Below are 52177 nucleotides of genomic sequence, written 5' to 3'. Positions count from 1 at the left end.
CGCGCGCGCCGGCGGCGCGGCCCTGCTGCTGCTGCCGCTGCTGGCCTGGCGCGGCGGGCTGGCCGGCCTGCGCCGCCGCTGGTGGGCGATCGCCGTGGTAGGTGTCACGAATTCGGCGCTGCCCTTCGTGCTGTTCAGCTTTGCCGCGCTGACCATTCCCGCCGGGCGTTCCGCCATGTTCACTGCGGCCACGCCGCTGTTTACCGCGCTGATCGGCTGGCTGTGGTTGCGCGAACGCCTGGATGCGCCACGCGTAGCCGGGCTGGCGCTAGGCTTCGCCGGGGTGCTGTGGCTGGTGTGGGACAAGGCCGGGCTGCAGCACGGTGCCGCGGGCAAGGCCGCCGGCCTGGCCGCGCTGGCCTGCCTGGCCGCTACCCTGCTCTATGGCTTCTCCGCCAACTTCACCCGCAAATACCTGGCGGACGTGCCGTCGCTGACGGTGGCAACGGGCAGCCAGCTCGCATCGGCGCTGCTGCTGTGCGCGCCCGCGGCCTGGCTGTGGCCAGCCACCCAGCCAAGCTCGCACGCGTGGCTGGCGCTAGGCGCGCTGACCGTCGCCTGCACCGCGCTGGCTTATGTGCTTTTCTTTCGCCTGATCGCCAAGGCCGGGCCGGCACGGGCAATGACCGCGCTGTTCCTGATCCCGGCCTTCGGTGTCTTGTGGGGCGCGCTATTCCTGGGCGAACGCCTTACCCCTTCGATGCTGCTGGGCTGCGCCGTGATCCTAGCCGGCACGGCCCTGACAACAGGCGTTGTGCATGGATGGAGCAAGCGCCTGGCAAGCTAATGTGGCGAAGGGATGCGGGTTGGCTTCATCGGGCTCGGAAAAAAATTCGGCGCGCCACAATGGGCGCGCCGATTCGCGTGCAGCGTGGGAGCGCTGCGATATACCTTCGTTAAAACGGATGCTTTGGATCCTGGGGACCTTCAGGCCGGGAGTGCCTGTGCCACCACGGTGGCCATGGAGCCACTGGCAACGCAAACCAGCGCCCAGCCTGCCAACATCCGGAAACTCTTCCAACGGCTCATGATGCACTCCTGGTATCCGCGCGTCGTTACGGTGACGCAGCGGGGTGACGCTTTGAATCCGGCGCGCCGGGGTCATACAGACCCTGCGGCTTGCCGGTTGTTCGGGTTACTGGCTCAGGCCTTGGCGCCGTCGGTGTACACGTCGCGTGCGCCGCTGCGAGCACCGTCGAAGTAGGGGTTGCGCTTGTCGTTGCGGGCGCCGTCGGTGTACGGGTCAAACTTGCGGCTGGGTTCAGCCGACACGCCGCTGCGATCCAGGCCGGCGACGGTACGGAAACCATCCGTGTACGGGTCGGTCTTGCCAACGCGTGCGCCGTCGGTGTAGGGGTCGGCGCTGCGAGCGGGGTCGGACGACACGCCGGCGCGGTCCAGGCCGGCGGTCAGGCCGCCTTCGGAGAAGACGTCGAACTTGCCGGTGCGGGCGCCGTCGGTGAACGGATCGAACTTGCCGGCGCGTGCGCCTTCGGTGAAAGCGTCGAACTTGCCGCTGCGGGCGCCGTCGCTGTAGACGTCGCGGGTGCGGTATTCATAACCGTACTTGTCTGCGGGGACGGTTGCGGCGGCCTGAGCATGGCCGGCGGCAAAAGCTGCGGCGAGGGTGGCGGCGGTCAGCAGGGACTTGGCAAAAAGCTTGGTGTTCATGATGTTCTCCAATCGAAGCATGGGTCCGGGGGTCTGCTTTGGCCGCGGGGACCGGGTTTTAGCTGGATCGTCGTTTTTCTTGCCTTCTTACCTACCACTAGGTAGAGAAGCGGAGCAAAAAAAATGACTTTCGTCCTTGTTACTCGTTTGCTGCGTTGGAAACCGGCTGGCTGGGCCTTGTCTGTCTGGCGTTACCTGGCTGCGGCATCCATGGAACACATCTTATCTACCTGTAAGTAGATAGTCAAGGGTTTTTACTAGGTTGCAATTAAGATATCCGGAAACGGCATAAGCGGCATAAGACGCACTATCCGGTGCCATGGCCATTTGTTGCCCTGCGTGTACTACGCTTTTGGGGTGTGTGGACCAAGAGGGATTGCCGCATCGCGGCATCGCGAGCAAACTCTCCGGGCCGTGACCGGGCATCCCCGCGCACGCATCAGCAGTAGCACTTGACTCATCCGCACCGGCGCCAGCGCGGTGCCACCGGGAGGCCGTACCGCCATGAGCGCAGACAATGCCATCGGAAGCCTGGAACCCCCCGACCCGCAAGCCATCGTTGCGGCGGGCCTGGCCATCGAGCAGGAGGCCGCCACCGCGGCGTTCTCCCCGATGGAGTCGCGCAGCCACCAGATGTGGCCCCTGCTTGCCGCCGCCGAGATAGCACGGCTACGGCACTTCGGCACATTGCGGCAGTGGCGCGCCAATGAATACCTGTTTCGCACCGGCGACCCGGCCCACGGCATGGTCGTGCTGCTGCGGGGCCGCGTGCGCGTGATGCAGCGCGACGCACGGGATCGTGCGTCGGTGGTCGGCGAGCACGGGCCGGGCAGCTTCCTTGCCGAGGTGGGGCAGCTATCGGGCAAGCCTGCGCTGGTCGACGGCCTGGCGCTGGAGGACGTCGAGGCCATCGCGATTCCACCCGATCGGCTGCGCGCGCTGATTGTGGCGGAAGCCGAACTGGGCGAGCGGATCATGCGTGCGCTGATCCTGCGCCGCGTCGGCCTGATCGAGCGCGGCAATGGCCCGACGCTGCTGGGCCGCGGCAGCGACGCGCGCCTGCTGCATCTGCAGGCGTTCCTGCGACGCAACGGCTATCCCCACACCGTGGTCGACGCGGACACAGATCCCGAGGCGTGCGCCCTGCTCGATTCCACCACGGCCGCGCCCGGCGACTTCCCGCTGGTGATCTGCCCCGGCGGCGCGGTGCTGCGACGCCCGGACGCGGGCCAGCTTGCCACCTGCCTCGGCCTGCTGCCCGAATTCGACCCGGACTATGTCTATGACGTGATCGTGGTGGGTGCCGGCCCGGCTGGTCTCGCCACTGCGGTGTATGCCGCTTCCGAGGGCCTCTGCGTTGCCGTGTTCGACAGCCTTGCGCCAGGCGGCCAGGCCGGCGCCAGCTCGCGCATCGAGAACTACCTGGGCTTCCCCACAGGTATTTCCGGACAAGCGCTGGCCGGCCGGGCCTTTGTGCAAGCCCAGAAGTTCGGCGCGCACCTTGCCATCCCCCTGCAGGTGGCCGCACTGCATTGTGGCGAGCATCCGCAGCGCGTCGAATTGAGCGATGGCCGCAAGATTGCGGCCCGGACCGTGGTCATCGCCAGCGGCGCGGCTTACCGCCACCCCGCTATCGCGGCACTCGATCGCTATGAGGGCCGCGGCGTCTACTACTGGGCGTCCCCGGTGGAAGCCCGCCTGTGCAGCAGCGAAGAAGTCGTGCTGGTGGGTGGCGGCAATTCCGCGGGGCAGGCCGCTGTCTTCCTGGCCGCGCACGCCAAGCGCGTGCACATTCTCATTCGGGCCTCGGGGCTGGAGGCCAGCATGTCGCGCTACCTGATCGAGCGCATTGCCGCCCAGCCCAATATCGAACTGCATACCGGCGCGGAGATTGTGGCCCTGGGCGGCGAAGAACGCCTGGCTACCATCGGTTATCGCACGCGCGACAGCGACCGCGTGACCGAGCTGCCGATCCGGCATCTGTTCCTGTTTACCGGCGCCGATCCCAATACGGGATGGCTCGCCAGTTGCAATGTGCGCGTGGACGCGAAGGGATTCGTGCTGACCGGCACGGACACGGCGCATGAAGGCACGATGCCGGCATCCACGCTGGAGACCAGCGTGCCAGGCATCTTTGCAATCGGGGACGTGCGCTCGGGTTCCACCAAGCGGGTTGCAGCGGCCGTGGGCGAAGGCGCGGCGGTGGTCGCGCAGATCCACAGCTACCTGGCAAAAATGAAACAGCCTGAGCCGGGAACGCTTGCCATGTAAGCATTGCCGGACGCCTTGCAAACACCGGGCGATCAATTTACTCCTGCCGCCGCGCGCCGGCAATCGACTGTGTGGACGGCGCGCGACAGGGCCTGAAATGCGCTTTTATTTACTATATTGGTTGCATGGCAGGAGCTTCAATTCGAAGCCATCGATAGCGGGAGGTTGCCATGCGTTCGCTTGCAGACATGTTTAGTCCGCCCACCCCGGAGAAAATCGCAGCAAGGGAATTGCAGCAAATGCGGCTTACCTTATTCCAAGCCGAGCGCCGCCTGCTAGAGGCACAGATGCAGGTCGACTACTACCGCGACCTGGTCGCATTCCTGGAAGATGTGAGCGCCTCCGGCGTCGAGAGCGTCGTGGACAAGCGGCGCACCCCGGTCACCACGGAGCATGCGCAAGCGCCCCGCTCCGCGCCCGGCCTCATCACGGTGCCTGCCGTACCTTCAGCAGCCTGACGGTTTACCGGGGCCAACGTGACTCACGTTGGCACGGCGCCGGCGCGCCCTTCGCTTGTGCGAAGACGGGCCGGTGCATCGTCATGCCATGCCGCGCGGCTTGAAGCCGCGGCGGCTATCCGCTCGCATGACACACGGCGCTTGCTGAAGCGTTCCCGATTGCCCAGCCGCCGGCACCGCGCCGGCGCTGTGCGATACTTGCCGCCTCACGCGGCATCCCCATGCCATGCGCACAAGAACATAGCCTCGCACCGGGCAGTGGCGCCCTGCACGCTCGCCGTGCCGGCAGCCCGATCAGGTTGCGGGAACAAGGAACAAGGAACATCGAAATGAGCGCACTGCTGCCAGCCATTGAAATCGAAACCGCGCCGTCGCCCACGTGGTCGGTCATCTGGATGCACGGGCTCGGCGCCGACGGCAGCGATTTCGTGCCCGTGGTGCCGGAACTTGGCCTGGCGCGCGCGCCCGGCGTGCGTTTCGTGTTTCCCAACGCGCCGGCCATCCCGGTCACCTGCAACGGCGGCTACGTCATGCCGGCGTGGTATGACATCCACTCACTCGACGACGCGCGCCGCCATGCGGACGAGGCCGGCATCCGTGTCTCCCGCGACGCCGTTCGCGCCTTGATCGCGCGGGAGAACCAGCGCGGCGTGCCCAGCCATCGCGTGGTGCTGGCCGGTTTCTCGCAAGGCGGCGCCGTGGCCTATACCACCGCCCTGACGCATCCCGAAGCCCTGTGCGGCATCATCGCTCTTTCCACCTATATCCCCGCGCCGGCGCTGCTTGCCGCCGAATTCAGCGAAGCCAATCGGGCCACGCCGATCTTTGCCGGGCACGGCACCGAGGACGACGTGGTATCCGTGCAGCTCGGCCTGCTGGCACGCGACACCCTGGAAAAACTGGGCTGCAAGGTGGACTGGCACACTTACCGCATGTCGCACTCGGTCTGCATGGAAGAGATCAAGGCGATTGGCACATGGTTGAATGCGCGCTTCGCGGCGGGCGAGAAATCCTGACAGGCCCGGACATCGCTCCAGTATCGCCCCGGCATCGGATAGCGTGGTAGGCTCGCGCCCCACCGCATGATTTGCAAGTCATTATGAAAACCTCACCCCCCGACGCTTCGGCGCCCACACCCGCTCCAGCGCTCAAGCTCGACTTCAATACCCGCAAGGCTCTGCTGTTTGCGCTCGCCGCCGAACGCTTGTCGGCATTCTACGAACACCGTCAATGGATGACCGATGCCCAGGGCGCAACCCTGGCGAGCCTGTGGCTGTCGCGCTCCAAGCTGCAACTGGCGCTGGCCGAGCGGCGCTTGCTGTCGCAGCTGAGCGATCAGTTCGCGCGCCAGCTCGCCGGCACGCTCTCGCGCGAGGCGGGGCTGTACACCGCCCACGAAATGATGGAAGCGCTGGATCCCAACTACCAGTCCGCCTTTGCGCACGACCTGCTCGACGAGTGCGAGCGGCTCCTGCATGAGAACGGCGTGACAGAGTGATAACGAAGTAAGCCGGTGCAGGACGCATCGCGTCCCGCCATTGCGGATCAGAGGCTGGCCACCCTGGCCGGGCCGCGGCTCTTGTCGAATGGCTCGGCATCGAGACGGCGGAATACCAGTGCCGATAGCAGCGTAATCATGCCCACGGTAAAGAACGCCAGCCGGTAAGCCGTACCGGCCACGCCCAGCTGGGCGGTAAACATGCTGACAAGCCCCCCGCCGATGGTGACCCCGAGCCCGATTGCCAGCATCTGCACCATCGAGAACAGGCTGTTGCCGCTGCCCGCGTCCTCCACGCTCAAGCCCTTGAGCGTCACGCTGTTCATGGCGGCGAACTGCATGGAGTTGGTCGCGCCGAACAACGCGAGCTGCGCAATGGCCAGGCCCACTGGCCAGCCCGGCGAAATCGCCGCGAACGAGGCAATCGATCCGCCCACCAATACGGTGTTGACCAGCAGGAAATTGTCATAGCCAAAGCGCTTGACGAGCGGCACGATCCAGCGCTTGGCGACCACGCCGGCCAGTGCGGCCGGCAGCAGCATCAGCCCCGAATGCAGCGGCGAATACCCCATCTGCAACTGCAGCAGCAACGGCATCAGGAACGGCACCGCGCCGGAGCCGATGCGGCACACCAGGTTGCCGGCCAGGCCCACGCTGAAATTGGGCTCGCGAAACAGCGCCAGCCGGAACAGCGGATTGCGCCGCCGCCGCGCATGCGGGATGTAGAGCAGCGCGGACAGCAGGCTCAGCCCGAACAGGCTGCCGCTCCATGCCGCGTGGCTCGCCTCGCGCGGGGTGTCAAGTGCCAGCGAGAACGCCACCATGCAAAGCGATAACAAGCCACAGCCGAGAAAGTCGAACGGGGCCGCGCGGCCGGGGGTGTGGTCGGGCAGGTAGCGCAAGACCGCCAGCATCCCGATGGCGCCCACGGGCACGTTGATCAGGAAGATCCAGTGCCAGGCCACCGACTGCACGATCCAGCCGCCCAGCACCGGGCCAAAGATCGGCCCGACCTGCCCCGCCACCGAGACAAAGGCCAGCGCCGCGATGTATTGCTCGCCGCAGACGCTGCGCAGCACCGCCAGCCGGCCGATCGGCAACAGCATGGAGCCGCCCACGCCCTGTATCACGCGGGCAACCACGAGCTGGTCCAGGCTCTGCGCGCCCGCGCAGAACAGCGAGCCCAGCACAAAGATCAGGATCGCCGCGAAGTACACGCGCCGGGTGCCAAAGCGGTCGGCCAGCCAGCCCGAGGCCGGCGTGAGCATCGCCATGGTCAGCGTGTAGGCCACCACCACCGGCTTCATGTCGAGGGGGGTTACCTTGAGGCTGCGCGCCATTGCGGGCAACGCGGTGTTGACGATGGTGGTGTCGAGCGTTTGCATGAAAAAGCCCGCTGCGACGATCCACAACATGGCCTTTTGCGAGGATTGGCTGGTCATCTGGTACGTCTCGAGGCAAGTACCGGCAATAAGGGGCAATCACCGGTGAGGCATCTGGAATGGCCCGAGAGAGAAGCGATACGGGTAAACCAGTGCCACGAATGCTGCCGATGTTAATACCGGCCGTGCCAATCGGGAACCCTGCTAGGTATATTGACTGTCATCGGAGAATCCGATGACAATGCGGCATGCTCAATCCCGTCTGGATCAAGACCTTCGCCACCGTAGCCGCCGCGCACAGCTTTACCGACGCGGGGCGCCAGCTCGGCCTGTCCCAGTCCAGCGTCAGCGACCACGTCCGGCGCCTGGAACAGCATGTGGGGCGCCGGCTCTTTGTGCGCGATACCCACACCCTGGCCATGACCGCCGACGGCGAGGCGCTGCTGGCGCACGCGCGGCTGATCCTGGATGCCATTGCGCGCGCGGAGTCCCAGTTCAATGCGCCGCGCCTGCAGGGCCGCGTGCGGCTGGGCACCTCGGACGACCTCGCGCTGGGCCCGCTGCCCAATGTACTGGCAGCGTTTCGCAACTCGCATCCCGATGTGGAGCTGGAAATCACCATTGGCATGACCGGCAAGCTCTATGAGCTGATGGATGCCGGTGCGCTGGACCTGATGATCGGCAAGCGCCGCGAGGGCGACCGGCGCGGCGCGCCGCTGTTCAGGGGCAAGCTGGAGTGGCTCGCCCGGCCCGGCACGGTGGCCGACCTGCGCCAGCCCCTGCCGCTGATTCTGGTGCCCGAGCCCAGTGTCACGCGCGCCATCGTGCTCGATACGCTGGCCAAGGCCGGGATGCGCTGGCAGATCGTCTGCACCAGCAGCAGTCATTCGGGCTGCATCGCCGCCGCGCGCGGCGGGCTGGGCATTACCGTGCGCGCGCAATATCTGTCCGGGCGCGGGCTGTCGCCGCTGGTCAATGGCGACAGCCTGCCGGCGCTGCCGGAGGTGGAATTCATCTCGCTGCGCGCGGGCCGCCTGAGCCGGCCCGCCGAAACGTTGCTGCAACTGCTGCAAAAGAGCGATCTGCGCGGGTCCTGGCTGGACGAGTAGCCAGGATCTGCACACCGCGCCCCGCGCGGCTCACGCATTCGCGCCATCCTGGTACACATTGAAGCTGCGGGCCGGCGACGCTGAAACGCCGCGGGTATCCATGCCGGCCACCTTCTGCGCGCCATCGACGAACGGGTCGACATTGCGCGCCGGATCGGAGGAAACACCGGAGCGGTCCAGGCCAGCGATGCGCGCGCCATCCGTGAACGTATCGAGCTTGCGGGCGCCGTCGGAGAACGGGTCGGTGCTGCGGGCCGGATCGGCGGAGACGCCAGTGCGGTCCAGGCCGGCGATGCGCGCGCCATCCGTGAACGTATCCAGCTTGCGGGCGCCGTCGGCAAACGGGTCGGTGCTGCGGGCCGGATCGGCGGAGGGGCCAGTGCGATCCAGGCCGGCTATGCGGGCGCCATCGGTAAAGGGATCCACGATGCGGGCGTGGGCACCGTCGGTGAACGAGTTGAACCTCCCGCCCCTTGCGCCATCGGTAAAGGCGTTCACGGGCGCCGTGCGCGCACCGTCGCTGTAGATATCGCGCATGCTGGTGGCGCTATGGGAAACCGGGCTGGCCGCTTGGGCGCTGCCCAGGGCAAACACGGCGCCGGCGATGGCGGCGGCGGCAAACAGCGACTTGGTGAGGTTCGGGTACATGGCAATCTCCAACTGGGTGAATGTGCCCATTCGTCGCCGCCACCCACAGGAACTTACAGGTTTTTTTCACATTGTTTGCGCCGATCCTTGCGCCGCATCCACATGCGGCGCCCCGGCCACCTGACCCCTCCCCCAGTCAAAAGTATGAACCCGGGGTTGACCCAGCCAAAAGCCTATCCCCCCAATACCGTGGCGATCTCCAACCTCCGGCCACTGTCGGCAAGCACACGCATGACGCTTAATACGTTAACGGGTCATGCCCGACTGCGTGGCATACCGCACAGAGAAAAATCCAAACGGCTGGCGCAGCAGCCGCGACCTTTCGACTTGGGGAGACAACGGGATGATCGATACCGAACTGGATTTGGCCGGCAATCACTTGCTGGGTGCCCTGCCGCCGCACGAGCGCCGCTTGCTCCTGCCGCGCCTGGATAGCGTCAACCTGCGCACGGGGCAACTACTAAGTGATTCCGGGCAGCGCATCCGGCATCTCTACTTCCCGAGCACGGCGGTGATCTCGATGATGTCCCTGCTGGAAAGCGGCGCCACCGTGGAGCTGGCCTCCGTGGGCCGTGAGGGGCTGGTCGGCCTGCCCGCGCTGACCGGCGCCGAGACCATGCCCAACCGGATCGAAGTACGCAGGAGCGGCATCGGGTTTCGCGTTGCCGCGAGCGACCTGCGCGCGATCTACCCCGAGCTGCCCACACTGCAGCGCATGGCCCTGCTCTATATGCAGGCGCTGCTCACGCAGGTGTCGCAGACGGCCGTCTGCATCCGCCACCACTCCCTGACCACGCAGTTGTGCCGCTGGCTGCTGCTGGCGCTGGACCGCTCGCCCTGCAATGAGCTCGACGTTACCCAGCAGACCATTGCCGACATGCTTGGCGTGCGGCGCGAGGGCGTGACCGAGGCGGTCGGCAAGCTGGCGGAGCTGCAAATGATCCGGCACAGCCGCGGCCATATCACCGTGATCGACCGGGCCGGTCTGGAGGGCTTTTCCGGCGAGTCTTACCGCATCGTGCGCAACGAGTTCGACCGCCTGCTCAGCCACGCGGCCGGCTGATCGGCCAAGCCGTCAATCCTGCGGCAGCGCCTGGTACGCAGTGGCAAGATGATATGGGGTGGTCGAAGGCATCTCCGATCGCTCCACCTTGCCGGCAGGCGACAGGCACTCATGCCAGCCGCCCGCGTGCAGGAATCGCGCCGGGTAGGCTTTCAGCCAGGCCTGCAGGTGCGCCAGCGCGACGCTGTCGCCACGCACCGCCAGTGCCCGCGCGAACTCGGTCTGGGCCCAGATGCGCTGGATCGGATCACGGAGCGAGCCGTCCAGATGCAATGCCGCGGCCACGCCCATGGTGCTGGTGTCGACGCCGTGCTGCATGGCAAAGTCGAATGCGCGTGCCAGCGCTTGCCTGAGCCCGGAGCCCTCGAACAACGCGGGCTCGCTGGCAAGCAGCGAAAACCACTCGAACTGGTGGCCGGGCTCGACCCGGTTGCCAGCGCGATCGGTATTCATCGGCAACTCGGCAATGCAACCGGTCGCCGGATCGACAAAGGTGGCCAGCACGGCGGCGGCAATGGCCGCCAGCCGGTCCACATAGACATGTTCCCCGGTTGCCTCATGCGCCGCCAGGTAGGCCTCGGTCAGGTGCATGATCGGGTTTTGCTGGGGCGGCCCGCCGACCGGGCTGAAATCCTGCGCGAGCGCGGCATGGTAAAGGCCGTGGGCAGTGGCGAAACGCTGCTCGATCACGCGTGTGGTGCTGTCCAGCAAGGCCCGCGCTTGCGTGCTGCCCGAGCGCTTGAAATACGCCGCGCAGGCAAAGACGACGAAGGCGTGGGTGTACAGGTCCTTGGTGGTATCCAGAGGCTGTCCCTGCGCATCGATGCTGTAGACCAAGCCACCCTGCACGCCGTCGGCAAAGCGGCCGCTGAGCGACGCGAACAGGCGCGCGGCATGGGCCGCCGCATCGGCGCCCGCGCACTGCGAAAACACGTAGAGCTGACGCGCGCAGGCCATGGCGCGGTAGCGCGCCACCGGCAAAGGCTGCCAGTCAGCGCCGGACAGCGCCTCGTAGGGCAGCTGCATCGCGGCGTTCCAGCCCGGCCCGGTCCATAGCGGCAGGACGGCGGCATCGTAGTGCGCGCGCAATGCGGCGAAGGAAGCGGCCTTGGGATCAGCACCAGCGGTGGCAAGGGGTGGCGTAACGTTCATGCGGAAAAGGAAATCGGTAGGAGGCACGTATCTGCCACCCGTGGAATATACCTCAGCCCGCCAAGCGGCCCTCCCGAGCGGCGGTTGCGGCCCTTGAATGCCGCCTTCGGCCCAATAGCTCTTTTACGCCGATGGCAAGCTTGATCCCGCCAATAAATCGCCTAACCTTACGACGTGGCCCCTCCAATCGAAGGCCGCGGTAAGCGGCTTTTGCGCCGTATTCCGCGCCTGCCGCGGCGCCCGGGCCACATGCCTGGTTTGTGCAGATGACATGGCCGGAAGGATCCCCGCCTCCCGTCCAGTGTATCTATTAAGCACTTTCGGCCCATCCGGAGCCCTCCGGAGGTCGCGCCCATGCTCCATGGGAGAGCAAGATGGAAAAGCCGGTGGTAAGTCCCTTGCGTTTTGTCGAACTACTCAACGCCAGGCTGCCCGCCCATCCCCTGTATCAGGAGGGGATGCGCGTGTACGCCATTCCCAATCATTCGGAACACCCTCACAGCCTGGTCTGCGTTGGCCCGCGCGGCGTCAAGGGCGTGTGCGCGACGGTGGAGCTCATCGTGCGCGGCGAGTGCGAGATCTTTCCCGACATACCGGGCGACTGGCACGCCTCCCACCACGGAACGGTCCGCGCGTTGCATCGCTAGGGCTTTCCCGCCCTCACTGCCCTCACCGCCCTCACACCCCACTCAAACCCGCTCCAGCTTCTGGTGAGGCTGGGGCGGCAGCGCCACACGGATCGCGTCTTGCGCTCGCACCAGCCCGCCGGCCAGGACAATGCCCATGATGCCGGCCTTGCGCACCAGCTTGCCTTGATCGTCCCGGCCCAGGACCTGCGCGAGCAGCCCCGGCTGGAAGCGTTCGATCTGCGCGCAGGGATTGCGCAGCCCGGTGATCTCCACCACCGCGGTCTCGCCCAGGTGCAGCCGCGCGCCGGTTGGCAGCGCCAGCAGGTCGATACCCTGCGTGGTGATGTTCTCGCCCAGCGCGCCAGGCGCCACCGCGTGGCCGGCGGCCTGCAGCATCGCCTGCAACTCCACCGATAGCAGGTGAATCTGCCGCAGGTTCGGCTGGGTGGGGTCCACCGCCACGCGGGAACGGTGCTTGACGGTTTCCCCCAAATGCGCGTCACCCTCCACACCCAGCCCGGCCAGCAGGCGGATGACCGGCGTACCCGCCTTGCTGAAGGTGTGCGTGGCGCTAAGGCTTACCGCGACCACCCTGCCCGCCTGCGACGATTCGGTCCACCCGATGTCGGCCGGCATGGTCATGCCGCCGCGCGCCCTGGCTCGCCGGGCACCGGCATCTGGACCACGCCCGCGCTGTCAGGCGCCAGGGCGCCCGCCGGATAACGCGCGGCAAACACCAGCCGGCCCGACGACCACGTATGCGTCACCAGCGGCTGGCCTGCCACCATGGCGACTGCCACCAGGTCGGCACGCAGCCCGGCCGCGATGCGGCCGCGATCGGACAACCCGCAAGCCGCGGCCGGGTTGACGCTGACCAGCGCGGCGGCCTGCGGCAGGCTCAGGCCCGCCAGGCGCTCCGCGGCAAAGGCGGCGGCAATGAGCGTGGACGGCTGGTAGTCCGAGCACAGGCAGTCCGCCACCCCCGCGCTAATGGCATCGATGGCACGCATGGAGCCGCTCTGGCTTTGGCCGCGCAGCACGTTGGGCGCACCGAGGATGGTCGGCAGCCCCTTTGCCTTGGCGGCTTGTGCCGTCTCCAGGTTGATCGGGAATTCGCTCATGCGCACGCCCAGCGCGTGCATGGTGGCGATACGCTCTGCCGAGTCGTCGTCATGGCTCGCGGCCGGCACACCCATGCTGGCGGCCAGCGCCAGCAGGCGCTCCACCCGGTCCAGCGCGCCGTGCTGCTCCACCCGTTTCTTGTCGGCGGCGGCATGGGCTTCTTCCCGGCTCATGGCGTGGTTGCCCATCATGTAGGCCAGGTACGCCTCCAGCGTCTTGAACTGGCCCTGCCCGGGCGAGTGGTCCATCACCGAGACCAGGTCCACCAGGCCGGCTTCCACCAGTTGCTCCAGCACCGGCAATGCGCTCGCGTCGGTGACCTCGTAGCGGCAGTGGATGCGGTTGTCCACCAGGCTGTGGCCGCGGAAGGCGGCAACGGCGCGCACGAGCTCGGCGGCGGTATCGAAGTTGCGTACGCCGAACGTGTTCCCGGCAAACGAAACCGCATGGTAAGGCGTGGTGATGCCCGCGGCGGCGTTACGGCGATCGACCTGCGCCACGGCAAAGTCCAGCGGAAACATCACCCGCGAGCGCGGCTCGGCTTCTTTCTCGATGGCGTCGCAATGCAGGTCGATCAGGCCGGGCAGCAGCGTCTGGCCACGCAGGTCGATCACCTGGGCGGCGCGCGGCACCGCGCCGGCATCGGGCTCGATGGCCGCAATGCGGCCGTTCTCGATCAGCAAGGCGCTGTCGGCTAGCACGCAGTCGGGCAGGACGATCCGCGCATGGGTCAGGTAGGCAGGAAGCATGGTCGGTTCCGGGAACGATGGGGAACGATTGGGAACGATTGGGAACGATTGGGAGCGAATGAATACGATAAGAATGAATGGCTCAGCCAGCGACCGCCGCAAGCTTGCCAACCGGTGCGGCCTCCGTGACGGCAGGCGGGTGCAACGGCAGCAGCCTGGTGGCCACCGCCTCGCGCACGGCTTCATCGTGGAAGATGCCGACCAGGCAACGGCCCTCGGCCAGCGCTTCGCGGATCAGCGCCACCACCACCGCGCGGTTGTCCGCGTCGAGCGAGGCGGTCGGCTCGTCCAGCAACAGCACCGGATGGCCGCCGATCAGCCCGCGCGCGATGTTCACGCGCTGCTGCTCGCCGCCCGAGAACGTCGCGGGCGGCAAGCTCCACAGCCGGCCAGGCACCTGCAGCCGCGCCAGCAGCACCGCAGCACGCTCGCGCGCTTCGTCGGCACTGGCGCCGCGCTGCTGCAGCGGTTCGGCGACCACATCGAGCGTGCTCACGCGCGGGATCACATGAAGGAACTGGCTGACATAGCCGATCACCTCGCGCCGCAATTGCAGGATGCGTTGCTCGGGAGCACGGGTCAGTTCCACCCATGACTCGCTGTCACGGATGCGGATGCTGCCTTCGGTGGCCAGGTAGTTGCCGTAGAGGCAGCGCAGCAGCGTGCTCTTGCCCGCGCCGGAACTGCCGGCCAGCACCAGGCATTCGCCGGCGGCAGCGTCGAAATCGATGGCCTGCAGCACGGGCAGGCGCGTGCCGCCCTGGTTGTGCAGGATGAAGGTCTTGCCGAGGCCGCGCACCTGGATGCGCTGGAGGTCTTGCCTTCCGTCGTTTGTGTCGATTGTGTCGCTTGTGTCGCTTGTGTCGCTTGTGTCGATTACGTCGTTTAGGTCTTTCATGTCTTGCGTCATGGTCAGCCCTGCAGGATGGAAGACACCAGCAGCTGGGTGTATGGATGGTGCGGATCGTCGAGGATCTGGTCGGTCAGGCCGCTTTCCACCACGCGCCCGCCCTGCATCACCAGCGTGCGATGCGCCAGCAGGCGCGCCACGGCGAGGTCATGGGTGACGATGATGGCGGCAAGGCCAAGGTCCGCCACCAGCCGGCGCAGCAGATCGAGCAGGCGGGCCTGCACGGAGACGTCGAGCGAGGCGGTGGGCTCGTCCATGAACACCAGGCGCGGATGCGTCACCAGGTTACGGGCGATCTGCAGGCGCTGCTGCATGCCGCCGGAGAAGCTCGTCGGCGAATCGTCCAGGCGGCCCAGGTCGAGCTCCATCTTTTCCATCCACGTGCCGGCGACTTCGCGCAGCTCGCCATAATGGCGGCCGCCCACCGCCATCAGGCGCTCGGCGATATTGGCGCCGGCGCTCACGCGCATGCGCAGGCCATCGCGCGCGTTCTGGCGCACGAAGCCCCAGTCGGTGCGCGCCAGCAGGCGCAGCCGGGCGTCGGATAGCGTGGCAAGGTCAACCAGCCCTTGCTCGCGGGTGTCGTAGCAAACGCTGCCGGATTCCGGCGCGGCCTGCCAGGACACCGCCTGCAGCAAAGTGCTCTTGCCCGAGCCGGATTCGCCCACCACGCACAGCACTTCGCCGGGGAAGAGATTGAAGCTGACATCGTGGCAGCCGTGCACGCCATCCCAGGTCCGGGTCAGGCCGCGCACGGACAACAGCGGCTGGTGCGCGTCGGTGCGGCTCATGCTGCCTCCTTGCGTGCGTTGGCGGCCGTGCCATTCGGCCCGGTCTCACCCTGCTCCTGGCGGGTCGCGCAGTACTCGGTATCGGAGCAGACGAACATGCGCCCGCCCGCTTCGTCGATGATGATTTCATCGAGATAGCTGTCGGTGGAGCCGCACAACTCGCAGCAGCCGTCCCACGTCTCCACCGCAAACGGGTGGTCGTCGAAGTCCAGGCTCTTCACGCTGGTAAAGGGCGGCACCGCATAGACCCGCTTCTCGCGGCCCGCGCCGAACAACATCAGCGCCGGGCTGAAGTCCAGCTTCGGGTTGTCGAACTTGGGGATGGGCGACGGCCGCATCATGTAGCGCTGGTTGACCATCACCGGGTAGTCGTAGGTGGTGGCAATGCGCCCATGGCGGGCGATGTCCTCGTACAGCTTGACGTGCATCGCGCCGTATTCCGCCAGCGCGTGCATGGTGCGGGTCTCGGTCTCGCTCGGTTCCAGCCAGCGCAGCGGCTCCGGGATGGGCACCTGGAACACCATGACCTGGCCCTTGGCCAGCGGGGTTTCCGGAATCCGATGGCGGGTCTGCACGATGGTGGCTTGTGCGGTGCGCTCGGTGGTCTGCACGCCCGTCACGCGGCCGAAGAAGCGGCGGATATTGATGGCGTTGGTGGTGTCGTCCGAGCCCTGGTCGATCACCTTGAGCACATCGTCGCTGCCGATGATGGAGGCGGTGACCTGGATGCCGCCGGTTCCCCAGCCGTAGGGCAGCGGCATTTCGCGGCTGCCGAAGGGCACCTGGTAGCCGGGGATCGCCACCGCCTTGAGCAACGCGCGGCGCAGCATGCGCTTGGTGGATTCGTCCAGGTAGCCGAAGTTGTAGTGTTCGTCGCGCACGGCGGCGTTTGCGTTTGCGCTGAGATCAGCGTTGGTGTCGGTCATGATGCGATGGCCTCCTGCGCCTGCGCTTGGGCCACGTCGGCGATTGCGGCAGTGTCCTGCCCGGGCGGCGTGGGCGCCGGGGTTGGCACGCCCTGCCCGCGCTCGGCACGCAGGCGGCGCAGCAGTTCGAGATTGGTCTGGAAGTCCACGTAGTGCGGCAGCTTCAAGTGCTGCACGAAGCCCGAGGCCTCCACGTTGTCGCTGTGGTACAGCATGAACTCCACGTCGTTGGCGGGCGCGTCGGCGGCTTCGCCCAGCTCGGCGGCGCGCATGGCGCGGTCGGCCAGCGCCATCGACATGGCCTTGCGCTCGCCGTAGCCAAACACCAGGCCATAGCCGCGCGTAAAGCTCGGCCCTTCCTGCGCGTTGCCGGCAAACTGGCTCACCATCTGGCATTCGGTGACCTCGATCTCACCGATGGTCACGGCAAAGCCCAGCTCCTCCACGAACAGCTCGACCTCCACCTCACCGTAGCGGATCTCCGCGGCGAACGGATGCGAATTGCCGTAGCCGCGCTGGGTCGAATAGCCCATCGACAGCAGGAAGCCTTCGTCGGCGCGCGCCAGGTTCTGCAAGCGCGCCGGGCGTGCGGCAGGCAGCTCCAGCGGCTCGCGCGTGAGGTCGGGCGGCGCGGGATCGTGCTCGGGCACCGTCTCCGGCTCGATCAGCGATTCCTGGCGCAGCAGGTCGGTCACGCGGGGCATGCGCGCGTCCAGCGTGGTCGGCGCGGGCGGCAGCGGCGCGTTCTCGCGCTCGGCTTCCAGCGTGAAATCCAGCAAGCGCTGGGTGTAATCGTAGGTGGGTCCCAGCACCTGCCCGCCCGGCACATCCTTGAAGGTGGACGAGATCCGGCGCTGCAGGCGCATGGCGCCGGTATCGAGCGCCACCGAGTAGCCAAAGCGCGGCAGCGTGGTGCGATACGCGCGCAGCAGGAACACGGCTTCGATCAGGTCGCCCGCCGCTTGCTTGATGGCCAGTGCGGCCAGGTGCGGGTCATACAGCGAGCCCTCGGCCATCACGCGCGACACGGCCAGCGGCATCTGCTCGCGCACCTGCGCCAGCGTCAGCTCCGGCACGCAGCGGTCGCCGCGGCGGTAGTCGTCCAGCATGCGGTACGAGTTGAGGATGGCGCGTTCGCCCCCTTTGACGGCAACGTACATGTCAGGCCTCCGCTTGGGTGGTGCGCGGCAGCGCGCACAGGGCGCTGCCACTGGTCAGCAACACGTCCACGCCGAGCGGGAAGCGCGCGTGGTTGGCCTGCCACTGGGCCCAGAAGTCCCCCGGCAAGCCCTGCACGGCCAGCGTGGCGTGGGTCTCGATGCCGGGGCCGCGCAGCGTGACCGCGGAGCCCGCGCTCAGGGACGGGACCTCGACCAGCAACGTGGCGGAGCGGTCCGGGTAAGCCGGATCCCCCTGGGCACAAGCCGCCAGATCGGGCAGGGCGTGGCCTGCGGGCACGGCCACGAAGGCCGCCTGCCCGACTTGCGCCACCAGCGGGCAGCCGCAGTGAAAGCGCAGGAAGGCTCGTACGGCCTCGGGCGTATCCGGCGGCAGCCACAGCGGCGTATCGCTGTCGACCAGCGTGAGCAGCAGCGCGCTTAGGGCCAGTGACAGGCCCTGCGGCACGCCGCATGGCTCGGCCAGCACGCCGATGCTGCCCGGGTGGGACATGGCATGCAGCGCGGCGCGGAAGGTCCGCTGCGCCGATTGCACCGCATCGTCGAAGCCGGGCAGCAACATCGGCGCGCCAGCGCCGTGTCGCCCCGGGGCCACGTTGTCGTATCCAGCCGCCTTAGCGGCAATCGATTGGCCTGGCATCTCAGTCCTCTCCACGCACCATGGTAAAAAACTCCACCTTTGTCTGTGCCGCCACGGCGGCCTTGTGCTCGCCTTGCGCCGTGCGCGCCCGGGCAAGCGGCGCGACCACGTCGGCCTGCACGCGCGCATGCCACTCGGGCAGTTGCAGCAGCGCATCCAGCACGGCGATCTGCTCCGCCAGGGCGTGTGTACGGCCCTGCACGTAACCCACCCCGACCACGCCGGGTTCCAGCGTCACCGCGCAGCGCGTCACGCTGACCTCACCGAGGTTGAACTGCGCCCCCGTGCCGCCTGCGCGCCCGCGCACCATGGCCATGCCGCTCTCCGGCTTGCGCAGCAGGCGGTAGGCGGGCAACGCGCCGAGGCGCCCCACGGCCTGCGCCAGGGCATCCGGAGCGGCCAAGGCCAGCACGCGCAGCCAGGCGGCGCGGGCCGCTCGAGCCGCTTGAGCCGCTTGCTGCTGGGCCGCCGCCCCTGGCAGCGTGCCCGCTTCGGTATCAGTTCGATCCATTTCACATCCCCTATACGTCTATACGTTTAGATGTAGAATACCATCCATGGCCGAACTACAACACAGCCAGATGAAGCTTTCATGACGGCGGCAACGCGGTTCGCCCGCGTGCACGGCATGGCCAGGTTGAGGCACAATCGCATCCTATTGAAGCACGCAAATGATTAACGCACGATGACGAAGAGGCAGGACACGATGGTGGAACAGGAAGTCGAGCGGGGTTCAGGAGTTGCGGTATGGCGCCAGATCGGCGAGGCCCTGGCGCTCGACATCCGCAACAAGCTCTATGTCCCGGGCGAGCGCCTGCCGCCCGAGCCCGAGCTGGCCACGCGTTTCGCCGTCAACCGCCATACCATCCGCCGCGCCATGGGCGAGCTGGAACAAAACGGGCTGGTGCGCATCGAGCAAGGCCGCGGCACCTTCGTGCAGGAACACGCGATCGACTACGCCATCGGGCGGCGCACGCGTTTTTCGCAGAACCTGGCCAGCCAGGGCATGCGCGGGCACATCGAGGTGCTGGAATCGCAAACGCTGCGCGCGCCCGAGATCGCCAAGCACCTGGGCCTGGCGCGCAGCGCGCCCATTCTGCGTGTACAGATGCTGGGCAAGGCCGAAGCCCGCACCATCGACGTGGCCGAGCACTATTTCGACGCCACGCGGTTCCCGGACATGGACGCCGAGTTGCGTGCGCGCCTGTCGATCTCCAAGGCGTTCGCTCATTTCGGCGTCACCGATTACACGCGCAAGTGGTCACGCATCACCGCTGCCATGCCGACGGCGCCCGTGGCCCGCCAGCTCAACCAGCCCAAGACGCGGCCGATCCTGCAGGTGGAGGCGCTCAACGTCGACCCGGACGGCGCGCCGCTGCAATACAGCGTGGTGCGCTTTGCCGGCGACTGGGTACAGCTGACCGTAGCCGACCAGGACTAAAATGCGCACTCGCACGCCATGTGGAACGCATGCTCAGCTGATCCAATTGGTCTAGACATCTGCTTGTCATCTGCCCGCGCTAAGGTCGCCAGCATGGATACCAATCACGCACTTCACCCCACCCTTGCCGGCCTGAGCGGCCGCCGCGTTCTCACCGCCAACGGCATTGTGCCGGCCGCCTTCGCGTTGCGCGACGGTTGCCTGGCCGGGCCGGCAAGCACAGCAGGGCCTGCCCTCGATGCGGGCGACCTGCTGGTGCTGCCCGGCATCGTGGACATTCACGGCGACGCCTTCGAGCGCGCCGTGATGCCGCGCCCCGGCGTGAGCTTTCCGTACACCAGCGCGCTGTTCGACGTGGACCGCCAGTTGCTCGCGCATGGCATCACCACCGAGCTGCACGGCGTGACGCTATCGTGGGAAGGCGGCCTGCGCGGCGAGGCTTATGCCCAGCGCATGTTCGACGGCCTGGAACGCATGCGCGGCACCCTTGGCGCGCAGCATCATGTGCACCTGCGCTTCGAGGCGCACCACCTGGCGGGACTGGAAACCGCGCTGGCGTGGATCGATAGCGGCAAGGTGCGCTTCCTGGCCATCAACGACCACCTGCCGCTGATGGCATCGCGCCTCCACGACGCGCGCAAGCTGGCGCAGTATGCGGACCGCGCGGAGTGCGACCCGGTCATCTTCCGCCAGCGGCTGGAACAAGCTGCCGCACAGGCTGGCAAGGTGCCCGAAGGCGTGGCCCGGCTGATTGCCGCCGCCCGCGCCGCCGGCCTGCAAGTCGCCTCGCACGACGACGGCGACGCCGCCACCCGCCAGCGCTACCACCAGCAAGGCTGCACCGTGGCGGAGTTCCCGCTCACCGTGGACGTGGCCCGCGCCGCCCACGCCCTGCGCAACCACGCCGTATTCGGCGCGCCCAACGTGATCCGCGGCGGCAGCCACACCGGCGCCCCGGATGCCACCGAGATGATCGCCGCCGGGCTGTGCAACGTGCTGGCCTCCGATTACTACTACCCGGCGCCCCTGCAAGCCGCATTCCGGGTGGCCCAGCTTGGCGTGCTGCCCTTGCCGGCTGCGTGGGACCTGGTCTCGCGCAACCCGGCACGCGCCGCCGGCATGCATGATCGCGGCACGCTCAGCCCCGGCCTGCGCGCCGACGCCATCATCGTCGACGACCGCGACCCCGCCCTGCCCCTGGTCTGCGCCACCATCGTCGGCGGTGTGCTGCACCACGCCACGCGCGCCTTCCCGCTGGTGCAGTCCGGCGGCGAGCGGCGCGCGGCCTGACCCGCATGACCAGGATGCCGAGCCCGATGTCGAACAATCCATTGCCACAGGCCTACCGCTACGCCATCTACCTCAACCCGGCCGCGCCCTATCGGCTGGTAGGCGAGCAATGGCTGGGCCGCAGCGCCGAAACGGGCGAGGCGATTGCGCGCCCCGCACCGGACGATGCCCGCATTGCCCGCTGGACTGAAGCACCGGCCCACTATGGCCTGCATGCCACGCTCAAGGCCCCGTTCCGGCTGGCGGACGGCCAGACACCTGCCGGGCTGGACGCCGCCATGCGTGCCTTCGCACTGGACCGCCAGCCCTTTGCCGTGCCGCTTGCATTGCACAACCTGCGTGGCTTCCTGGCCTGGTGCCTCGGCGGCGACGCCAGCGCCAATGCCCGCATGCACGCGCTGGCAGACGCAGCGCTGCAGGAGTTCGACGCCTTTCGCGCGCCGCCCACCCCTGCCGAGCTGGCACGCCGCAAGCCGGGGCGGCTGAGCGAGGCAGCCCGGCGCATGCTCGACGCCTGGGGCTACCCCTACGCGTTCGAGACCTTTATCTTCCACATCACGCTTACGGGCATGCTCGATGAGGCCGAACAGACCGCGGCCATCGCCCTGCTGCAAGCCGCCAGCGGCCCGCTGCTGCAACAGCCGATGGCGGTACGCGACGTCAGCCTGTTCGTGCAGCCTGCGCCCGATGCGCCCTTCGTGGCGGCCCGCCACTACGGCTTCGACGGCAGCACCACCGATGCCGCAGGCGCGGCCATGCTGGAAGCCACGGCATGAGCGCCAAGGCAACGAGCACCGCGGCACGGGCCGACTTCGCCGCGCCCTGTGCCGAAGCCCCGGACGGCAGCCGCCTGGTCTACCTGATGGGCCCCTCCGGCAGTGGCAAGGATTCGCTGCTGCGCGTGATGCGCGAAAAGCTGCGGGACGACGCGCGGGTACGCGTGGCGCAGCGCTACATCACCCGCGCCAGCAGCGCCGATGAAGACAGCGTGGCGATCACCCCCGCGGATTTCGAGCACCGGGTCGCGCAAGGCGGCTTTGCGCTGCACTGGCGCAGCCACGGCTTGTGCTACGGCATCGGGATCGAGCTCGACGACTGGCTGTCGCAAGGCTTGTGCGTCGTCGTGAACGGGTCACGCGAGCACCTGGCCGCCGCCCACGCGCGCTATCCGGCCCTGCACGCCGTGCAGGTCAGCGTGCGCCTGCACGTGCTGGGAGAGCGCCTGCGGCTGCGCGGCCGCGAGGACGAGCAAGCCATCGTGCGGCGCCTGCAGCGCGCCGGCGAGCCGTTCGCCGTGCCGGCGGGGTGCCGGCTGACGGTGATCGACAACAGCGGCGTGCTGGAGGATGCGGCGAGCGCGTTGATGCGGCTCACGCACGAGCGCACGCGCCAGCACCAGCCGTAGGGTCCCGCTCCGGGCCCGCCACAACGCCGGCATCGTGCAGCCGGCCGACGGCGGCGCCACCATCAGTCGGCCGCCGTCCAGCGTGCCGAAGTCGCGGCCAAAGGCGCCATACAGGTGGTTGCCGATCGACGGCCGCTCCTGCTGCAGCAATTCGGCCTCGGCCAGCAGGCCGAGATGCGACAGCATGGTGAAGGCCATGTCGGACAAGGCCAGCTTCAGCTCCACGGCTTCGCCCGGCGTATCACGCGCTGGCCGAGACAGCTGTTACGCAGCGTTTTCGCGAGAGTATCGAGGTGCCGGCGGAGAAGGCGCCTGGGGTCGGGCGGGAGGCGGTGAGGCCCAGCGGCGGCAAGCGGCAGGGGTAGCGCTGGCGCGCCGCGCGTAAGCATGTGAATGGCGCTGCGATAGAATCCCCGGCATAACAATTACATTGGGGGTCGCATGAAAGCGCTAATCGGCGTCGCAATACTGTTCGTCGTTGTACTGGTGGTGATTTCTGCGCTCAAAGCAAATCGCGGAGGCGGCTCCCGGACGTCCAAGGGATTCCAGTTTGCTCGCAAGGCGCCGTTTATGCGGCAGGACGAGATTGAGTTATATGATCGCTTGGTGATGGCGCTGCGAAACGCGCATGTTTTCCCCCAGGTCGCAATGTCAGCCTTTGTGCAACACAAGGGTAAAACTCGGGAAGCCCGCAACCAGTTCTCACAGAAATATGTGGACTACCTGGTTTGCGAGCGAAAGACATTGCGTCCGCTCTACGTCATCGAGCTCGATGGCGCATCGCATGGCTCCGAGAAGGCCAAACGCCGCGATGCGCAGAAGAACGAGGTTCTTGCCTCGGCAGGTATCCCGATCAAGCGCTACACGTCCAAGGATGTGGACTTCACGGTTATACTGAGCGACTACGTCTCAGTGGTTTCGTCGGCCGTACCTGACTCGCGGGCGAGCGAGCCCGTTCGAGATGCGGCTTGATCGGCCGTGCGATTCGACGCGCGGGATGCAATCAGAGGTGCGGGCTCGCCACCGGCAACCCAATACTGAAACTGGTCCCATGCTCCGTAAACCCAAGCCGCCGGTAAAACTGATGCGCCTGCAGCCGGCGCGCGCTGGACGATAGCGCCAGCTTGGAGGCGCCCGCCTCCTCGGCCAGCCGCATGGCGGCGTGCATCATGGCCGTGCCCACGCCGGTGCCGCGCGCGGCGTGGGTCACCACCACGCTTTCCACGATGGCCTCGCTGCGGCCGTCGTGCGCCAGCACCGGAAACACCAACAGGCAGAACGTGCCGAGCGCTTCGCCGGCGGCGCTGCGCATCAGGTAGCAGCGATAGTCCGGCATCGCCTTGAGCTGGGTGAACAGCTCGCGCATGCGTTGCAAAGGCAGCGGTGTCTCGCCATCCATTTCGGAGAGCAAGGCGGCAACCTGCAGCAACTCGGCATCGGTGCCGGTCACTTCATGAAGGGTCGGGCCGCCGCTTGTGCGGCGTGCGTCTGACAGGTCCATGGGGATATCGGTATCGAGTGAGATGGCGTAAGTGCGAACCGGATCAGGGAGCGCGCCGCAGGCAGCGCGCCACCATTGGAAGGTAGTACTCCAGCGGCGGCGTGGCATGGCCGACGACCTTGGCCAGGTCGTCGTAGCGGCGCAGGCGCACGGCTGCCGGCCCGTGGGGATGCCCGCCGAAGGCTTGCGCCTGGGCCGCGTCAAAGGGGCCGCCCTGCAGCGCCAGGCTGTGTTGCGAGGCTGGCGACAGGGTGGCCTGGTAGCCCGGCTCGATAGCGCACAGGTAGCGCTTGGCCGCCACATGCATGCGCACCGGCTCGGTCACCTCCGGCCCAAACCCGACGGCCAGCAGGTCGGCACCGACTTCCTGGTGGCGCATGTCGATCGTGCTGTCCTCGGACATCACGAGGTGGCCGAGGTCGTGCAGCAGGCTGGCGACGATCAGCGGCTCGGGGTCGCCGGCCTGCTCGGCAAGTTGCGCGCACTGCAGCGCATGCTCGGTCTGGGTGATTGCCTCGCCGCCGTAGAAGGCGGTGCCGTGGCCGGAGAAGAGGATTTCGATGCGCCTGAGGATCGTCATGTCGATTGGTGTGTGAAAGCTGGGGTATCCGCGCGGGTTGATCCCGCTATCAAACCAGCGCCTTGCGGATCCGGGCGGACAACAAATCGATGGCCGTGACAAAGCCGACGATGATGATGATCACCGCGCAGGTCTCGGCATACTGGAAGCTGCGGATGATCTCCCACAGCACGGTGCCGATGCCGCCCGCGCCGACGATGCCAAGCACCGTGGCCGAGCGCACATTGGATTCGAAGCGGTACAACGCATAGGAGATCCACAGCGGCAGCACCTGCGGGATCACGCCATAGACCACCTCTTCGAGCGCGCTGGCGCCGGTGGCGCGCACGCCTTCCACGGGGCGCGGGTCGATGGCCTCCACGGCTTCCGAGAACAGCTTGGCGAGCACGCCGGTGGTGTGCACCCACAGCGCGAGCACGCCGGCGAAGGGGCCCAGCCCCACCGCCACGATAAACAGCATGGCAAACACCATCTCATTGATGGCGCGGCAGGCATCCATCACGCGGCGCATCGGCTGGTAGACCCAGGCCGGCACGATGTTGGCGGAACACGCCAGGCCCAGCGGCACGGCAAACACGATGGACAGGAAGGTGCCCCAGATCGCGATCTGCACGGTCACCAGCATCTCGTCCAGGTAGATGCGCCAGTCGCGGAAGCTGGGCGGGAAAAAGTCGGCGGCGAATTTCGCCATGTTGCCGGAGTCCTTCCACAGGTCAAGCGGTCGCATGTCGGCACCCTGCCACGACATGACCAGCAAGGCGAGCACCACCGCCCAGACGAACATGACAGGCAGGCTGGCACGCGGCGGGCGGGCGGCACGAGGCGGAGTGGCTGGGATCATGGTGGGGTTGGCGGGAGGATGCATGAATACGTGGGCTAATCGTGGGCTAAAGCAAAGGTGAGGCGGCGGTGTACGGCCCGCCCCGGCAATGGGGCGGGCCGGATGTGGCGCTTTACTGCGCGCTGGCGGCGATCTTGTCGAGCTCAGCCAGCTTGCTGCTCAGGTCGGCAAGGCGCTTTTCCTTGTCCGGCGCAGCCATCGTGGTGTCCGACTCGATCTTGGACTTCTCGCGGGCCAGCTCGATCTGGCGGATCGGCACCAGCTGGTTGTCGTTGGACGCACGGAAGCCCTGGTAGGTCAGCTTGGCGAGGTTCTCTTTCTCGCGCGCGGCGTCGGCGCCCTTGCCATAGTTGACGAAGAAGGTCTGCACCTTGGCCTTGACGTCGGCCGGCAGGTCCTTGCGGTAGACCAGCGGATCCGCCGGGATCAGCGGCGACTTCCACAGCACGCGCACCTGGTCATAGGCGTTCTTGCCGGTGTTGATGCGGTAGCGCTCCATGTTCTCGGTGTTGTTGACCGCCACGTCGACCTGCTTGTTCAGCACCGACAGCAGGTTGGTTTCGTGGTTGCTGACGCGCACCGTCTTGAAGAAGGTCTTGGGCTCGATCTTGTGGGCGCCCCACAGGTAGTGGCCCGGCACGGCGGTGCCCGAGGTGGAGTTCGGATCGCCCGCGCCGTAGCTCAGCGTCTTGCCTTGCTTGAGCACGTCATCGAGCGTCTTCAGGTTGCTGTCCTTGTTGACGATCAGCAGCGACCAGTAGCCGGGATTGCCGTCCTTGTCGATCACCGAGGCGAACACTTCGCCGTTGGCGCGGTCAACAGCCTCGATGGCGGACTTGTTGCCGAACCAGGCAATCTGCACCTTGTTGAAGCGCATCGCTTCGATGATGCCGGCGTAGTCGGAGGCGAAGAACGGCTTGACCTGCACGCCCAGCTGCTTGCTCAGGTCATCGACCACGGGCTGCCAGGCGGACTTCAGGTTGGACGAGGTTTCCGTCGAGATAAAGCCCATGTTGAGTACCTTGCCTTCCTGGGCAAAGGCGGGCAGCGAGAGCGCGCCAGCGGCGCTCGTGACGATCAGGGCGAAAAGGGTTCTGCGCAGCATAGGGGAACTCCGAGGAAAAGCCTTGTTGGGGGTGCTTGCGGGAAAAATTGCGAAGAAATACAGGAACAATCAGGCGGCCAGTCAGGCTGCCGCCAGGCCGCCGTGCAGCATGGCGGGCGCGGCAACCTCCAGCCCCGCGCCGTCGGGCAGCAGCTCGGCGGCTTCCGTGCCATAGAGCTCGCGCAGCATGGCCGGGGTCAGCGCCGCCGACGGGCCGTCGTAGACCACCTTGCCGTGGCGCAGCGCGACCACGCGCGGGCAATAGCGCATCGCCACATCCACCTGATGCAGCGACACCACGACCGCCACGCGGCGCGTGCGGTTGATCTGCGCCAGCAACTCCATCACGCGCCGTGCCGACTCGGGATCCAGCGAAGCAATCGGCTCGTCGGCCAGGATCACCCGCGCGTTCTGCACCAGCGTGCGGGCAATGGCCGCGCGCTGCTGCTGGCCGCCCGACAAGGTGGAAGCTCGCTGAAAGGCATAGTCGTCTATACCAACCTGGGCAAGCGCTTCGAGCCCTGCGCCGATCTCATCGACACGGAAGAAACGGATCAGGCTGCGCCACAGCGGCACGCGCGGCAACATGCCGGTCAGCACGTTCGTGATCACCGGCAGGCGGCCCACGAGGTTGAACTGCTGGAATACAAAACCAATCTCTGCCCGTGCTGCGCGCACATCGTGCGCCAGCCGGCCGCCTTGCTGGATGGCCCGGCCATTGACCAGCACCTCGCCAGCGCCACCCGCGTCGGCGGCGATGAAGCCCGCCACATGGCGCAGCAACGTGGACTTGCCCGAGCCCGAGGCACCCAGCAGCGCCACCATTTCACCAGGGGCAACGGCAAGGCTCACGTTATCCAGCGCCTTGCGTCCCGCCTGGAACGACTTGGACAGGCCGCGCACTTCAATCGCATGCGTCATCCCACTCTCCTTGCATCAACAGTGAGCGCATTCTGGGTGGTGCGGATGACAAAACGATGAAGGTTGGAGAGCAAGGCCAAATGAGGCTGAAAAGGAGCGAACCTGACTCTGCCGGCTTGGGGATGCGCATGCATGCCGTACAGCGCACATGAATCGGCTGCGCCACGGCAGCACCTCCCACCGCTTCGAACGCGGCTGCGAGCCAGTCACCGCGCAGTACAGCCTGCGCGAGGACGGCCGGATCCGCGTGCTCAACACCTGCCACCAGGACGGGCCCGACGGCAAGGTGCGAGCCGCCGAAGGCCGAGCCAAGGTGGTGGAAAGCTGCTTTTTGTGTTCGTAGGGTTCGCGCTCGAGGATGATGCAGTTACTACGCGCAATGGAAAAGGCGAACCATAGGTCGAGCAAAACAATGTGGCCGCTATCGCCTCACACCGGCCCGGCGATAAGCCTCACTCTTGTCCCGTCGTCCAACAGCGAGCACCAGCACAGTGACGGTACGATCGCAAACCTCGTACACCAGTCGGTACCCGGCATCGCGCAGCTTAATCTTGTACACGTCTTTCATGTCCTTGCCGCTGAGCTTGGCAGACTGCACCCGGGGTTCGGCCAGACGTTTCTCGAGCTGCTTTCGAAACTGATCCTTGATCGACGCATCGAGCTTCGTCCATTCCTTCAAGGCGTCCTCGTGAAAGGCAAGCTCATAACTCATCCAGCGACACCTTTATGGCCTTCCCGCCACGACGCTGCCGAACGATTTCTGCAAGCTCGATGTCCTCGAGCCTGTCCATGAGTGCTTCGAAAGCCTGGGCGGGAACCAGGTATGCGGCCGGGCGATTGTGATTGAGGACTGCCACGGGTTCGTTCCCGGCCTCCTCAATGATGGCACCGGGGTTGCGGCGAAGGTCCGTGATGCTTACGGTCGCGGTCGCGTAGATGGCGCGTGTGACAGTCATATTTTTTGGTTGCCTGATGTAGCGGGTTCCATTCGCACTGCATGGACAGGCTCGCAGCCCGTTAATTGCCCGCAATAAAGCACATAATTTAGCACAAAATCATGGGTACTTTTTTGTGTTACCGATCCGCCACGAGAAGCCATGCAACTCGATACTTTCAATATCCATGCGCCTGCGCGCCGCCGCAACCGCAAACTACTTAGCCCCGCGCCCCCTGCCTCCCCCTGACCGCCCGCCACGCGCTCGCCACTACCAACGACCCCAGCCCAAGCGCAAGCCCAAGCAAGACAATGGCGCTCATATGGTCGCGCACCAGCGGCACATTGCCGAAGAGATAACCACCGACCAGCAGCGACACCACCCACACCGTGGCGCCAGCACTCGCGGCCAGCGCGAAGCGCGTCGCGGGCATGGCGGACACGCCGGCAACGAAGGGGGCAAAGGTGCGCACCACGGCGACGAAGGGGGACAGCAGCAAAGTCAGGCTGCCGTGGCGCTGGTAGAAGTCATGCGTCCTGCGCAGTGCGTCGCGGTTGATCCAGCGGTAGCCGCCGGTGAGCACGCGCGCCCCGATGGCCTTGCCGATGGCGTAGTTCAGCAGGTTGCCGGCCACCGCGGCAACCAGCAGCACGGGCAGCAGGATCCATAGCTTGAGCGCTCCCGAGGCGCAGAACGCGCCGCAGATGAACAGCAGCGGGTCACCGGGCAGGAAGAACAGCGGCAACAGCCCGATCTCGCAGAACACGATGGCGAACAGGATGCCGTAGACCAGGATGCCGTATTCCGCGATGGCAGGACCCAGATGCTGGTCGAAATGCAGCAGCAACGGCAAGACTTGCGATGCTTCCATGCGCGCCCCTCGTCTTGGAGTGATGGTTACAGTGTAGGCGCGCCCGCGCCGCCGGGGGCCTCAGGTGGGTGCGGCGCCCCGCCCCCCCAATGTCGATGACAAGCAGCAAATATGCCGAGAAGAGCCTTTCCCTGCGGCGCGCTCCCGCATAATATTGAGCACAAACCACACAAACATCCACACCGACAACCCCAGGAAATGCCATGTCAAATTCCCAAGCCACCGCCCGGATCGGCGCGGCCGATGCCAACTACCTGGTGCACCTGCAGGCCGGCAGCCACGCGCTGGTCGGCGACGAGTCCGCCGGGCTGGGCGGCACGGACCAGGGTCCGCCGCCCTTTGCCTTAGTGCTGTCCGGGCTGGTGTCCTGCACCGCCATCACGCTGAAGATGTACATGCAGAGGAAACAATGGCCCGTGGCGGACGTGGAAGTGACGGCGGTTTTCCAGGGCAAGGACGAGGCGCGCTTCATCCGGCGCGAAGTCCGGCTTAGCGGGGTGGAACTGGGCGAGGCCGAGCGCGAGCGGATCGCGCAGATCTGCGAGCGCACGCCGGTGACGCTGTTCCTGAAGGGTGCGTCGCGGATCGAGACGACCTTGCTCTGAGCGGTCCAGCCAAAACGGGAGGGGACAGCCTCGTAGGCCGCGCCTGTTCCGGTTCGTGCCGGCGGCCTGTAGGCGGCCCGCAGGCCGCCTACGTGGCTGCAGTCTCCGCCAGGTGAGTCCGCACCACCACCTCCGAATGCAGGGTCCGGTGGACCGGGCACTTGTCGGCGATCTCCAGCAGCGCCGTGCGTTGCGCGTCGTCCAGCGGGCCACGCATGGTGATCTCCCGCTCGATCCAGTCGATCTTGCCTTCGGTGGTGGAGCATTCGGCGCAATCGGTCGCGTGGATCTTCTCGTGGCGCAGCGTCACTGCCACGTGCTCCAGCGGCCAGCCCTTGCGCTCCGCGTACATGCGCATCGTCATCGCGGTGCAGGCGCCCAGAGCGGCCAGCAGCAGGTCGTAAGGCGCCGGCCCGCCGTTGAGCCCGCCAAACGATACCGGCTCGTCCGCGAGCAGGTGGTGCGGCCCGGCGGTGATGCGTTGCTGGTACTTGCCGGCGTGGCTTTCCTCGACCCGCACCAGCCCTTCTTCGGCCACCGCGGCCGGCACATCCAGGGCATCGATATCCAGATAGCGCTGGCTCCATGCCGCGATGGTATTGGCCACGTACACGGCATCGGCCTTGCGCGTGAGCAGGTGATCGGCGCGGTCGAGCGAGACGAAGCTCTTGGGGTGCTTGGCGGCAATGAAGATCTGGGTGGCGTTGTCGATGCCGACGGTGTCGTCCTGCGGCGCATGCATGACCAGCAGCGCCTTGCGCAGCTTGCTCACGTTGTCGAGCAGTTTCTGCTCGGCCACGTCTTCGATGAATTGCCGCTTGATCTTGAACGGCCGGCCCGCAAGCCGGACTTCGGCCTCGCCATCGGCTTCGATGCGCGCGGCCTGGTCGCCGAACAGGCCGACCACGTGGCCGGGATCGCTCGGCGCGGCGATGGTGACGACCGCCTTGGCTTCGGGGATGCCGTGCGCGGCGCTGAGCACCGCCGCGCCGCCCAGGCTGTGGCCGATCAGCAAGGCCGGCGCCCGGTGATGGTGCCGCAGATACTCCGCCGCCGCCAGCAGGTCGGCCACGTTGGAAGAGAAATTTGTATTGGCGAAATCGCCGCCGCTGCCGCCAAGACCGGTGAAATCAAAGCGCAGCACGGCGATGCCATGTGCCGTCAGCGCCTGCGCGATACGCGTCGCCGCCAGCACGTCCTTGCCGCAAGTGAAGCAATGGGCGAACAAGGCAAAGGCGCGAACCGGGCCAACCGGCAAATCCAGCCGCGCGGAGAGTTGCTGACCGTCACTTCCCGGGAACTGCAGGCGCTGGGCTTCCATTGATATCCTCATGCATGACGCGAACTGTATGAGGTTCCCACTCTAGCCAAGTTTGCCGCCGGGTGCCACTGGCGTCGCATGGCTGGCCGCGCACAACGCACAGGGGCGACGGCAAGCTTGCCGGCGCCCCGCCTTCCGTTGTACGCAAAAGCGCACCCGTGGCGAGCTTCCACTGCTGGCGGATCAGGCTGCCTTCGGCGCAGCCGCCTTTTCCGGGCGCTGCGAGAAGGTCCGCTCGAACACCGCTTCGGCGATGCGGTTCTTGAGTATTTCAACGGAGCCGCCGGCGATCATCCAGCCGCGGCAACGGCGCAGGCAATACTCCACCAGCGCCTCCTGGCTGTAGCCCATGCCGCCCATCACCTGCAGGGACTCGTTGGCCACGTCGAAGCCCGCCTGGTTGCAGAACGCCTTGGCAATCGCGGTTTCTTCCGCCGAGGGAAAGCCGCTGTCCGCATTGGCAGCCGCCCTGTACAGCAGCAGTTGGCCGGCATCGAGCTTGATCTTCATCTCGGCGAACTTCCATTGCAGGCCCTGGAACTCGCACAGCAGGCGCCCGAACTGCTTGCGCTGCATCGCCCAGTCACGCGCCACCTGGTAGGCATAGCGCCCAAGCGCCAGCGAGCGCGCCGTGTTGCCCATGCGCTCGACATTGAAGCCGGCGATCTGTTTCTTGAAGCCCCCCTCGCCCAGCAGCACGTCGGAAGCCGGGATGCGCACGTCCTCGAAGTAGATCTGGGCCCATTCTTCGCCGGACATGAACCTGGAGCGCTGCCCGATGCGCACGCCCGGCAACTTGGTATCGATCAGCACGGAGCCGATGCCGCCCACGCCCGGGCCAAAGCGCACGTAGGCCAGGATCACGTCAGCGTGCGGACCGTGGGTGGTGAAGACCTTGGTGCCGTTGATCAGGAAATCGTCGCCGTCGGGCGTGGCCGTGGTGCGCAGCTCGGTCACGGCGGAGCCGGCCTCGGGCTCGGTCATGCCGACGGAGATCAGCGCCTCGCCGGCCAGCAGGCGGCGCAGCCATTTGTCCTTCTGCGCCGGCGAGCCGTACTCCGCCAACACGCGGATGGCGCCAAAGTTGCCAGCCTGGATGACGTCGGCGCCGCGCGGGCAGACCGAGGCAACAGCCTGGATGGCGATGATGGCGTCCATCAGGCTGCCACCCTGGCCACCGTCGGCCTCGGCAATAGTGATACCCAGCAGGCCCTGCTCGCTCATCTTGCGGGCCACATCCCACGGGTACTCATCGGTATGGGCGCGGGCGACGGAGCCGGCGCGCAGCTCGTGCTCGGCAAAGCGCGTCACGGCGCGTTCGAATTCGGCCTGCTCCGGGGTCAGCTTGAAATCCATGATGGTTGTCTCCAGTACTATGTTCAGTTCGGTTTTGTTCAATTTTGCTCAATTTTGCTCAGCCAGCCGGACCACGCAGTCCACGCCGACCACGCCATCGGCGCGCACGAACAGCGGATTGATCTCGGCCTCCAGCACGCGCACGCCCTCAAAGGCCGCCAGCCGGGAAAAGCGCACGATGGCATCGGCGAGCGCCCCGACGTCCCCGCGCGGCAGCCCGCGGAAGCCGCGGATCAGCGCGGTGCTGCGCACTTCGCCGATCATCTCCATGGCATCGTCGTGCGTCACCGGCGCCGGGCGCAGGCTGACGTCCGGACGTAGCTCGGCCGCGATGCCGCCCGCGCTCAGCATGACGATGGGCCCCACCAGCGGATCGTCCCGGTAGCCAAGCATCAGCTCCAGCAGCTTGTCCTCCATGCGCTGCACCAGGATGCCGTCGAGCCGGGCCTGCGGCGCGGCGCGGCCGACATCCGCCAGGATCCCCGCCATGGCGCGCTGCAATTCCTCCGTATCGCGCACGCCGACGCGTACGCCGCCCACGTCCGTCTTGTGCAGGATGTCGCGCGAGCAGATCTTGGCCACCACCGGATAGGGAATCTTGTGCCTGCACTCGCCCACCGGCATCAGCGCCAGGGGCGCGACCGGCACGCCCAGCGCCGCGAATGCGCCGGCCGCCTCGTACTCCGAAAGGTTGCCCACCACGGGCAAGCCCGCCGGCCAGCCGAGCGGCGCGATGGCCTCGTCAGCCTCGGGGTGCGCCCGCGCGGCCTTGAACAACTGCGCCAGCGCGTCCGCGCAGGCCTCCGGCGTGCGGAAGGCCGGGATGCCCGCTGCCTGCAGCACCTGCAGCGACGCACCGGCCTCCGGCGCGAGGAACGCGATCAGCGGCTTATGGCCGGCCCCGGCGGCTTCCACCATGGGCCGTACGGCAAGCTCCGGGTGAAACTGCGCGGATGAACCCGCCACGCACAGCACGGCGTCGCACCAGTCGCTCAGCAGCAGTTGCTCGACCAGGTCCTTGTACTGCGCGCTGGTCGCCGCCAGCGTCAGGTCGATGATGGGCGTCTGGCGGATACGCACGCCGCGCCCGGCCATGTGCGCCACGAAGGCATCCGGCGGCGCCACGGCGTCGATCTGGGACAGGCCCAGGCGATCCACCACGGTGGCCGCGCCGCCCCCCGTGGTGGTCACCACGGCCACGCGGGGATTGCGCTGGAACGCGGGCACCCACTGGCCATAACGCAGGGCCAGCGGCGCCGCTTCGAACAGCGTCTCCAGCATCTCCACGCGCATCACGCCGTACTTGCGCAGGAAGGCATCCACGGCGGCGTCGTTGCCGGCGAGTGCGCCGGTGTGGGACTGGGCCAGCGCCTCGCCCTGCGCCGAGCGGCCGAGCTTGTAAGCGATGACCGGCTTGCCGGCCTGCCGCGCGCGGCGCAGCGCCGGCCCGAGCACGGCGGCGTCCCGGATCGTCTCCAGGAAGAGCAGGATGACCTTGGTGGCGTCATCGTCCACCAGCAGGTCGACCAACTCGCCCACGCCGATGTCGCTCTCGTTGCCGACCGACACCAGCTTGGCAAAGCCCAGCCCGCGCGCGGCGCCTCGCGACAGCAGCGCGCCCAGCATCGACCCGCTTTGCGAGATCACGCTGATGCTGCCGGCGTGCAGCTCGTCCATTTCCAGAACGGCATTGACGGACAGCACCGCGCCGGACGCCACATTGACCACGCCGATGCTGTTCGGCCCGATCAGGCGCACGCCCAGCGCCCGGGCCTTGCGCACCAGCGCCTGCTGCGCGGCCATGCCGGCCTCGCCCACTTCCGCGAAGCCGTCCGAGAAGACCGTCACCACCTGCACGCCCTTGGCCGCGCATTGCTCCAGCGCGGCTTCCACGTGCTTGCCCGGCACCATGACAAAGGCATGCTCCACCGGTCCCGGCACCGCCGCCAGGCTGGGATAGGCCTTCTCGCCCAGCACTTCGGCGCGAGTGGCGTTGATCGGGTAGATGGTGCCCCGGTAGCCGTGCTTGCGCATGAAGCGCATGGGCCGGGCGGTGTTCTTGGTGATATCGCTGGACGCGCCCACCAATGCCACCGTGTCCGGCGAGAACAGCGCCTTGGCCAGGCTGGCGGATTTTGCCGGGGCGCCTTGTGGGTCCATTTCAGCCATGGTTGTCTCTGCAGTCATCGGGTTCATGCTTCACGCCGCGCCGAGGCCGGCGAGCCGCAGCCCGCGTACGCTGCCGGTGTCCAGTTGCCACAGGGCAGCCAGCAAGCCCTCGGCGGTGCCGCTGCCGATCACCGGCGCGGCCAGCTCCATGAACTTGTCGCTTAGCGTGGCGTCGTCCAGCGGGGATTCGGGATCGCCCTTGCGGTAAGGGGCAAACAGCGCATGGCGCACGCCGCTCTTGCACAGGATCTCAACGCGCGCCGCGCGCTGGCGCGGGAATGCCGCTGTCAGTTCCGGGTCCGCATGCAGGGTGACGCGCTTCATCAGTTGCCGGATCTGCGGGTCGCGCAGGCGCGCATCGGAGAAGGCATCGAGCCGCACTGCCCCGCGCAGGATGCCATGCGAGACCACATAGGGCAGGCTGAAGCGCGCTTCGAACGCGGTAACGGGATTGGCGTTGCCGGTCACGTCGATGGTGGCCTGGTATGCCCACACGGTGACCGCCTCGATATCGGCGCCATCGATGCCATGCTCGCGCACCAGTTCGATCGCCGCATCGATGGCGGCGAAGGTATGGCCGCAGCAGCCGTGGTTCTTCTGCGTGATGCTCAGGACGTTGTAGGTGGTGCCCAGCCCCTGCCCCACCGTCGACCAGTCGGGGCTGCCGCACAGCGCCGCGCCGAAGCCGGCCGAGCCTTCCAGGATGTCGTGCACGCCATTGACGCCCACGGCAGCGCCCTGCGCCGCCTGCACGCCCACCATGGCGGCGTGCCCGGCGTGCAGCGCCTTGGTCATCGCATCCGAGCGGAAGGCCTGCTGCAAACCCGAGGCAAAGGTGGCGGAAGTAGCCAGCGCATTCGCGGCCACGCGCGCGTCTCCCGGCGCCAGCAGCAAGGCGCTGGCCGCCGCGCTGCCGAAGCAGCCCACGGTGCCGGTGGTATGGAAATAGCGATAGTGCGCGGGCTGGATTGCTGCGCCGATGCGGGTGGAGACCTCGTAGCCTGCCACCACCGCCCGCAGGAAGGCCTCGCCTGGGGCATCCCGGTCTTCGGCCAGCGCCAGCGCGGCGGAGATGGTCGGGCAGCCGGGATGGTAGACCGCGTCGCGGAAGATATCGTCGAATTCCGCGGCATGCGACGCGCTGCCGTTGATCCAGGCGGCCGTGGCCGGGAACGCCGTCATGCCATGGCCGATCACGGTGGCCGCGCCCACGCCCAGCTCGGCGCGATGCGCCTCGACGAGGTTGGTCCCCGGCGACATGCGCGTGCCGGGAAACAGCGCGGAAAACCAGTCGATCACGGCGCGCTTGCCATAATGGAGGACCTCGGGCGACAGTGTGCGCCGTCCCTCAGCGCCGACGTATTCGGCCAGTTCATCGATCACCATGCAGTGCTCCTCATCATTGTTTGTCTCGTTGGCGGCTTGATGGCACATTGCCTGCCGCCTTGACCCCGATGTTAGGGATCGCCCGCCGGGGAGCTTTGAAATTTGGTGAAGGCTCCCGAGCACGGTGGCGAAATGGCATGCACCGGGGCCGCACAAGCATGGCTGCCGACGCATTTGGCGAACGACCTGCCGCGCCCGGGAAAATCCGGTTTGACGTTGGCGGCGAGCCTGCATAGCATGGCAGGCCATCCCTGGCGCCTTCGTGCGCCACGCCCGCCGCGCACAGTCGCACACGGACGCACGTAGACCCACCTAGCCCCACCTAGCCGCAGACACCCGCATGGATATCGCCTCCCTGGAAGTTCTCATCGCCGCCGTCGAGGAAAAAAGCCTTTCGCGCGCAGCCGAACGCCAACATCTCGTCACCTCGGCAGCCAGCAAACGCATCTCCGAGCTGGAGCGCCAGGTCGGCACCGCGCTGCTGGTGCGCCATGGCCGCGGCGTGGAGCCCACGCCGGCCGGCGCCATGCTCTACCAGCATGCCAGGGCCATCGTCCGCAGCATCAAGCTGGCCGAAGAGGCGCTCGTCACCTATTCGATGGACGGCATCGCCAAGATCCGCCTGGCGGCAAACCGCTCCACCATCCTCCAGTTCCTGCCCACCGATATCAGCGGCTTCCTGCACAGCGCGCCGGACAGCCGCATCGACCTGATCGAATCGTTCAGCTTCGACATTCCGCGCATGGTCTCCAACGGCGACGCCGACATCGGCATCTATCACGCCGAAGCGCCCAGCCCCGGCGTGTTCTCCCTGCCCTACCGCTCGGACCGGGTGGGACTGGTGGTGCCGCGCGGCCACCCGCTGGAAGCCAAAGGCTCGCTGCAACTGGAAGAAGCGCTGGATTACGACTTCCTCGGCTATTTCCCGCGCCATACCTTCGATGCCTTCCTGCAACTGGCGAACAGCACCATCTCGCGGCCGCTGACGGTCAAGACGCAGGTATCGAACTTCGAGGCGCGCTGCCGGATGGTGCGCGAGGGGCTGGGCATTGCCGTGGTGCCGGAGGGCATCGCCAAGAACTACCTGTCGATGATGGGGCTGAGCCTGCTGACGCTGACCGATGCGTGGGCCACGCGCAACTTCTATGTTTGCGTGCGCGACCGGCAATCGCTGCCGGCCGGGACGGCCAAGCTGCTGGACTACCTGGGCCAGTGCGCGACAATGGAGCGGCATTACCAGCGCTCGCGCTAGGCCAGGCGGCGGCGCGCTGAAGGCCCGCGCCATCATCATGAAAGAAAGCAGCGTTTCTATTTAATCAACGCTGGACGAGACCAGCTTCGTACCATGTCTCTGGTGGCACGCGCCAAAGTAGCGCGGGCCGAAACCACCTCTATTCTCGTGGAGACAGACATGACCCTGCCACAGCGGCTAGCCGCCGCCGCGCTGCTTTCGCTTGCCATCGCCGGTGCCAGCACCGGCGCCAATGCCGAAACCTATCCCAGCAAACCTATCCGTATCGTGGTGTCGTTCTCCGCGGGTGGCACCACCGATATCCTCGCCCGCGAAGTCGGCAACCAACTCGGCCAGAGCCTGGGGCAGACAGTGATCGTCGAGAACCGGCCGGGAGCGGGCGGCAACATCGGCACGGAGTTCGTCGCCAAGAGCGCGCCGGACGGCTATACGCTGCTGGCCACGTCGGTGGGCCCGGTCGCCATCAATCCCACGCTGTACCCCAACCTCAAGGTCAACCCGCAAACCGCGCTGGCCGCGGTCGCGCCGATCGCCGACGTGCCTAACGTGCTGGTGGTGCATCCGAGCGTGCCGGCCAGCGACGTCGCCCAGTTGGTGGCCTATGCCAAGGCAAACCCCGGCAAGCTGAACTTCGCTTCCACGGGCGTTGGCACCGCCGCGCATTTGTCCGGCGCGCTGCTCAACGAGCGCACCGGCGCCAACGCCGTGCATGTGCCCTACAAGGGCGCCGATGCCCTGAACGACCTGCTGGCCGGGCGCGTGCAGTTCATGTTCGCCACCATCCCGTCGGTGATGAGCCATATCCGCGCGGGGCAACTGCGCCCGCTGGCAGTCACCAGCGCCAAGCGCGCCGAAGCGCTGCCCGAGACGCCGACCATGGCCGAGGCCGGCGTGAAGAACCTGGTAACCGGCGCGTGGTTTGGCCTGTTCGCCCCCAAGGGCACGCCGCCCGATGTGGTCGCCAAGCTGAACAAGGCCGTGGCCAGCGCCGTGAATAGCCCCGATATCCGCAAGAAGTTCGTCATGCAAGGCGCGGAACCGATGCAATACACACCGGATGCGTTCGGCAAGTTCGTGGCGGCCGAGTACCAGGCCTGGCGGCCGATCGTCAAGGCGAGCGGCGCGCGGATCGACTAGCTGCAGGCGTCAGGGGCCAGCGCTATCGCCACAGGTTCGTCCTGGCCAGGTCCACCACCTCTGCGCCGCGCCCATCGATGATCGCCCGCAGCAGGTAAAGGCTGAAGCCCTTGGCCTCCTTGGTGGTGATGCTGGCGCCGTGCAAGAACTATGGAAGATACATGGCGCGTGGGGAGCTGGACGGCTAACTGGACGCGCACAATGTGTCAATCAAGGGGCACGAGCCGGTGCCGCCATTGGCGTGGCATTGCCCGATCAACCTGTGCAGGTCGGTACGCAGCGCCTGCAACTCCAGCAGCCGCGCTTCCACCGCCTGGAGCTTGCGCTCGGCCAGCGTGCGCGCGGTCCCGCACGTGCTACCGTCATTGAGTTGCAGCAAGGCGCGGATTTCATCCAGCGTGAATCCAAGCGCCTGGGCTCTGCGGATGAAGATCAGCCGCTGCAGGCTTTCACGTGGATATTGCCGGATGGCGCCAGGCGCTCGCTGTGGGACCGGCAAGAGGCCGCACCGGTGGTAGTAGCGCACCGTTTCCACGCCCACATTTGCCGCCTTGGCCACCTGCCCGATCGTCAGTGTCGATGCCATCGCTTGACTCCGTACCTGAGTACGCACCTAGACTACGTGCAAGCTGGCCTTAAGGGAAGGGGATGGGCAAAGTCCTGCTGCACTCGATCATCACCTGTCCACATTGCGGACACCGGCGCGCCGAGAACATGCCCACCGACGCGTGCCAGTGGTTCTATGCGTGCGAGCGCTGCAACGCCGTGCTCAAACCCAAGCCCGGGGACTGCTGCGTGTTCTGCTCCTATGGCGATACCCGCTGCCCGCCGCGCCAGCAAGAACCTGGCCAGCGCAAGCGATGCTTCGCGCCTGCTCCCTGACCCCTCATCGCCCCCCTCGCACCATGCTATGTCCAAGCTGCAGGAAATCTGACTTGTCAGCGACAACGCTGGAGATAAACGGGCCGGAGGTGGGCGCGTCCATCCTCCTGACCGTGCTCAAGTGCCCCGCGTGCAGCGAAGGGGTGATTGCGGAAAACGAGCTTCAACGGATCTTGCGCAAAGCCCGCGAGCCGGCCGGGAGCAGCCAGCCGGGTCCTGCCTTGCGGCCGCGGGAGTCCGGCGCTGGCCACTGACCCTCACTGACCCTGGCACGGGCCCGCAGCTCACATCCGCGCCCTCTGCCTGCCCTTGAGCGCACTGCGCAGGTAGTCTGCCAGCGCCACCACGTTGGCCGGCGTGGCGGGTTCCCGTTTCCACACCAGCCCCACGTCCATCGACGGCACCTTGTCAGCAATCCCGCGCCGCACAATCCGCTGCCCCTCCAGCGACCAGGGCCGGTAAACCAGGTCGGACAGGATGGCGATCCCGCGACCGGCCGCGACCAGGCTGCGCACCGCCTCGATCGAGCAGCTCTGGTAGCGGACCTGGGGCGCCAGGCCATATTGCCCCCAGTATTTGCCGACCGTAGCGATATGCTCGTCCATGTCGAGCAGGATGTAGTCATGCCGTGCCACGTCCGCCAGGGCGATGCGGTCCGCCATCATCAGCGGGTGCTCGGGGTGGCCCCATAGCTGCCTTGGCGAGCGCAGCAGCGTCTCGCACGTGACGTGGTCGAGCCCGGGCAGGTTCGAGACCAGGAGCAGGGCAATATCGATCTCGCCACGCAAGATGCCCCGCTCGATGTCATGGCGCTCCCGCTCCAGCACCTCAAGCCGGAGCCCGGGAAACTTTCGCTCGATGGATGCCAGCAGGCCGGGCAGCACGTAGGCCGTGATGGTCTCCGTCACGCCCATGCGCACCGTGCCTTTGATATCGACCGGCGCCACGCTGACGGCTTCCACCGCATCCAGCACGGCGTCCTCGATCTGCTGCGCATGCCGCAGGAAACGCGTACCGGCCTCGGTAAGGCGCACGCCGCCGGCATGCCGGGCAAACAACCGCACACCCACCGCCTCCTCCAGGGTCTTCAGCGAGGCCGTCATGGACGACTGCGAGACATGGCAGCGAAGCGCCGCGCGCGACACCTGCCCGGTCTCGGCAATCGCCACGAAATGCTGCAGTTGCTTCAAAGTGGGGAGCATCGATTTTTCCGATATTGCTATGTCGAAATTATGAATTAGAAATACTTCCCCATGCTAGCTAGCATCCAGTCAAGAGACAAGATGCGGTGACAACCATGATCCAGGAAGATAAGCGCGGCTACTGCACGTTGTGCCGCTCCCGATGCGGCACGGTCAACGTAGTGGCCAACGATGCGCTGATCGCCGTGCGCCCGGATCCCTCGCATCCGACGGGCAAGGCGATGTGCATGAAAGGCAAATCCGCGCCGGAACTGGTCCATAGCGCGGACCGTGTCCTGTACCCGATGCGCCGGACCAACCCCAAGACCGATGCCGATCCCGGCTGGCAGCGCATCAGCTGGGAGGCGGCCCTGGCCGAGGTCGCGCAGCGCATGCTGCAGGCCAGGCGCGAGGTTGGCGCCGAGTCAGTGGCGTTTGCCGTCACCACGCCGAGCGGCACGCCGCTGTCGGACAGCATCGACTGGATCGAGCGGTTTATCCGGCTCTTCGGCAGCCCCAACACCTGCTACGCCACGGAAATCTGCAACTGGCACAAGGACTACGCGCACGCCTTCACCTTCGGCTGCGGCATGCCGACCGCGGATTACCGCAACGCGGAGCTCATCGTGCTGTGGGGCCATAACCCGACCAATACCTGGCTGTCGCAGGCCGAGGCGATTGGCGCCGGCAGGGCCGCCGGGGCGAAGCTGCTGGTGGTGGACCCCAGGGAAACGGCGCTGGCGAGCCAGGCGGAGCAATGGCTGCGCGTGCGGCCGGGCACGGACGCCGTGCTCGCCCTGGCGATCGCCAACCTGCTGATCGAAGCCAATGCATTCGACCTCGGCTTCTTGCGGCAATGGACCAATGGCCCCTTGCTGGTGCGCAGCGACAACGGGCGCTTCCTGCGTGGCCGCGACGTGGGGCTGGCCGATGGCGATGCCTACCTGGTCTGGGATGCCCATGCCGGGCAGGCCCGGCCGTCGTCGACGCTGGCCGGTGGGGACAACGAGCGGGTTGCGCTAAGAGGCACGTTCGAGGTGAGCCACGCCACGGCCACGCTCGCGTGCCGCCCCGCCTTCGACCTTTACGCCAGCGAATGTGCCCGCTATCCGGCCGACGTGGCCGCCGCGCTGACCTGGGTGGCGGAGGCGGATATCCGCCATGCGGCCAGCCTGTTCGGCGCGGCCAGGCGCGTGGCCTATCACGCCTGGTCCGGCGTGGGCCAGCACGACAACGCCACCCAGACGGACCGGGCAATCGCCTGCCTCTACGCCTTGACCGGCAGCTTCGACAAGCTGGGCGGCAACCGCATCTATCAAAAGCCGCCGTACAACCCGGTCAGCAGTTTCGACCTGCTGCCGCCAGCGCAGAAGAGCAAGGCGCTAGGCCATGACGCGAGGCCGCTCGGCCCGCCCGCGCAGGGATGGGTCACCGCGCGCGACCTTTACCGGGCCATCCTGCACGCGCAGCCTTATGCCATACGCACCCTGGTGGCATTCGGCACCAACCCCCTGCTCTCGCAAGCCGATGTGGAAGACGGCGAGCGCGCCCTGCGCAGCCTGGACTTCTACGTGCATTGCGATTTGTTCGAGACGCCCAGTTCCCGTTACGCCGATATCCTGTTGCCGGTCAACACGCCGTGGGAGCGCGAAGGCCTGCGCATCGGCTTCGAAATCTCCGCCGAGGCCGAGCAACTGGTGCAACTGCGCCAGCGCATGGTGTCGCCGCGCGGCGAGTCGCGCTCGGACAATGACATCGTGTTCGGCCTTGCCGTCAGGCTGGGCATGTCGGAGGCGTTCTTCGGCGGCAGCCTGGAGGCAGGATGGAATCATATGCTCGCCCCTTCCGGCCTGACCGTGGGCCAGTTGCGTGAGCAGCCGGAAGGCATCCGCGTACCCGTTGCAGACGTGGAGCGCAAGTATGCGAGCCGGCCGCGCGAGCGCGCTTTCCATACACAAACGGGGCTGGTCGAGCTCTACTCCGAGCAGCTGCTGCGCCACGGCTATCCGCCACTGCCACGCGCCGGCCAGCAGCCCGAAGAGGCTGACGACGCAAACGGCCTGTCTGGCGATGCCTATCCCTTCGTCCTGACCTCGGCCAAAAGCGGCTACTACTGCCACAGCCAGCATCGCGGCCTGCCCTCGCTGCGGCGCCGCGCGTTGCAGCCCGAAGCGGAAATCCCGGCGGCGCTGGCAGCCGCGCGCGGCATTGCCAGCGGCGATGCGATCCGGGTGACCACGGCCATCGGCAGCGCAAGGTTTATCGCCAAGATCAGGGAGGGCCTGCATCCGCGCGTGGTGGTCGGGGAGTTTGGCTGGTGGCAGCGTTGTGATGGGCTTGGCCAAACCGCGCTGGATGCCACGGGCCCGGGCAACAGCAACTACAACGGCCTGATCGCAGCGGACAGCATCGACCCGGTCAGCGGCTCCGTGCCGCTGCGCGCCTACCGTTGCAATGTGGAGCGCGATCCCGCTTTTGACGTGGCGCGCCGCCGGTGGGACGGTTATCGCGCCTTCCGCGTTGCCAAACTCGTGAAGGAGGCCTTTGAGGTCACGTCGGTGTTCCTGGAACCCGCCGACGGCGGCGGCCTGCCGGACTTCCAGCCGGGCCAGCATGTGACGATCAAGCTCACCGTGCCACCCGCCGGCGAAGAAGTAGTGCGTTCGTATTCGCTTACCGGCCCCGCCGTCTTGCCGGGGCGGCGCGGCTACACCATCTCCGTGCGCCGCGCGGCGGGCCGGTCGGATACCGGCGAGGCCGTATTCGGGCGCGCCTCCTCGCATATCAACCTCTGCCTTGCAGTTGGCGATACGGTCGCCCTGCGCTCGCCATCCGGCACCTTTGTCATGCCGGTGCGCACCCGGCGGCCGCTGGTGCTGCTGGCCGGCGGGATCGGCATCACGCCGTTCATCTGCCTGCTCGAATCGCTGGCCGGCCTCGCCGATCCGCCGAAGATGCTGCTGCTGTACGCGAACCAGAACGGCGCGGCCCATGCGTTCCGGTCGCGCGTCCGGGCGCTGCGGCAAACCCTCCCGGGGCTGGAGGTCGTCAACTTCTATGACCGTCCGGCGGCATGCGACGTGCCCGGCGTCGACTACGACGTGGCCGGGCGCGTCAGCGCCGAGCATGTCCCAGCCAGGCTGCTCGGCCAGCGCCCGCTCGTCTACATGTGCGGCCCCGCGCCGATGATGACCGCCTTCGCCGATGCGCTTGCCGACCGCGGCGTGCCGAGCGCCGACATCTTCCGGGAAGTGTTCCGCTCGCCCGAGCGCATGGTCGCCGGGCCCGACCAGCAGTTCAACGTGGTGTTCGCCAGATCCGGCACCACCAGCACCTGGCGCTGCGCGGACGGACCCTTGCTGGGCTTCGCCGAAAAACTCGGCCTGGCCTTGCCCAGCGGCTGCCGGGTCGGCCAGTGCGAGAGTTGCGCGGTGTCCATCGTGTCCGGCCGCATCCGGCACCTGCATGGCGAGGAACCTGAGGATGCCGGCGTGTGCCTGGCGTGCCAGGCCGTTCCCGCCAGCGACATCGTGCTGAATGCCTGATCGCACCCGGCGCTGCCGCCCTTCTTCCAACCCCACCCAAGCCAACATGTTGATACTCGACTCCGACACCACCCGCGCGCTGTTGCCGTTCGGCAAACTCGTGCCCGCCCTGCGCGACGCGTTTATCCGCGGCTGCGAGGTCCCGAAGCGCCACAGCCATGCCATCGATGCGCATGGCGCGGCGCCGGGAACGATGCTGCTGATGCCCTCGTGGCAAACCGGCGCCTACCTCGGCGTGAAGACCGTGACCATCTACCCCGGCAATACGCAGTCCGGGCTGCCGGGCTTGTACTCGACCTACCTGCTGCACGACGCGCGCACCGGCCAGCCGCTGGCCATGATCGATGGCAACGAGATCACGTCCCGGCGCACCGCCGCCGCGTCGGCGCTGGCGGCCTCCTATCTGAGCCGGAAGGAGGCGGCGTCGATGCTGGTGCTCGGCGCGGGCCGCGTCGCCAGCCTGTTGCCCCATGCCTATCGGGCCGTCAGGCCGATCGAGCGTGTTGCCGTCTGGGATATCAACGCGAGCCAGGGCGAAGCGCTGGCGGCACGGCTACAAGCCGACGGCTTCGACGCGCGCTTTGCCCCGACCATCGCCGCCGCCTGCGAAGACGCGGACATCGTGACCTCGGCCACGCTCTCCACCTCGCCGCTCGTGCAGCGCGCGTGGCTCAGGCCCGGCACCCACCTGGACCTGATCGGCGGCTTCACGCCGGCCATGCGCGAGGCCGACGACGACTGCTTCGATGCCACCTCCGTCTTCGTCGATACCAGCGAAGCCGTGCTCAAGGCCGGCGACCTGCTCCACCCGATCGGGGCTGGCGTGCTCATGGCGGCAGACATCCGGGCCATGCTCGCGGATCTGTGCCAGCAGCGCCATCCCGGCCGCACGAATGACACCGAGATCACCGTCTTCAAGGCTGTCGGCACCGCGCTGGAAGATCTCGCGGCCGCGGTCATGGCCTATGAAGGATTCGAAGGCTCGCACGGCACCACGCCGCGCGTAAAAGCCATGGCAATGTAAGGAGACAACCATGAAAAGCACCCCCCTATCGCTGGACACGCCGGACAACCCGAGCCGCGGCGGGCTGGAGCGGCTGGCCGTCAAGGTCACCGACTGGTCCGAGCGCTGGTTCCCCGACTCATACATCTTTGCCGCCATCGCTGTGATCGTCGTGGCGCTCGGCGCGATGGCCATCGGCGCGCCCACGCAAAGCGTGGCGCGGGCGTTTGGCGACGGCTTCTGGAGCCTGATCCCTTTCACCATGCAGATGGCGGTGGTGGCCATCTCGGGCTATGTGGTGGCGGCCTCGCCCCCGGCCTCCCTGCTGATCGAGCGGCTGGCCGCCCTGCCGCGCACCGCGCGCGGCGCCATCGCCTTCGTCGCGCTGGTCAGCCTGCTGGCCTCGCTGCTCAACTGGGCCATCAGCCTGATCTTCAGCGGGCTGCTGGTGCGCGCCATGGCACGGCGCACCGGGCTGCGCGTGGACTATCGCGCGGCCAGCGCCGCCGCCTACCTGGGGATGGGCGCCACGTGGGCGCTGGGACTGAGTTCGTCCGCGGCTCAGTTGCAGGCCAATCCCGCCAGCCTGCCCAAGTCGCTGCTGGATGTCACCGGCGTGATTCCGTTTTCGCAGACCATCTTCCTGTGGCAATCGATGGCCATGACGGCGGTACTGATCGCTGCCTCCTTGCTGGTGGCGTACTTTTCAGCGCCGGTGGGCGAGCGCGCGCGCACCGCGCAGGACATGGGCGTGGATCTCGACGATGCCGGCGACGGCATTGGCCGCCCTACGCGCCCCGGCGAATGGCTGGAATACAGCCCCTTGCTGACCCTGCTGATCGTCGCCCTCGGCGCCGGATGGCTGGTGCACGAATTCACCACCAAGGACCCGATCCTCGCGATCTCCAGCCTCAACACCTATAACTTCCTGTTCCTGATGCTCGGGATGCTGCTGAACTGGCGTCCCAAGCGCTTCCTGCGCGCGGTGGCCAGGTCCGTGCCGTCCACCGCTGGCGTGCTGATCCAGTTTCCGCTGTATGGCGGCATCGCGTTCATCCTCACCAAGGCAGCCGGCGTGGATGGCACGACGCTGTCGCACCATCTGGCGTCGGCCTTTGTCTCGGTCGCCACCAAGGAATCGTTTTCCGCGGTGATGGGCGTCTATTCCGCCGTGCTGGGCTTCTTTGTGCCATCGGGCGGCGGCAAGTGGGTGATCGAAGCACCATACGTGATGCAAGCGGCCAACGAGCTGCAAGTCCACCTGGGCTGGGCCGTGCAGGTGTACAACGCCGCGGAGGCGCTGCCCAACCTGATCAACCCGTTCTGGATGCTGCCGCTGCTGGGCGTGCTGGGGATCCGGGCCAAGGACGTGGTCGGGTTCACCTTTACCCAGTTGCTGGTCCACGCGCCGCTTGTGCTGTTCATGCTGTGGGCGTTTGCGTCGACCTTGCCCTACCATCCGCCCGTGATGCCTTGATGCGCCTTGGCCAGCGTGGCCAAGGGATCCCGTTCCCGGTTTAAGATGCTGGTTTTCCGGCCGGCGCGACCGGCCAACTTCTCCCCTCCACTCTGCCAGCTGACACATGAAGAAGATCGCACTGCTACTTGCCGCCCTGGGAATGGCTTCCATCGCCCACGCTGCCGCCCCGGGCGCGGAAACCCTGCCGTCCGGCATGTCCATCCAGCACATCGTCAAGGGCACCGGCGCCACGCCCAAGGCCTCGGACGTGGTCAAGGTGCACTACCGTGGCACGTTGACTGACGGCACCGAGTTCGACAGCTCCTACAAGCGCGGCCAGCCGATCTCGTTCCCGCTGAACCGCGTCATCCCCTGCTGGACCGAAGGCGTGCAAAAGATGCAGGTCGGCGGCAAGGCCAAGCTGGTCTGCCCGGGGCCGACCGCCTACGGCGCGCGCGGCGTGCCCGGCACGATCCCACCGAACGCCACGCTGAACTTTGAAGTCGAGTTGCTGGGCATCGGCAGCTGACGCGACGCGGCCTCACCGCTTTTCGTAACGCCCCGGCCTCCCGGCCGGGGCGTTACTTCGCCGGGCCAGACAAAGTCAACCCAGGCACATGCCACACCCACGGCCAGAAAAGTAAAGTCAAGAGGCTGCCCCGCCCGGCAGTGCTGCCAGTCTTACTCGTCAGCGCCGCCGGGCGCCATGGAGCGGCGCTTGCGCGTGACCACCAGGGGTGCCTGGGTGGAGTTGCCATCGGCCGACACGCGTGGCGTGCGCGGGCCTGCGCCGGGCGTGCGCGGGCCGGTGCCGGGCGGGCGCGAGCCGCCACCGGGAGGACGCGTGCCGGTATCCAGCTGGATAGTCGAGATGGCGCGCTTGTAGATGGTCTGCATGCCACCGGGTGTGCTGAGCATCACCACGAACGCGTCGAATGACTCGATGGAGCCGACGAGCCGGATGCCGCTGACCAGGTACACCTGTACACGCTTGCGCTCTTTGCGCGTGGTGTTCAGGAAGGAGTTTTGCGGGTTGGTGTCGTCAAGCTGCATGAGATATTGAGAATAAGGCAGACGAAGGGCTGCGAGGGAAAGATGGCTACTGCGGCGCAGCTTCGTCGGCGGTGCACCGATGCACAATATCGGTGCTCGCGCGCTAACGCAAGATGAATCACGCACGCCGGGATGGCGTCGCATCATGATTGCTTACAGTGGCTAGGCTTGCCATTCTAGCGCAAGCCGGGTGCAGTTTCCCGCGCAAGGAGCGTGCCAACGCTTCCGCCGGCCCGGCTGCAGGCCACATGATTGCCCTGGGACAACCCGCCGGGCCGCCAGGCGAGCGTCCTTTCGCGCCGGGCGCTTTGCCCTTAACATGTCCGCCCACGATCCAGCAGGCTCCCTCATGAAGCTCAACCAGCTGCGCGCCCTGGCCGCCGTTGCCGAAACCGGCAGCATCCAGGAAGCCTCGCGCATCCTTCACCTGACGCAGCCCGCGCTGAGCAAGGCCATCAAGGAGCTGGAGAGCAGCGTCGGCGCCACCTTGTTTGTGCGCTCCAGCAAGGGCGTGCAGTTGACACCCTACGGGCAGCGGCTGGTCTCGCATGCGCGGCTGATCAGCGAGAATGTGCGCCGCGCGCGCGAAGACCTGGAAGACATGAAAGGCACGGTGCAAAGCGAGATCACCGTGGGGGTGACGCCGGTCACGGCGCTGATGCGGCCGATGGCGGCCTGCCTGAGCACGTTTCGCCGCGAGTTTCCGAACGCCCGCCTGCGGGTGCTGGAGATGCGCCCGGCGCAGTTGCTGGAGCACCTGCGCGAGGGCACCATGGATTTCGCGGTGACCTCGCAATTGCTGCCGGCGGACCGCGGGCTGGACTGCACCCAGGTGTGCCGCCTGCTCACCGTGATCGCCGCGCGGCGTGGGCATCCGCTGCGCACGGCGCGTTCGGTGCGCGTGCTGCAGCAGGCGGACTGGGTGGCACTGGATCCGCTGTCCGATGCCAGCTCGCCGTTTCATCAACTATTTGCAGGCAATGGCCTGGGCGTGCCGACGCGGGTGGTCGAATGCACATCGATGGCCCTGGCGCTGGACCTGTGCTGGCAGGTGGACACCCTGATCCTGCTTTCCAGCGAATCGCTTGGCAGCGAGTACATCACCGAGCGGATGGATTTCATCGAGGTCGCCGAGCCGGTGCCCGACCGCATCATCTCGCTGGTCACGCGCGACCGGCATGTGCTGACGTGGGCGGCAGCGCGCCTGCACGACGCCGTGCTGCAAGCGCTGGCGGGCCACTATCCGCCACCGGCCAACCCCACCGCCCCATGAGCGGGCCCGCATGCGCCGGCAATGTGCAGTGGGCCAGGCAATGCCCCAGCCCTGCGCAGGCGCAGCATGATGCCAACCCGCCCTCCGGACCAAAACCCATAACATTCAATTAGTTACGGGCCATAACCAAATCGAAGGGCAATGAAAACAAGCGAATTGCCCCACGCCGCGCGCCGCCTCGAAGATGGCACATCACACCGGTTCTGGTGTGCCATGCCAGGAGAGCGAGGCGATGGGATCGGAAGCAAGCGGGAATTGCAAAGGCACACGCGGTAAAACAGCGACACCGGCACCACCAACGGCGCCACCAACGGCTCGCTCTTCACGCGCTACGCCACGCACCTTCCCCTACCTGCGCGCCGGCTGGGTCTTCAGCAAGGCGCTCGCCAGCTACACCGTCACCTGGTGCCCGTCAGCCACCCCGGCGACGACCCCATGACCGCGGCCATCGGCATTGCGCACCGCTGTTAAACCCCGCGCGCCGCATCCGGCAGCCTGCCTGATTCCCAATGCTCATACCCATGAAAAAAAGCGATGTGCTTATCTGCCGCGTGGCTCTTACCATGCCCCCACACCGAGAGCAACGGGGCCACGCCGCACCCATTGCCCATCTACCCCACCCGAGGAAGACAGCATGACCGTTGCCCACACCGCGCCAGGCCATCCGGCCGGCGCCGCGCCCGCCACCGGCGCCACTGCCGCCCGCCCGCATTCCCGACGCGCCATCGTTGCCGCCGCCATCGGCAACGGGCTGGAAATCTACGACTTCACCGTCTACAGCTTCTTTGCCGCCACCATCGGCAAACTGTTCTTCCCGTCCAGCAGCCCGCTGGCATCGCTGCTGCTGTCTTTCGCCACCTTTGGCGTCGGCTTCGTGATGCGCCCGCTGGGCGCCGTGCTGATCGGCAACCTGGCCGACCAGCGCGGCCGCAAGGCGGCGCTCACGCTCACCATCGTGCTGATGACGGTGGGCACGGCGCTGATCGCGCTCACGCCCACCCATGCCAGCATTGGCGTGGCCGCCACCGTGCTGGTGGTGATCGGCCGGCTGCTGCAAGGCTTGTCGGCTGGCGGGGAAATCGGCGCCGCATCCGCCCTGTTGCTGGAGACAGCCAACAAGCGCAACCGTTGCTTCCTGGTCAGTTGGCAAGCCGCCACGCAAGGCGGCGCCGCGCTGCTGGGCGCGCTGACGGGTGCCGCGGTCTCGGCCTCGCTCAGCCCCGAAGCCATGCTCGCGTGGGGCTGGCGCCTGCCGTTCATGCTGGGCCTGCTGATTGCGCCGGTTGGCATGTATATCCGCCGGCACCTGCAAGAAACCTACGAAGGCGGCAGCGCGCATGGCGGCGTGGGCAAGGTGTTCCGCGAGCATGGCCGCACGCTGCTGCTGGGCATGCTGCTGATGACTGGCAGCACCTCATCCATGTACATCATGGTGTTCTACATGCCCACCTACCTGGTGAGCGCGCTGCATATGCCGCCCGTCACCGCCTTCCTGGCGGCATGCACGGCCGGCGCTGCCATGCTGGTGATGGCGCCCTTGTTCGGGCTGCTGGCCGACCGGCTGCCGCGCCGCAAGCCGCTGCTGTTTGCCGGCGGGCTGACCTCCCTGGCGCTGGTGTATCCCAACTTCACGCTGCTGTCCTCCGGCCCCAGCCTTGCACTCACCATGGCGCTGATCGGCGGCGCCGTTACCCTGATGTCGGTTGGCAGCGGCGCGGGTGCGGCCCTGATGATGGAAGCGCTGCCGCGCCACCATCGCGCCACCGGCATGTCGGTGATGTACAGCTTTGGCGTGACCGTGTTCGGCGGCTTCGCCCCGCTGATCGTGACCTGGCTGATCAGCGCCACCGGCAGCAACATGGCGCCTGCCGGGTACCTGATGACGGCCTCCTGCGTCAGCCTGATCGCGCTGGCGCTGTTCCCCAGCCACCCCGGCCGCGACTGACGCGCGGCGCAAAACCCATCCCATCCGAACGCACGACCCACACCTTGCAGCCATGACCAAGCACCCAGGAAACATCCCGCTGGCACTGACCGAATCCGCCGAGCGCTTCGCCGAACTGCGCCATCGCATCCACGCCCATCCGGAACTCGGCGCCGACATGCCACGCACGGCCGAGATGGCCGCCGCGCTGCTGCGCGAGTGGGGCTATAGCGTGCACAACGTGGGCGGCCACGGGCTGGTGGCGCAACTGAAGGTGGGCAACGGCGCGCGCGCCATCGGCATCCGCGCCGACATGGACGCGCTGCCGCTGCAGGAGCGCACCGGCCTGCCCTACGCCAGCCAGGTAGCAGGCCGCATGCACGCCTGCGGCCATGACGGCCACACCGCCACGCTGCTGGCCGCGGCCGAGTACCTGGCCGCCACGCGCAATTTCGACGGCACGCTCAACCTGATCTTCCAGCCCGACGAGGAAGGCATGACCGGCGCGCTCGCCATGATGAACGACGGCCTGTTCGAGCGTTTCCCCTGCGACGCGATCTACGCCTTCCACAACGCGCCCGGCCTGCCGGTAGGCATGGCGGTAGTGCAAAGCGGCCCGATGGGCGGCTCGTCGGACCGCGCCACCATCACCTTCCGCGGCAAGGGCGGCCACGGGGCCATGCCCCACCGCGCCACGGATCCCACGCTGGCCCTCGCATCTACCGTGGTGGCGCTGCAAGGCATCGTGGCGCGCAACGTGGCGCCGGTCGACGCAGCGGTGATCAGCGTGGGCCAGATGCAGGCCGGCAGCACCTACAACATCATTCCGGAGACCGCAGCGCTGAAACTGAGCGTGCGCGCTACCGTGCCGGAGGTACGAGACCTGCTGGAGACCCGCATCCGCGAGGTGGTGATGCACCAGGCCGCCTCCTGCGGCGTGGCGGTGGACATCGACTACGAGCGCCTGGCGCCCGCGATCTGCAATACCGTGGAAGAGACCGCCATCGCGCGGCAGGCCGTGGCCAGCGTGCTGGGCAGCGACAAGGTCATCCAGGTGCCGCCATCCATGCAGATGGGCAGCGAGGATTTTGCGTGGATGCTGGAGAAGATGCCGGGGTGCTATTTTGCGCTGGGCAATGGCACCGGCGAGTGGGTCGGCTGCTCGATCCACAACGACGGTTATGACTTCAATGACCAGTTGATTCCGTTGGGCGCGGCGTGTTGGGTGGCGTTGGCGCAGGGGTATTTGCGCGGGTGAGTATTTGCGGAACCTGCAATGTGGCCGGTTTGCTTTCCCATTTGTGGGAGAGCAAGCCGGGGAGAGGGCAGGCGCTAGCTACGCCGTCGTGCTGGAAAAAACCATTGGCTCCGATTCCAGTGGCTCCTAGTCAAACCGCCCCTCTCCCCAACCCTCTCCCCAACCCTCTCCCCAACCCTCTCCCCGTGAGGGGCTGAGGTTTGCCCACAAATCGGCGTCCTCGATAAGGCAGTGCTACTTGTAAACACAATCTGACGGTGTTAACTTCAGTCGACCTCTTTGACCA

Annotated in this window: 53 protein-coding genes; 25 read left to right on the top strand and 28 right to left on the bottom strand. The window is 67.0% G+C overall.

Going from position 1 to position 52177, the window contains the following annotated elements; genetic code table 11:
* Nucleotides 1-787: DMT family transporter (locus tag ACYP5B_RS24630; RefSeq protein ID WP_459571400.1), on the top strand; the 787-nt coding region annotated here is incomplete at its 5' end.
* 356 nt (nt 788-1143) lie between these two features.
* Here the strand turns inward: ACYP5B_RS24630 and ACYP5B_RS24625 are convergent.
* Complete coding sequence (locus ACYP5B_RS24625) at nt 1144-1671, bottom strand: hypothetical protein (RefSeq protein ID WP_318232729.1); 528 nt, start codon at nt 1669-1671, stop codon at nt 1144-1146.
* A 504-nt stretch (nt 1672-2175) separates the two neighbouring features.
* On the opposite strand from ACYP5B_RS24625, the gene ACYP5B_RS24620 reads away from it, so the two are divergent.
* The 4 genes from ACYP5B_RS24620 to ACYP5B_RS24605 all read left to right on the top strand — a co-directional run bounded on the left by ACYP5B_RS24620 (nt 2176) and on the right by ACYP5B_RS24605 (nt 5898).
* Nucleotides 2176-3942 carry an FAD-dependent oxidoreductase gene (locus ACYP5B_RS24620; RefSeq protein WP_400099260.1) on the top strand — a complete coding sequence of 589 codons (1767 nt, stop codon included), beginning with the start codon at nt 2176-2178 and terminating at the stop codon, nt 3940-3942.
* 170 nt (nt 3943-4112) lie between these two features.
* Nucleotides 4113-4400, top strand: a complete 288-nt coding sequence (locus ACYP5B_RS24615) for a hypothetical protein (protein WP_400099258.1) — start codon at nt 4113-4115, stop codon at nt 4398-4400.
* 329 nt (nt 4401-4729) lie between these two features.
* Nucleotides 4730-5416 carry an alpha/beta hydrolase gene (locus ACYP5B_RS24610; protein WP_459571399.1) on the top strand — a complete coding sequence of 229 codons (687 nt, stop codon included), beginning with the start codon at nt 4730-4732 and terminating at the stop codon, nt 5414-5416.
* Nucleotides 5417-5499: 83 nt separating this feature from the next.
* Nucleotides 5500-5898: a hypothetical protein gene (locus ACYP5B_RS24605; protein WP_174423696.1), complete on the top strand. Its 399-nt coding sequence runs from the start codon at nt 5500-5502 to the stop codon at nt 5896-5898.
* Nucleotides 5899-5945: 47 nt separating this feature from the next.
* Here the strand turns inward: ACYP5B_RS24605 and mdtD are convergent, their stop codons facing one another.
* Nucleotides 5946-7340 carry a multidrug transporter subunit MdtD gene (gene mdtD / locus ACYP5B_RS24600; protein WP_459571398.1) on the bottom strand — a complete coding sequence of 465 codons (1395 nt, stop codon included), beginning with the start codon at nt 7338-7340 and terminating at the stop codon, nt 5946-5948.
* 188 nt (nt 7341-7528) lie between these two features.
* On the opposite strand from mdtD, the gene ACYP5B_RS24595 reads away from it, so the two are divergent.
* Nucleotides 7529-8389, top strand: a complete 861-nt coding sequence (locus tag ACYP5B_RS24595) for a LysR family transcriptional regulator (RefSeq protein ID WP_318232733.1) — start codon at nt 7529-7531, stop codon at nt 8387-8389.
* Nucleotides 8390-8419: 30 nt separating this feature from the next.
* Here the strand turns inward: ACYP5B_RS24595 and ACYP5B_RS24590 are convergent, their stop codons facing one another.
* Nucleotides 8420-9037, bottom strand: coding sequence for a copper resistance protein CopQ (locus ACYP5B_RS24590; RefSeq protein WP_459571397.1), 618 nt, complete (start codon nt 9035-9037; stop codon nt 8420-8422).
* Nucleotides 9038-9380: 343 nt separating this feature from the next.
* Here ACYP5B_RS24590 and ACYP5B_RS24585 point away from each other — a divergent pair, with 343 nt between their 5' ends.
* Nucleotides 9381-10100, top strand: a complete 720-nt coding sequence (locus ACYP5B_RS24585; protein ID WP_459571396.1) for a Crp/Fnr family transcriptional regulator — start codon at nt 9381-9383, stop codon at nt 10098-10100.
* A gap of 12 nt (nt 10101-10112) precedes the next feature.
* On the opposite strand, the gene ACYP5B_RS24580 is transcribed toward ACYP5B_RS24585, so the two are convergent.
* The gene (locus ACYP5B_RS24580; RefSeq protein WP_459571442.1) at nt 10113-11252 is read right to left on the bottom strand and encodes an AGE family epimerase/isomerase; all 1140 of its coding nucleotides are present in this window, start codon (nt 11250-11252) and stop codon (nt 10113-10115) included.
* Between the two features lie 374 nt (nt 11253-11626).
* Between ACYP5B_RS24580 and ACYP5B_RS24575 the strand changes: the two genes are divergently transcribed.
* On the top strand, nt 11627-11899 hold the full coding sequence (locus ACYP5B_RS24575) for a hypothetical protein (protein WP_459571395.1): 273 nt from the start codon (nt 11627-11629) through the stop codon (nt 11897-11899).
* Nucleotides 11900-11941: 42 nt separating this feature from the next.
* Here ACYP5B_RS24575 and ACYP5B_RS24570 read toward each other — a convergent pair whose 3' ends face one another.
* The 8 genes from ACYP5B_RS24570 to phnG all read right to left on the bottom strand — a co-directional run bounded on the left by ACYP5B_RS24570 (nt 11942) and on the right by phnG (nt 18708).
* A complete protein-coding gene (locus ACYP5B_RS24570; RefSeq protein ID WP_459571394.1) occupies nt 11942-12523 on the bottom strand; it encodes an MOSC domain-containing protein in 582 nt (193 codons plus the stop codon).
* Entirely contained in the window at nt 12520-13752 is a 1233-nt protein-coding gene (locus ACYP5B_RS24565; protein ID WP_459571393.1) for an alpha-D-ribose 1-methylphosphonate 5-triphosphate diphosphatase, read from the bottom strand. The genes ACYP5B_RS24570 and ACYP5B_RS24565 overlap by 4 nt, the downstream gene beginning before the upstream one ends.
* Before the next feature lie 82 nt (nt 13753-13834).
* A complete protein-coding gene (gene phnL, locus ACYP5B_RS24560) occupies nt 13835-14650 on the bottom strand; it encodes a phosphonate C-P lyase system protein PhnL (RefSeq protein WP_459571392.1) in 816 nt (271 codons plus the stop codon).
* A 14-nt stretch (nt 14651-14664) separates the two neighbouring features.
* Nucleotides 14665-15453 carry a phosphonate C-P lyase system protein PhnK gene (phnK, locus tag ACYP5B_RS24555; RefSeq protein WP_459571391.1) on the bottom strand — a complete coding sequence of 263 codons (789 nt, stop codon included), beginning with the start codon at nt 15451-15453 and terminating at the stop codon, nt 14665-14667.
* Nucleotides 15450-16379, bottom strand: a complete 930-nt coding sequence (locus ACYP5B_RS24550; RefSeq protein ID WP_459571390.1) for an alpha-D-ribose 1-methylphosphonate 5-phosphate C-P-lyase PhnJ — start codon at nt 16377-16379, stop codon at nt 15450-15452. The genes phnK and ACYP5B_RS24550 overlap by 4 nt, the downstream gene beginning before the upstream one ends.
* Nucleotides 16376-17539, bottom strand: a complete 1164-nt coding sequence (locus tag ACYP5B_RS24545; RefSeq protein ID WP_400099238.1) for a carbon-phosphorus lyase complex subunit — start codon at nt 17537-17539, stop codon at nt 16376-16378. The genes ACYP5B_RS24550 and ACYP5B_RS24545 overlap by 4 nt, the downstream gene beginning before the upstream one ends.
* A gap of 1 nt (nt 17540) precedes the next feature.
* Nucleotides 17541-18119, bottom strand: coding sequence for a phosphonate C-P lyase system protein PhnH (phnH, locus tag ACYP5B_RS24540; protein ID WP_400099264.1), 579 nt, complete (start codon nt 18117-18119; stop codon nt 17541-17543).
* Nucleotides 18120-18198: 79 nt separating this feature from the next.
* Entirely contained in the window at nt 18199-18708 is a 510-nt protein-coding gene (gene phnG, locus ACYP5B_RS24535; protein WP_459571389.1) for a phosphonate C-P lyase system protein PhnG, read from the bottom strand.
* Between the two features lie 195 nt (nt 18709-18903).
* On the opposite strand from phnG, the gene phnF reads away from it, so the two are divergent.
* From phnF to ACYP5B_RS24510, 5 genes are all read left to right on the top strand, one after another.
* Nucleotides 18904-19638 (top strand): phosphonate metabolism transcriptional regulator PhnF, encoded by a 735-nt coding sequence (gene phnF, locus ACYP5B_RS24530; RefSeq protein ID WP_400099262.1) that lies wholly within the window; start codon nt 18904-18906, stop codon nt 19636-19638.
* A 93-nt stretch (nt 19639-19731) separates the two neighbouring features.
* Nucleotides 19732-20928 (top strand): alpha-D-ribose 1-methylphosphonate 5-triphosphate diphosphatase, encoded by a 1197-nt coding sequence (locus ACYP5B_RS24525; RefSeq protein ID WP_459571387.1) that lies wholly within the window; start codon nt 19732-19734, stop codon nt 20926-20928.
* 26 nt (nt 20929-20954) lie between these two features.
* On the top strand, nt 20955-21704 hold the full coding sequence (locus ACYP5B_RS24520; protein WP_459571386.1) for a DUF1045 domain-containing protein: 750 nt from the start codon (nt 20955-20957) through the stop codon (nt 21702-21704).
* Nucleotides 21701-22333 carry a phosphonate metabolism protein/1,5-bisphosphokinase (PRPP-forming) PhnN gene (gene phnN, locus ACYP5B_RS24515; protein WP_459571385.1) on the top strand — a complete coding sequence of 211 codons (633 nt, stop codon included), beginning with the start codon at nt 21701-21703 and terminating at the stop codon, nt 22331-22333. The genes ACYP5B_RS24520 and phnN overlap by 4 nt, the downstream gene beginning before the upstream one ends.
* A 441-nt stretch (nt 22334-22774) precedes the next feature.
* The gene (locus ACYP5B_RS24510) at nt 22775-23305 is read left to right on the top strand and encodes a DUF2726 domain-containing protein (RefSeq protein ID WP_459571384.1); all 531 of its coding nucleotides are present in this window, start codon (nt 22775-22777) and stop codon (nt 23303-23305) included.
* 31 nt (nt 23306-23336) lie between these two features.
* Here the strand turns inward: ACYP5B_RS24510 and ACYP5B_RS24505 are convergent, their stop codons facing one another.
* The 5 genes from ACYP5B_RS24505 to phnC all read right to left on the bottom strand — a co-directional run bounded on the left by ACYP5B_RS24505 (nt 23337) and on the right by phnC (nt 27281).
* On the bottom strand, nt 23337-23834 hold the full coding sequence (locus tag ACYP5B_RS24505) for an N-acetyltransferase family protein (protein WP_459571383.1): 498 nt from the start codon (nt 23832-23834) through the stop codon (nt 23337-23339).
* A 43-nt stretch (nt 23835-23877) separates the two neighbouring features.
* Entirely contained in the window at nt 23878-24414 is a 537-nt protein-coding gene (locus tag ACYP5B_RS24500) for a phosphonate degradation HD-domain oxygenase (protein ID WP_400099227.1), read from the bottom strand.
* Between the two features lie 49 nt (nt 24415-24463).
* Nucleotides 24464-25255, bottom strand: coding sequence for a phosphonate ABC transporter, permease protein PhnE (gene phnE / locus ACYP5B_RS24495; protein ID WP_400099225.1), 792 nt, complete (start codon nt 25253-25255; stop codon nt 24464-24466).
* Between the two features lie 112 nt (nt 25256-25367).
* A complete protein-coding gene (gene phnD / locus ACYP5B_RS24490) occupies nt 25368-26360 on the bottom strand; it encodes a phosphonate ABC transporter substrate-binding protein (protein ID WP_459571382.1) in 993 nt (330 codons plus the stop codon).
* An 81-nt stretch (nt 26361-26441) separates the two neighbouring features.
* Nucleotides 26442-27281 carry a phosphonate ABC transporter ATP-binding protein gene (gene phnC, locus ACYP5B_RS24485; RefSeq protein ID WP_459571381.1) on the bottom strand — a complete coding sequence of 280 codons (840 nt, stop codon included), beginning with the start codon at nt 27279-27281 and terminating at the stop codon, nt 26442-26444.
* A 148-nt stretch (nt 27282-27429) separates the two neighbouring features.
* On the opposite strand from phnC, the gene ACYP5B_RS24480 reads away from it, so the two are divergent.
* Nucleotides 27430-27624: a lipocalin family protein gene (locus tag ACYP5B_RS24480; RefSeq protein ID WP_400099219.1), complete on the top strand. Its 195-nt coding sequence runs from the start codon at nt 27430-27432 to the stop codon at nt 27622-27624.
* Between the two features lie 78 nt (nt 27625-27702).
* Here ACYP5B_RS24480 and ACYP5B_RS24475 read toward each other — a convergent pair whose 3' ends face one another.
* The 3 genes from ACYP5B_RS24475 to ACYP5B_RS24465 all read right to left on the bottom strand — a co-directional run bounded on the left by ACYP5B_RS24475 (nt 27703) and on the right by ACYP5B_RS24465 (nt 29087).
* Nucleotides 27703-27993, bottom strand: a complete 291-nt coding sequence (locus tag ACYP5B_RS24475; protein WP_459571380.1) for a type II toxin-antitoxin system RelE family toxin — start codon at nt 27991-27993, stop codon at nt 27703-27705.
* Complete coding sequence (locus ACYP5B_RS24470) at nt 27983-28237, bottom strand: type II toxin-antitoxin system Phd/YefM family antitoxin (RefSeq protein WP_318232756.1); 255 nt, start codon at nt 28235-28237, stop codon at nt 27983-27985. The genes ACYP5B_RS24475 and ACYP5B_RS24470 overlap by 11 nt, the downstream gene beginning before the upstream one ends.
* Before the next feature lie 199 nt (nt 28238-28436).
* The gene (locus ACYP5B_RS24465; protein ID WP_400099215.1) at nt 28437-29087 is read right to left on the bottom strand and encodes a VTT domain-containing protein; all 651 of its coding nucleotides are present in this window, start codon (nt 29085-29087) and stop codon (nt 28437-28439) included.
* A 203-nt stretch (nt 29088-29290) separates the two neighbouring features.
* Between ACYP5B_RS24465 and ACYP5B_RS24460 the strand changes: the two genes are divergently transcribed.
* The gene (locus tag ACYP5B_RS24460; protein ID WP_400099213.1) at nt 29291-29692 is read left to right on the top strand and encodes an OsmC family protein; all 402 of its coding nucleotides are present in this window, start codon (nt 29291-29293) and stop codon (nt 29690-29692) included.
* 88 nt (nt 29693-29780) lie between these two features.
* Here the strand turns inward: ACYP5B_RS24460 and ACYP5B_RS24455 are convergent, their stop codons facing one another.
* The 4 genes from ACYP5B_RS24455 to ACYP5B_RS24440 form a co-directional block, all read right to left on the bottom strand.
* The gene (locus tag ACYP5B_RS24455) at nt 29781-31013 is read right to left on the bottom strand and encodes a bifunctional alpha/beta hydrolase/OsmC family protein (protein WP_459571379.1); all 1233 of its coding nucleotides are present in this window, start codon (nt 31011-31013) and stop codon (nt 29781-29783) included.
* Between the two features lie 183 nt (nt 31014-31196).
* Nucleotides 31197-32369, bottom strand: a complete 1173-nt coding sequence (locus tag ACYP5B_RS24450; RefSeq protein ID WP_459571377.1) for an acyl-CoA dehydrogenase family protein — start codon at nt 32367-32369, stop codon at nt 31197-31199.
* A gap of 48 nt (nt 32370-32417) precedes the next feature.
* Nucleotides 32418-34538, bottom strand: coding sequence for an acetate--CoA ligase family protein (locus ACYP5B_RS24445; RefSeq protein WP_459571376.1), 2121 nt, complete (start codon nt 34536-34538; stop codon nt 32418-32420).
* A 30-nt stretch (nt 34539-34568) separates the two neighbouring features.
* A complete protein-coding gene (locus tag ACYP5B_RS24440) occupies nt 34569-35924 on the bottom strand; it encodes an MmgE/PrpD family protein (RefSeq protein ID WP_459571375.1) in 1356 nt (451 codons plus the stop codon).
* A gap of 340 nt (nt 35925-36264) precedes the next feature.
* Here ACYP5B_RS24440 and ACYP5B_RS24435 point away from each other — a divergent pair, with 340 nt between their 5' ends.
* A complete protein-coding gene (locus ACYP5B_RS24435) occupies nt 36265-37176 on the top strand; it encodes a LysR family transcriptional regulator (protein ID WP_459571373.1) in 912 nt (303 codons plus the stop codon).
* Between the two features lie 159 nt (nt 37177-37335).
* Nucleotides 37336-38313: a Bug family tripartite tricarboxylate transporter substrate binding protein gene (locus ACYP5B_RS24430; protein WP_400099204.1), complete on the top strand. Its 978-nt coding sequence runs from the start codon at nt 37336-37338 to the stop codon at nt 38311-38313.
* Nucleotides 38314-38335: 22 nt separating this feature from the next.
* Here ACYP5B_RS24430 and ACYP5B_RS24425 read toward each other — a convergent pair whose 3' ends face one another.
* Together ACYP5B_RS24425 and ACYP5B_RS24420 are read right to left on the bottom strand one after the other, a co-directional pair.
* On the bottom strand, nt 38336-38458 hold the full coding sequence (locus tag ACYP5B_RS24425; RefSeq protein WP_459571444.1) for a hypothetical protein: 123 nt from the start codon (nt 38456-38458) through the stop codon (nt 38336-38338).
* Between the two features lie 39 nt (nt 38459-38497).
* Nucleotides 38498-38899 (bottom strand): MerR family transcriptional regulator, encoded by a 402-nt coding sequence (locus ACYP5B_RS24420; protein WP_459571372.1) that lies wholly within the window; start codon nt 38897-38899, stop codon nt 38498-38500.
* 62 nt (nt 38900-38961) lie between these two features.
* Between ACYP5B_RS24420 and ACYP5B_RS24415 the strand changes: the two genes are divergently transcribed.
* Complete coding sequence (locus ACYP5B_RS24415) at nt 38962-39195, top strand: GDCCVxC domain-containing (seleno)protein (protein WP_400100647.1); 234 nt, start codon at nt 38962-38964, stop codon at nt 39193-39195.
* A gap of 284 nt (nt 39196-39479) precedes the next feature.
* Here the strand turns inward: ACYP5B_RS24415 and ACYP5B_RS24410 are convergent, their stop codons facing one another.
* Nucleotides 39480-40397, bottom strand: coding sequence for a LysR family transcriptional regulator (locus ACYP5B_RS24410; RefSeq protein WP_459571371.1), 918 nt, complete (start codon nt 40395-40397; stop codon nt 39480-39482).
* A 95-nt stretch (nt 40398-40492) separates the two neighbouring features.
* On the opposite strand from ACYP5B_RS24410, the gene ACYP5B_RS24405 reads away from it, so the two are divergent.
* From ACYP5B_RS24405 to ACYP5B_RS24390, 4 genes are all read left to right on the top strand, one after another.
* Complete coding sequence (locus ACYP5B_RS24405) at nt 40493-43921, top strand: molybdopterin-dependent oxidoreductase (protein WP_459571370.1); 3429 nt, start codon at nt 40493-40495, stop codon at nt 43919-43921.
* Nucleotides 43922-43967: 46 nt separating this feature from the next.
* Nucleotides 43968-44945: a bifunctional Delta(1)-pyrroline-2-carboxylate/Delta(1)-piperideine-2-carboxylate reductase gene (gene lhpI / locus ACYP5B_RS24400; protein WP_459571369.1), complete on the top strand. Its 978-nt coding sequence runs from the start codon at nt 43968-43970 to the stop codon at nt 44943-44945.
* 10 nt (nt 44946-44955) lie between these two features.
* Nucleotides 44956-46401: a short-chain fatty acid transporter gene (locus tag ACYP5B_RS24395; protein WP_459571368.1), complete on the top strand. Its 1446-nt coding sequence runs from the start codon at nt 44956-44958 to the stop codon at nt 46399-46401.
* A 106-nt stretch (nt 46402-46507) separates the two neighbouring features.
* Complete coding sequence (locus ACYP5B_RS24390) at nt 46508-46912, top strand: FKBP-type peptidyl-prolyl cis-trans isomerase (RefSeq protein ID WP_400100638.1); 405 nt, start codon at nt 46508-46510, stop codon at nt 46910-46912.
* Nucleotides 46913-47064: 152 nt separating this feature from the next.
* On the opposite strand, the gene hfq is transcribed toward ACYP5B_RS24390, so the two are convergent.
* A complete protein-coding gene (hfq, locus tag ACYP5B_RS24385; RefSeq protein WP_400100636.1) occupies nt 47065-47436 on the bottom strand; it encodes an RNA chaperone Hfq in 372 nt (123 codons plus the stop codon).
* A 349-nt stretch (nt 47437-47785) separates the two neighbouring features.
* Between hfq and ACYP5B_RS24380 the strand changes: the two genes are divergently transcribed.
* The 3 genes from ACYP5B_RS24380 to ACYP5B_RS24370 all read left to right on the top strand — a co-directional run bounded on the left by ACYP5B_RS24380 (nt 47786) and on the right by ACYP5B_RS24370 (nt 51891).
* Complete coding sequence (locus ACYP5B_RS24380) at nt 47786-48709, top strand: LysR substrate-binding domain-containing protein (RefSeq protein WP_459571367.1); 924 nt, start codon at nt 47786-47788, stop codon at nt 48707-48709.
* A gap of 634 nt (nt 48710-49343) precedes the next feature.
* Complete coding sequence (locus ACYP5B_RS24375) at nt 49344-50654, top strand: MFS transporter (RefSeq protein ID WP_459571365.1); 1311 nt, start codon at nt 49344-49346, stop codon at nt 50652-50654.
* A gap of 52 nt (nt 50655-50706) precedes the next feature.
* The gene (locus ACYP5B_RS24370) at nt 50707-51891 is read left to right on the top strand and encodes a M20 aminoacylase family protein (RefSeq protein ID WP_459571364.1); all 1185 of its coding nucleotides are present in this window, start codon (nt 50707-50709) and stop codon (nt 51889-51891) included.
* The last annotated feature ends 286 nt before the right edge of the window (nt 51892-52177 follow it).

The organism is Cupriavidus sp. 8B (assembly GCF_054589115.1).
The sequence above is the reverse complement of the archived record's forward strand: the minus strand, read 5'-3'. Positions and strand labels throughout refer to the sequence as shown.

Bases quoted from the DNA above. Each gene is read 5' to 3' on its own strand.
- ACYP5B_RS24505 (WP_459571383.1), bottom strand. From the start codon at position 23,834: ATGGACCTGTCAGACGCACGCCGCACAAGCGGCGGCCCGACCCTTCAT.
- ACYP5B_RS24590 (WP_459571397.1), bottom strand. From the start codon at position 9,037: ATGTACCCGAACCTCACCAAGTCGCTGTTTGCCGCCGCCGCCATCGCC.
- ACYP5B_RS24610 (WP_459571399.1), top strand. From the start codon at position 4,730: ATGAGCGCACTGCTGCCAGCCATTGAAATCGAAACCGCGCCGTCGCCC.
- hfq (WP_400100636.1), bottom strand. From the start codon at position 47,436: ATGCAGCTTGACGACACCAACCCGCAAAACTCCTTCCTGAACACCACG.
- ACYP5B_RS24475 (WP_459571380.1), bottom strand. From the start codon at position 27,993: ATGAGTTATGAGCTTGCCTTTCACGAGGACGCCTTGAAGGAATGGACG.
- ACYP5B_RS24550 (WP_459571390.1), bottom strand. From the start codon at position 16,379: ATGACCGACACCAACGCTGATCTCAGCGCAAACGCAAACGCCGCCGTG.
- phnD (WP_459571382.1), bottom strand. From the start codon at position 26,360: ATGCTGCGCAGAACCCTTTTCGCCCTGATCGTCACGAGCGCCGCTGGC.
- ACYP5B_RS24450 (WP_459571377.1), bottom strand. From the start codon at position 32,369: ATGGATTTCAAGCTGACCCCGGAGCAGGCCGAATTCGAACGCGCCGTG.
- ACYP5B_RS24470 (WP_318232756.1), bottom strand. From the start codon at position 28,237: ATGACTGTCACACGCGCCATCTACGCGACCGCGACCGTAAGCATCACG.
- ACYP5B_RS24460 (WP_400099213.1), top strand. From the start codon at position 29,291: ATGTCAAATTCCCAAGCCACCGCCCGGATCGGCGCGGCCGATGCCAAC.
- ACYP5B_RS24435 (WP_459571373.1), top strand. From the start codon at position 36,265: ATGGATATCGCCTCCCTGGAAGTTCTCATCGCCGCCGTCGAGGAAAAA.
- ACYP5B_RS24615 (WP_400099258.1), top strand. From the start codon at position 4,113: ATGCGTTCGCTTGCAGACATGTTTAGTCCGCCCACCCCGGAGAAAATC.
- ACYP5B_RS24375 (WP_459571365.1), top strand. From the start codon at position 49,344: ATGACCGTTGCCCACACCGCGCCAGGCCATCCGGCCGGCGCCGCGCCC.
- ACYP5B_RS24595 (WP_318232733.1), top strand. From the start codon at position 7,529: ATGCTCAATCCCGTCTGGATCAAGACCTTCGCCACCGTAGCCGCCGCG.
- phnK (WP_459571391.1), bottom strand. From the start codon at position 15,453: ATGAGCCGCACCGACGCGCACCAGCCGCTGTTGTCCGTGCGCGGCCTG.
- lhpI (WP_459571369.1), top strand. From the start codon at position 43,968: ATGTTGATACTCGACTCCGACACCACCCGCGCGCTGTTGCCGTTCGGC.
- phnC (WP_459571381.1), bottom strand. From the start codon at position 27,281: ATGACGCATGCGATTGAAGTGCGCGGCCTGTCCAAGTCGTTCCAGGCG.
- ACYP5B_RS24520 (WP_459571386.1), top strand. From the start codon at position 20,955: ATGTCGAACAATCCATTGCCACAGGCCTACCGCTACGCCATCTACCTC.
- phnE (WP_400099225.1), bottom strand. From the start codon at position 25,255: ATGATCCCAGCCACTCCGCCTCGTGCCGCCCGCCCGCCGCGTGCCAGC.
- ACYP5B_RS24565 (WP_459571393.1), bottom strand. From the start codon at position 13,752: ATGCTTCCTGCCTACCTGACCCATGCGCGGATCGTCCTGCCCGACTGC.
- ACYP5B_RS24405 (WP_459571370.1), top strand. From the start codon at position 40,493: ATGATCCAGGAAGATAAGCGCGGCTACTGCACGTTGTGCCGCTCCCGA.
- ACYP5B_RS24415 (WP_400100647.1), top strand. From the start codon at position 38,962: ATGGGCAAAGTCCTGCTGCACTCGATCATCACCTGTCCACATTGCGGA.
- ACYP5B_RS24585 (WP_459571396.1), top strand. From the start codon at position 9,381: ATGATCGATACCGAACTGGATTTGGCCGGCAATCACTTGCTGGGTGCC.
- ACYP5B_RS24410 (WP_459571371.1), bottom strand. From the start codon at position 40,397: ATGCTCCCCACTTTGAAGCAACTGCAGCATTTCGTGGCGATTGCCGAG.
- ACYP5B_RS24620 (WP_400099260.1), top strand. From the start codon at position 2,176: ATGAGCGCAGACAATGCCATCGGAAGCCTGGAACCCCCCGACCCGCAA.
- ACYP5B_RS24370 (WP_459571364.1), top strand. From the start codon at position 50,707: ATGACCAAGCACCCAGGAAACATCCCGCTGGCACTGACCGAATCCGCC.
- ACYP5B_RS24570 (WP_459571394.1), bottom strand. From the start codon at position 12,523: ATGACCATGCCGGCCGACATCGGGTGGACCGAATCGTCGCAGGCGGGC.
- phnG (WP_459571389.1), bottom strand. From the start codon at position 18,708: ATGGATCGAACTGATACCGAAGCGGGCACGCTGCCAGGGGCGGCGGCC.
- ACYP5B_RS24580 (WP_459571442.1), bottom strand. From the start codon at position 11,252: ATGAACGTTACGCCACCCCTTGCCACCGCTGGTGCTGATCCCAAGGCC.
- ACYP5B_RS24605 (WP_174423696.1), top strand. From the start codon at position 5,500: ATGAAAACCTCACCCCCCGACGCTTCGGCGCCCACACCCGCTCCAGCG.
- ACYP5B_RS24545 (WP_400099238.1), bottom strand. From the start codon at position 17,539: ATGTACGTTGCCGTCAAAGGGGGCGAACGCGCCATCCTCAACTCGTAC.
- ACYP5B_RS24625 (WP_318232729.1), bottom strand. From the start codon at position 1,671: ATGAACACCAAGCTTTTTGCCAAGTCCCTGCTGACCGCCGCCACCCTC.
- phnL (WP_459571392.1), bottom strand. From the start codon at position 14,650: ATGAAAGACCTAAACGACGTAATCGACACAAGCGACACAAGCGACACA.
- ACYP5B_RS24455 (WP_459571379.1), bottom strand. From the start codon at position 31,013: ATGGAAGCCCAGCGCCTGCAGTTCCCGGGAAGTGACGGTCAGCAACTC.
- ACYP5B_RS24510 (WP_459571384.1), top strand. From the start codon at position 22,775: ATGAAAGCGCTAATCGGCGTCGCAATACTGTTCGTCGTTGTACTGGTG.
- ACYP5B_RS24480 (WP_400099219.1), top strand. From the start codon at position 27,430: ATGAATCGGCTGCGCCACGGCAGCACCTCCCACCGCTTCGAACGCGGC.
- ACYP5B_RS24575 (WP_459571395.1), top strand. From the start codon at position 11,627: ATGGAAAAGCCGGTGGTAAGTCCCTTGCGTTTTGTCGAACTACTCAAC.
- ACYP5B_RS24395 (WP_459571368.1), top strand. From the start codon at position 44,956: ATGAAAAGCACCCCCCTATCGCTGGACACGCCGGACAACCCGAGCCGC.
- ACYP5B_RS24380 (WP_459571367.1), top strand. From the start codon at position 47,786: ATGAAGCTCAACCAGCTGCGCGCCCTGGCCGCCGTTGCCGAAACCGGC.
- mdtD (WP_459571398.1), bottom strand. From the start codon at position 7,340: ATGACCAGCCAATCCTCGCAAAAGGCCATGTTGTGGATCGTCGCAGCG.
- ACYP5B_RS24465 (WP_400099215.1), bottom strand. From the start codon at position 29,087: ATGGAAGCATCGCAAGTCTTGCCGTTGCTGCTGCATTTCGACCAGCAT.
- ACYP5B_RS24420 (WP_459571372.1), bottom strand. From the start codon at position 38,899: ATGGCATCGACACTGACGATCGGGCAGGTGGCCAAGGCGGCAAATGTG.
- ACYP5B_RS24430 (WP_400099204.1), top strand. From the start codon at position 37,336: ATGACCCTGCCACAGCGGCTAGCCGCCGCCGCGCTGCTTTCGCTTGCC.
- phnH (WP_400099264.1), bottom strand. From the start codon at position 18,119: ATGTTGCTGCCCGGCTTCGACGATGCGGTGCAATCGGCGCAGCGGACC.
- ACYP5B_RS24525 (WP_459571387.1), top strand. From the start codon at position 19,732: ATGGATACCAATCACGCACTTCACCCCACCCTTGCCGGCCTGAGCGGC.
- ACYP5B_RS24390 (WP_400100638.1), top strand. From the start codon at position 46,508: ATGAAGAAGATCGCACTGCTACTTGCCGCCCTGGGAATGGCTTCCATC.
- phnF (WP_400099262.1), top strand. From the start codon at position 18,904: ATGGTGGAACAGGAAGTCGAGCGGGGTTCAGGAGTTGCGGTATGGCGC.
- ACYP5B_RS24440 (WP_459571375.1), bottom strand. From the start codon at position 35,924: ATGGTGATCGATGAACTGGCCGAATACGTCGGCGCTGAGGGACGGCGC.
- phnN (WP_459571385.1), top strand. From the start codon at position 21,701: ATGAGCGCCAAGGCAACGAGCACCGCGGCACGGGCCGACTTCGCCGCG.
- ACYP5B_RS24445 (WP_459571376.1), bottom strand. From the start codon at position 34,538: ATGGCTGAAATGGACCCACAAGGCGCCCCGGCAAAATCCGCCAGCCTG.
- ACYP5B_RS24500 (WP_400099227.1), bottom strand. From the start codon at position 24,414: ATGACGATCCTCAGGCGCATCGAAATCCTCTTCTCCGGCCACGGCACC.